The sequence below is a fragment of the Verrucomicrobiota bacterium JB022 genome (assembly GCA_030673845.1).
Classification (GTDB): domain Bacteria; phylum Verrucomicrobiota; class Verrucomicrobiia; order Opitutales; family Oceanipulchritudinaceae; genus WOUP01.
Genome location: JAUTCQ010000013.1, coordinates 324668 through 373597 on the forward strand (window position 1 = coordinate 324668; position 48930 = coordinate 373597).

The following is a 48930-nucleotide window of genomic DNA, read 5'->3' on the forward strand; positions in this document are numbered from 1 at the left end:
GCCGCCCGTGAGGCCTCCAAGGCTCCAGCAGGCCTGGCAAAAGGCGTTGACCGGACGCTGCCGGGCTTGTTCCAGCAACACCGCTTGCGTATTGACGGCCACGTCGAGCAGGCCCTTGCTCGCGCCAAAGCTGAAGGCCGCGAGGGTGAACAGCAGCGATACCTGTGCCCACGACGACCATGTGATCGCGCCCAGCGCCAGCGCAAACAGGACCGAGGCAGGAGCCCCGAGCGTCGCGCTGCCCCGGTGGGCGACATAGCTGCCCGCCAGCGGCATGCTGATGATCGCACCGAGCACCAGGGCGAGCAGTGGCACCCCCAGCTCTGGGTGGCTCAGGCCCAGTTGCTCCTGAAAATGCGGGATGAAGCCCGCCCATACGCCGAAGCCCAAGCCGTTGACGGCGAAGAGCACGGCGACGGGCCAGCGAGGCTGGAGCGCGGCGGTAGAGCGAATGGGCTTGGCGGCTAAGAGCATGGCAGAAACGCGAACAAACAGGCAAAAACGTGCAGGATCAAGCGTGATCGCAGGCAAATTCGCAGTTTCAGGCAGGATTGTGCATTGCCAAGCGCGCCCTTACGCCTCCACTATACCGCCACCTCTCCGCCTTTCGCTATGTTGACCGCTGAACGCAAACGCCTGATCCTGAACCAGCTCAAAGCCGAAGGACAGGTGCGGGCCGATGCCTTGGCCAAGCGCTTCAAGGTCTCCGAAGACACGATCCGCCGCGACCTTCGCCAGCTCGACCAGGATGGCTTGCTGGAGCGCGTGCATGGAGGTGCGCTGCTCCGCCCCGCTGTGTCGGTCCACTATGCCAGCCGGCAACACCAGTCGCCCGACCTGAAACGTGCCATCGGTGCCGCCGCCGTGCAACTGCTGAAGGCAGGGCAGACGGTGTTGATCGATGCCGGGACGACGCCCCTGTGTGTGGCCGAAGCCATCCCGCCCAGCCTGCCGCTCTCGGTGGTCACGCACAGCCTGCCGGTAGGGCTGGCGTTGAGCGAGCATGCGAGCGTCGAGACGCTGATGGTGGGCGGCACGCTCTCCAAGCCCGCCCGCGCCGCCATGGGGGCCCAAGTGGTCGAGGACTACCGCCAAGTGCGGGCCGATATCTGTATCCTTGGGGTGGCGGGCCTACACGTCGAGGCCGGTGCCACCGCCATCGACCCGGAGGAAGCGTTTGTAAAACGCGCGATGATCCAGCACGCGGCGGCGGTGGTGGCCGTCGCCGCCCCGGAAAAGCTCGGCACCATCGCGCCGCACCTGCTGTGTTCCGCCCAGGCGCTGACGCATCTCGTAACGGGTCCGGCCCCCTGCGAACGCCTCCAGCCCTTCCGCGACGTCGGCATCGAGGTGATCGTAGCGGAAGGGTAGGGGAGGGCACTACACGGTCGGGACCGTTCCCCCGTCGACCACGAATTCGCTGCCGGTGACGGCGGAGGCGGCATCGGAGGCGAGGAACGCGACCACGGCTGCGACTTCCTCCGGTTCGGCGGGGCGACCGAGCGGTATGCCGCCGAGCGCGGCCATCAACTGTTGACGCGCGGTATCTTCGTCGACGCTTTCCGCCTGGGCGAGGCGCGTGACCATGTGCTGAGACGCCAGCGTATTGATCCAGCCGGGCGAGACGGTGTTGATGCGGATGCCGTGGGGGCCGAATTCGTTGGCGAGGCCCTTGCTGTAGGTGCTGAGAGCGGCCTTGGCGGCGGCGTAGGCGAGGGTGCTTTCGTAGAGGGGCAGGCGGCGTTGGATCGACGACACGTGCACGATCGACCCCCGACGCCGCTCCTTCATCGCGGGCAGCAAGGCGCGGTCGAGACGTACGACGGGCCAGAAGTTGAGGTCGAAGTCGCGCTGCCACAGTTCGTCCGTCAGGGCCAGCGCACCGCCGCCGGGGGAAGACGAACCGCCGAGGTTGTGCACGATCACGTCCAGCGCGGGCGTTTCGGCAGTGATGGCCTGCACGACCTTTTCCACGCCTTCCGGCTTGGTGAGGTCGCCCGCGATGAAATGTACCCCCGCAGGCAGGGTTTCCGGCTCTTCGCGGGCGGTCGTATAAACGGTCGCACCCGCGGCGGCAAGGTGGGCGACAATCGCGGCGCCGAGGCCCTTGGTGCCGCCGGTCACGAGGGCGTGGCGCCCGGCGAAAGCGTTGCTGTGGGAGAGGTTTTGCAGATGTGTTGTGTTCATGCCGCGCATTCTACCCCAAGCGACTGTCAACCCTATGTCAGGAGCCTGGGGAGGCCGGTGACGAATCGTGATGGGCGACGAGTGCCCGTGCGGTGGCGGCCAGTTGCAGGCGCAGTTCTGCGGGCTCCAAAACCGCAACTGTAGGGCCAAAGGACAGCAGCCAGCCGATCACCCGTTCCCAGTCCACCACGGCCAGCTCCAGAATCGCGCCCTCCGCCGTCTCGGCCTCGCTGCGGATGCCCTGCCACCATTCGCGCCGCGCACGGTCCAGTTGCGTCGCAGGAAAATGGACCCTTGCCGTCAGCTCCGGCTTGGGCATCGAGCGCAGGTAGTCCTCCACCGTGAAACCCTCGCGTCGCCGGAAGGTCTCGGGCAAGGCTTGCACCTCCCGCATCCGATCCGTCCGGAAATCGCGGAACCCCTCCCGTTCGCGACACCACGCGATCAGGTGCCAGCGGTCGAGGTAGTAGATCAGCGCGTGGGGCTCGACATGGCGGACGCTCGGGGCGGCATTCCACCCTTGGTAGGCAAACTTCAGCACCCGCTGCTGGCCCAGCGCCTCCTGCAGCTCGGCGAGTGCGGCTTCCGCGGGGCGTTTTGGTTGGGCGGTGGCAGCCAGCTGGGCTTCCAGCCGGATCAGGCGCTCCCGGTCTGCCATGGGCAGGGCGGCCTTGATTTTGCGCAGGGCCGACGCCATTTCGGCTACCAGCGAGGGGTCGCTGAACTGGTGGACGAGCAGCCCCACCGTTGCGAGCGCATTGGCCTCCTTGGGCGTAAAGTGGATCGGCGGGAGGCTGAACCCCTTGACCAGCGAATATCCCACGCCCGCCTCCGCCACCAGCGGGATCCCTGCTTCGCTCAGCGCGGCGAGGTCGCGGTAGACCGTGCGCACGCTCAACTCGAAGTGGGCGGCCAGCTCTTCCGCCGTCACCACCCGCTTCTGCTGCAGCCACAACACCAGCGCGAAAAGCCGATCCACACGGTTCATCGTTGATATTTAACTGCGGGCGTGTTCGGGCGTCAATTGAACGGGGATCCGATTTGTTCCACGTGGAGCAATTTCGTAACTACCAGCCCCGCAAGGCCTCGAAACGTTTTGCACATGAAGCTGGCTTAAACAGTCAACTGTGGCACCCCTTCAGGGTGCACTCCTACTTCTGAATGAACCCGGGGTGTCGGTCCGCAGTAGCGGACCTCAACTGCAGGCTAAGAGGTGGCAAGCCTTTGGCTTGCTGGATGATCCAGCATCCTGAAGGGATGCCATCACGTAGCCGGTGGTTGAGGACGCAAGGCGTCCGACACCACCGGACAAAACCGGGCCAGTCTGCACCCTGGAGGGGTGCCACTGCAAAGAGGTTCGCTCAATGAGACGCTAAAGCGCCGTGCTTTATCCTCCCCTCTCCCTAATTCCGTTCCCAGCGGGGGCGGGGGGCTTCGGGGGGCGGGACTTTGAGCAGCACGTCGCGTACGGCGGGGTGGCGGCGCAGGCGACCGAATTGCTGCTGATTGAGGTTCCAGCCGAGCGAGCCGGCGATGTCGGCCACGGCCATCTGGTCGGGGCTGAAGAGCACGCCCACCTTCACGCTGGTCTGGCCGCTTTGGGGCTCCAGCTCTTCGCGCAGGTGGCGCAGGAAGTCGACCGCGACGCCGTCGCCCTCGATCACGAAGGTGAGCTCCTTCACCATGTCGCGCACCGATTTATCCAGCGGCTGGAGGCGTTCGGCCAGCAGTTGCACCTCGTCCGGGCGGCGTGCGACCGTGCCTTCGAGCATCACCAGCGCACCATCTTCGATCAGGTCCTTGTTGCGCTCAAACGAGTCGGCGTAGCAGTTGATCGTGTAGGTGCTCTCGCGGGTGGAGAGCGAGATGATGGCCCACGGGCGGTTGTCTTTGCGCGACAGCTTCTTGGCGACGCCGGTGATGACGCCGCAGAGGCGGTACGGCTCCCGGTTTTCCATCTTCTCGAAATCCCGGCCCTGGAAGGTGTCCATGTGCTCGCAGATGCCCTGGAAGTCGTTCAGCGGGTGTCCGCTCACGTAAAAGCCGAGCAGCTCTTTCTCGAACTGCAGCTTCTCCATCATCGGCATGATGGGGCCTTCGGGCTCGGCGTGACCATTGCCGTTGCGGCTGGGCGCGGGCTCCGGCTCATCCATGCCAAACATGTCGAAGAGGTTGGTCTGGCCGCGTTCCTTGTCGCGCTGGAGGTCCTTGATTTCGTTGAGGATACCGTCGAGCAGGTGAAGGATGGTGCCGCGGTCCTGGCCGAGGTTGTCGAAGGCCCCGGCCTTGATCAGCGCTTCCATCACGCGGCGGTTGGCATGGGCGGAGTCGATGCGCTGGGCGAAGTCCTTGAAGCTGGTAAACGGCCCGTTGGCCTCGCGCTCGGAAATGATCGCGTGGGCAGGGGCCTCGCCTACGCCCTTGATCGCGGCCAGCCCGAAGCGGATCGAGCCCGTCTTGCTGTTGTGCGCCGTCATGACGGGTGTAAACGACTCGCGGGACTCGTTGACATCCGGGCCGAGCACAGGGACGTCGATCGCCTGACACTCTTCGAGGAAGCCGGCCAGCTTTTCCGCGTTGCCCATTTCGCAGCCGAGCACCGCCGCCATGAACTGGACGGGGTAGTTGGCTTTGAGGTAGGCCGTGCGGTAGCTGAGCATCGCGTAGGCGGCCGAGTGCGACTTGTTGAAGCCGTACTGTGCGAACTTCTCCAGAATGCCGAAAATTTCCTCCGCCTTGGAGGCGTTGATGTCGTTCGTCTCCTTGGCGCCCTTGACGAAGATGTCCTTCTGCTCGGCCATGACCGACGCGATCTTCTTGCCCATCGCGCGGCGGAGAATGTCCGCATTGCCGAGGGTGTAGCCGGCGACGATCTGCGCCACCTTCATCACCTGCTCCTGATAGACGAGGATGCCGTAGGTCTCCTGCACCAGTTCGTCGAGCAGAGGGTGGGGGCTCTTGATCTTGGAGGCGTCCTTCTTGCCCTCGATGTATTGCGGGATGAACTGCATCGGGCCCGGGCGGTAGAGCGCGATCAAGGCGATGATCTCCTCGAAGGTGCTCAGGCCGAGTTGGCGACACAGCGCCTGCATCCCGCCGGATTCGAGCTGGAACACGCCCTTGGTCTTGCCCTCGTTCAGCAGTTGGTAAGAGGCTTCGTCCTCCAGCGTGACTTTTTCGATGTCGAACTGCTTGAGGTCGGTCGTGCGGCGGATGTGGTCCTGCGCGTCGCTGATCACGGTGAGAGTCTTCAGGCCCAGGAAGTCTGCCTTGAGCATGCCGAGGTCTTCGACCGGGCCCTTGGCATACTGGGTGGTGAGGTCGCCTTCCTGCAAGGTCACGGGCACGAGATTCGTCAGCGGCTGGTCGCCGATGATGATGCCGCAGGCGTGTTTGCCGGTGTTGCGGACCATGCCTTCGATGACCTTCCCCTGGCGGATGATCTCGCGCACCGTCTGGTTGATCCCCATCTCGGCCTGCAGCTCGCCGCTCTTGGCCACGGCGTCGTCGAGGGAGATGTTGAGGTCGTCGGGCACCATCTTGGCGATGCGGTTGGCCTCGGCAAAGGGCAGGTCGAGCACGCGGGCGAGGTCGCGCACCACCATCTTTGCCCCGAAGGTGCCGTAGGTGATGATGTTGGCCACGCGGTCCTTGCCATACTTGTCGCGCACGTAGTTGACCACCTCGTCGCGGCGGCGCATGCAAAAGTCGACGTCGAAGTCGGGCGGGCTCACGCGTTCGAGGGAGAGCATCCGCTCGAAGAGCAGGCCGAAGCGCAGCGGGTCGATGTCGGTAATTTTGATCAGGTAGGCCACCATACAGCCCGCACCCGAACCCCGACCGGGGCCGACGGGGATGCCTTGCTCGCGGGCCCAGTTGATGAAGTCCCACGTGATAAGGAAGTAGTCGACGAAGCCCGCGCCGGTGATGATCGCCAGCTCGTACTCCAGTTGCTTGCACACTTCGCTGGCGCGCTGGAGGTCGTAGCCCTCGGGCAGCTCGCCGGTGGGGTTGTCGCGCCCCAGTTGCTGCCACTGGTCGTAATCCACCCCGTAGCGTTCCTTGAGGCCGCCCTTGCACAGCTCAAGCAGGTAGGTGCCGTTGGTCGAGAGCCGGGTGCGCTCTTCGGGCGTCAGGGAGATCAGCGGCTTGCCGTCGCGCGAGAGCACCTTGTTCTTTTCCTCCACGTAGATGTCGAGGATGCGGGCGAAGGCGGGCCTGTCTTCCGGGAAGGTGACTTCGATCGGGCGCTCGTAGACGGGGTAATGGTCTTCGCCGAACTTGATCTTGAGGTCGACCATCTCGGCCACGCGCAAGGTGTTGTCGAGCGACTCGGGCACCTCGCGGAACACCTGGAGCATCTCGTCGTAGCTCTTCAGGTAAAACTCGCGGCTCGGGTACTTCATCCGCTTCTCGTCCTTCACCAGCTTGCCCGTCTGGATGCAAAGGAGCGCGTCGTGCGGCTCGCTGTCTTCCTTGTAGACGTAGTGCACGTCGTTGGCGGCGATCACGGGCAGGTCGAACTCCTTGGCCAGCTTGAGCAGGCCGGGGATGATGCGGCGCTGCACGGGCATCCCGTGGTCCTGGATCTCGACGAAGTAGTTTTCCTTGCCGAAGATGTCGATAAACTGGCCCATCGCTTCACGGGCGCCGGCGTAATCGTTGTAGATCAGCTTCTGCGAGGCCACGCCGTTCATGCAGCCGCTGAGGCCGATGATGCCCTTGCTGTAGCGCGCGAGCGTCTCCATGTCGCAGCGCGGGCGGTAGTAGACGCCGTTGACGTGGGCGTCGGAGACCAGCTTGACCAGGTTCTGGTAGCCCTCGAAGTTTTGCGCGATGAGCGTCTTGTGGTGGATCTGATGCTTCGGGTAGCTCTCCGGCCCCAGCTCGTCTTCGGGGATGTCGTTGATGTCGTCGCTGCGCTGGCGGTCGCGCTTGGGGCGGTCGACCTGTTTGTGGTCGTAGACAAGGTAGATTTCGCACCCGATGAGCGGCTTGACCCCTGCCTTGGTCGCGGCCTTGTAAAAATTCATCGCGCCAAAGAGGTTGCCGTGGTCGGTCATGGCCAGAGCCGGCATCCCCAGCTCCTTGCAGCGTTGCATGTAGCGGCTGACCTTGGCGCAGCCGTCCAGCAGCGAGTAATCGGTGTGGCAGTGCAGGTGGACGATGTTCTTTGCGTCGCTCATAGGGTGGGGATAGCTCATCGCGAAGCGGGGGTAGAGGCAAGCGCGACTTTGGCCCCGGATGCGTATGCAGCTGGTGTAGCGGTAGATCGCATACTGGTGGGGTTACGGCCGCAAAAAAAGTTTGCGGGCAACTGGGGATTACACCTTACTGCGGGGGCGTGCTGATTCATGAGGATCATTTATCGGCGGGGGATTTGCAGGGGCGCCGCGCGGAGATCTGGGCCTGTTGGGCCGGTGGCGGAGCGCTTTCCCGCCCCTCTTTCACCTTTTTTTCACTTGTCCTGCGGGTCAGTCCGCTGCCATGCTGCTGCCCAACTTCTGCGCTGGGCGACTAACGAACCCCGGTATTCTGTCGCGTGTCTGCCATGAGCCTCAAGGAATATTCACTTTACAAGCTCCTCAGCGAATCCAAGAGCGAGCATCACGCCAACATTCGGGTGATGTGGGCCAACCCCGACAACCACTACCTCGTGCTCTTCGAAGATGCGGGCGGCAGTGAAAAGGCGGTCATGACGGTGGGCCCCACGCTGGATTACACCTCGCTGGAAGAGGTGGACGGGATCGAAGTGGGCTCCCTCAAGCCCAAGGCGTTTGTGCGCTGCCGCCATTGCCCTCGCGCCAGCGAAGGCCCGATCAGCACCGGCTTCACCCGGGTGCCCTTCGGCAACGTCGACGCCACCGCATCCCGCAGCCCGTTTAGCGGCAGCCGTGCCGGTTTTCCCCGCCGCTTCACCAATGCGCCGGTGCCGACGCCGGCCAAGCCCGAGCCTTCTCCGCTCTCCGAAGAGCGGCTGCAGGAGCTGAAGCGACTGGAGAAAAAAGTCCAGGAAGAGCGGGCAGAGCTCGAAAACCTGCGCGAAGAGCTGAAGGCGCGCGAAGCCTATCTCACCAAGTCCGAAAATCGCCTTTCCACCCTGGCCGACCAACTGATCGAGAAGGAAACCGAGCTGGCAGAGTGGGAAGACCGCCTGACCGCGCGCGACAAGCAGAGGCCCAGGCAGATCGAAGAAGAGGTAGAGCCGGAAGAGTCGGCCTCGTAAAACTTTCCCGCAATGGGGCATTAACCTCTGCGGAAGTCACACGATTGTTGCAGAACCGGGCTTGCGCACCGTCAGCCCCGGAACTTACAACCTTGCCTCGATTCAACCCTCGCTCCACCCGGAGCGGCTCCATTAGTGCCATGACTCATAAAACTTTGCTGTCGATGCTTGCCTGCGTGATCGCGCTGCCCCTTTCCTGGGCAGTCGGGCCGGTGCAAGTGGATGAAGACCTCCCCGTGTATGAGAAGGTAACCGGCGTTTCGGGCACGTTGTCGTCCGTGGGCTCCGACACCCTCAACAACATGATGTCGCTTTGGGCCGAGGCCTTTCAGGCCATCTACCCCAACGTGAAGATCCAGGTGGAAGGCAAGGGCTCTTCGACTGCGCCGCCCGCGCTGATCGAAGGCACTTCCCAGCTCGGGCCGATGAGCCGCGAGATGAAGAGCACGGAAATCGACGAATTTCAGAAGCGCTTTGGCTACAAGCCCACGCAAGTCCCTGTTTCGATCGACGCCCTCGCGGTGTTCACCAACAAGGACAACCCGATCAAGGGCATGACGCTGCAGCAGGTCGACAGCGTGTTCTCCAGCACCTACCTGCGCAACGGCTCCCCCGCCCGCACCTGGGGCGATCTGGGCCTCGAAGGCGCCTTCGCCTCCCGCCCGATCAGCCTCTATGGCCGTAATTCGGCCTCCGGCACCTACGGCTTCTTCAAGGAAGTGGGCCTTGAGGGCGGCGACTACAGCCCGCGGGTCAAGGAGCAGCCCGGCTCTTCTGCCGTGGTGCAAGGCGTTGCCAGCGACCTTTACGGCATCGGCTACTCCGGCATCGGTTACAAGACCTCCGGCGTCAATGCGATCTCGATCGAAGGCCCCGACGGTGTGATGTACGAGCCGACGTTCGAAAACTGCGTTACCGGCGATTACCCGCTCTCGCGCTTCCTCTACGTCTACGTCAACAAGTCGCCCCGTCAGGAGCTGGACACCTTGACGAAGGAGTTCCTCAAGTTCGTGCTCTCCAAGCAAGGCCAGGAAGTCGTGGTCCGCGACGGCTACTACCCGCTGCCCGCCTTCGTGGTGGAAGAGATCCGCGCAAACTGGCTCGGCGAGTAGGTTTTTGTCTATCTTTGATCGCCCACCGTTGCGCCTACGCACGGTGGGCGCTTCTATCCGCCCCTTCGTATGGCCGAACCAGATCTTTTTGACAGTCGTTACGCCGTTTCCAAGCGAGTCCTTCGCATGGACGCGTTCATGAACTACTTCATCAGGGCGGGGGGCATCGGCATCATCGTTGCCGTCTTCGGTATCTTCCTCTTTATCCTGTTCGAAGTCATCCCGCTCTTCCAGGGCGCGAAGGTGAAGCTCGAACGCGAAATCGCCACCGGCGTGGTCGACCCCATCGTGTTGGGCGTCGACGGCTGGAGCGAATTGCCCTTCCTGCTCGACCGGGAGGGCACCCTGCACTTTGTCGACCTGGGCTCGGAAACCGAAGCTGCCGACCCGGAAACGCAGCTCGGCCCGCGCGGCCTCTTTACCGAGCAACTGGGCCTGCCCGAGGGCTTTGAAATCTCGGCCTGGCGCTACCGCCAGAACGGCAACCAGATCCTGCTCGGCTCCACCGATGGCCGCCTCGCGCTCGCCACGGTGGAATATACGCCCGATTTCAGCGACCCGGAGCACCGCGTGATCCGCCCCGAGGTGACGCTCGACGTGATCGACCAGCTCGGCCGCCCGGGCAAACCGATCGAAGCGCTCGACTTTTTTGACGGTTCCAGTGGCCGCCTCATTGCGGTCGTCCAGACCGATGGCGACGAGCACCCGCTCAACGTCGTGGCCTTCAACCGCCGCCGCTCGCTCTTTGGCCCGGGCAAGCTGACCCCGGTGGGCGAGTACGACCTCACGAGCGAAGTCTCGGGCGGCGTCGCTCAAGTGCTCGTCGGTGGCTCCGGCGATACGCTGCTGGCGGTCGGCACCACGGGCGAAGTCAGTTACTTCCGCCTGCAAAACCGCGAGCTGCTTCACGAGCAGACTTTTGCGCCCTTTGGCGAGTTGAAGGAGTCGCACGTCAGCACGGCAGACTGGCTGCTCGGCAGCACTTCGGTGGTGTTTACCAGCCCGGCCGGTGCCATGCGCATCTTCTCCGTCGCCCGCGACGAGGAGGCAGGCGTGCTGCGCTACCAGCAGTTCCACGAGTTGAAGGACTTGGAGGGCGCGGCCGACGTCTTTGCCCGCAGCCCGCGCAACCGGGCCTTCCTCGTCACTCACGGCAACGAAGTCTCCCTGCGCTACGCTACCACGGCGACGACCCGGTGGTCCAAGCAACTGGAATTTGCGCCCGAGCGCGGCGTGGTCGGCTCCGGCTACGACAGCTTTTTCGTCAGCGGCCAGGACGGCCGCCTGCTGGTCTTCGACGTGAACGACCCGCACCCCGAGGCCGGTTTCAACGCCTTTTTCGGCAAGATCTGGTACGAGGGCCAGCCGGAGGCGCAATACCGCTGGGAATCGAGCGGCGCGGGCGACGAGTTCGAGCCCAAGCTCTCGATGATGCCGCTGATCTTCGGCTCGCTCAAGGGCACGTTTTACGCGATGCTCTTTGCCGTGCCCATCGCGCTGCTGGCGGCCTTTTACACCAGCCAGTTCCTCAAGCCGCGCTTCCGCCGCGTGGTGAAGCCGATGATGGAGATCATGGCCTCGCTGCCGTCCGTCGTACTCGGCTTCCTCGGCGCGCTGTTCTTCGCCCCGCTGCTGGAATACCGCTTCCCCTCGGTGCTGATGATCCTCGTGCTGCTGCCCACGGTGGCGTTTGCCATCGGCATCCTCTGGGGCTACCTGCCGCTACGCTTCCGCATCCTGATCCCTCAGGGCAGCGAATTCTTTTACTACATCCCCATCCTGCTCGTGGTGGCCGTCGTCGGCTGGTACCTCGGGCCGGTGGTGGAAGACCTGCTTTTTGTGGTCAAAGACCCGCAGACGGGCCAGATGGTGGGCGACTTCACCCGCTGGTGGCCTGCTGTGACCGGGCTCGAATACAACCAGCGCAACAGTCTCATCGTGGGCTTCATGATGGGCTTCGCCGTCATCCCGATCATCTTCACGATTTCGGAAGACGCGATGTCGAGCGTGCCTCCGCTGCTCAAGAGCGCCGCCCTCGCCTTGGGGGCCAGCCGCTGGCAGACAGCCGCGCGCGTCATCCTGCCCGCGGCATCCCCCGCCATCTTCTCCTCGCTCATGATCGGCCTTGGCCGCGCGGTGGGTGAGACGATGATCGTGGTGATGGCGACCGGCAACACGGCGCTGATCGACCCGAATATCTTCAACGGTTTCCGCGCCCTCTCCGCCAACATCGCGGTGGAGCTGCCGGAGGCCCCGCAAGAGAGCACGCTCTACCGCACCCTGTTCCTGGGCGCGATGGTGCTCTTCCTCCTCACCTTTATCATCAACACGGTGGCGGAAATCACGCGGGTGCGCCTGCGTCGCCGCTACAAGAACATCAGCTAGCCGCCATGTCTGCGACGCCTGAAGTTTCCGCCGTCCCGCACCCGCCCTCGCAAGCTACGAACGAGCGGCGCCACGTGAAGCCGCCCGCTGGGGAAGGCTTTGTCTGGCTCACGGCCATGGGCCTGGGGGTGGGCATCATCATGATTCTCGGCCTGCTCGCGCTGATCCTCTTCAAGGGGGTGCAGACGTTCTGGCCGCGCGACATCCACGTCGTGCACGTGGCCGAAGAGTCGCCCTTCACCCTGGGGGGGCGCACGACCTTTGCCGGCTCCATCGCCGACGAGCGTTACAAGCGCCTCGCCTCGCCGGAGGGCGAAGAGCAGGCGCGCGAATACCAGTTTTTCGTGGGCAACCGCGACACCTTCGGCCTCAGCTTCTTTTACGTCGACGAAGACGCGATCGTGAGCTGGGAGCAGCCCCAGGAGCTGATGCAGGCCGAGCGCCTGAGCTGGGGCGACGCGATTTTTTACCCCGTCAGCATCACCAAGGCCGACGGCAGCGTGATCGGGGTCGAGGAAACGGGCTTCCCCACGACGCTGCGTCACATCATGAAGGATGCGCACGAGCGGCGGGAGCAGATCCGCGAGATCAATCGCAACGAGATCGGCCCCATCAGCCACGAGATCGTCGAAACAGAGCGCCGCATCCGCCTGCTCAAGGAAGAGGGCGCCACGGCCGAAGACCCTCGCATCCAGAGCCTCCAGACCGGGATTGCGAAGTTGCAGGCCGAGAGCCGCCACCTGCAGGAAAAGGTGACGCAGCTCCGCGCCCGCAACGAGGTGGAGCAGTTCACTACCCGCCTCGTCAGTGGCGAGGAAAAGACGGAGCCGGTCAGTAACTTTGTCAAGATATGGCAGCCCAACGAGATGGGCTTCTTCGCCAAGCTCGGCTGGTTCTTCGGCGACTTCTGGAGCTTTATCTCCGAAGAGCCCCGCGAGGCCAATACCGAGGGCGGCATCTTCCCCACGATTTTCGGCACCGTGGTGCTCGTCATGATGATGAGTGCCGCCGTGATGCCCTTTGGGGTGATCGCCGCGATCTACCTGCGTGAATACGCCACTCAAGGGCCCTTCGTGCAGATGGTGCGCATCTCGATCAACAACCTGGCGGGCGTGCCCTCCATCGTCTACGGCGTGTTCGGCCTCGGCTTTTTCGTCTACTTCCTCGGTGGCACGATCGACGAGCTGTTCTTCCCCAACCACGAAAGCGCCGTCTTCAAATCCGGCGGGGTGCTCTGGGCGGCCCTCACGCTCGCGCTGATGACTGTGCCCGTGGTGGTCGTCGCGACCGAAGAAGCCTTTGCGGCCGTGCCGGCGGGCCTGCGCGAAGCCTCCCTCGCCTGCGGCGCCTCCAAGTGGCAGACGATCCAGCGCGTGGTGCTGCCTGCCGCCGCCCCCGGAATGCTCACGGGCCTGATCCTCGCCATTGCGCGTGGGGCCGGTGAAGTCGCGCCGCTGATGCTCGTGGGCGTGGTCAAGCTCGCTCCCAGCCTCCCGCTCGACGGTCAGGCGCCGTTTGTACACTTCGAGCGCAAGTTCATGCACCTCGGTTTCCACATTTTCGACCTCGGCTTTCAGTCGCCCGACTCCGAGGCCGCCAAGCCGATGGTATTTGCCACCACGTTCCTGCTCATCATGCTGGTCGTCGTGCTGAACCTCGGTGCGATCCTCATTCGCGAACGCCTCCGCAAAAAGTACGCCTACGGCAGCTTCTAACCCCCTTTCCCGCCCGCGCACATGGCCCAAGTCCCGCACATTCAGATGCCGCACCGCTCCCAGGAGGAAGTGGCGGCCAGCCGCAAGCCCTCGCCGGATGAGAAGTTTATCCAGGTGAAGGACCTCTCTTTCTGGTACGGCGAAAAGCAGGTGCTCTTCGACCTGAACCTCGACATCCCCAAGCACCGCGTCACGGCCTTCATCGGCCCCTCCGGTTGCGGCAAGTCGACCCTGCTGCGCAACTTCAACCGCCTCAATGACCTCGTGGAAGGCGTGCGCCACACGGGCGACATCACCATCGGCGGCAACAGCATTTACGACGAAAAGCTCGACGTCATCACCCTGCGCAAGCGCGTGGGCATGGTCTTCCAGAAGTACAACCCCTTCCCGAAGTCGATCTACGAAAACGTCATTTTCAGCAAGCGCATCGCTGGCGTCACCAAGAAGAGCGAGCTGGACGAAGTCGTCGTGCGCAGCCTGCAAGGCGCCGCCCTCTGGGACGAGGTGAAGGACCGCCTGCACGACAGCGCGCTCGGCCTCTCCGGCGGCCAGATGCAGCGCCTCTGCATCGCCCGCGCCATCGCCAACGACCCGCCCGTGCTGTTGATGGACGAGCCCTGCTCGGCGCTCGACCCCATCGCCTCCAGCAAGATCGAGGAGCTGATCCACCAGCTCAAGGACCGCTACACCATCGTCATCGTGACGCACAACATGCAGCAGGCCGCTCGGGTGAGCGACCGCACGGCCTTCTTCTACCTCGGCAAGCTGATCGAATACGACGAGACCGAGAGCATTTTCCTCCACCCGCAAAACCCGCAGACGGAGGCCTACGTCTCCGGCAGCATCGGTTAAGCGAGGCCGGCCGGCTTCACCTTTCAAGCTGCTCCCATGTGGGCAGCTTTTTTGGTGTGATATAAGTGCTTATTTGTTCACGCCTGTTGTTGACCGACTTGTTCGCAGCTCCTAGCCTGCGTGTAAACATATTCACGCATTGCTCACATGAAGATTCTTGGCACGGACTTTTTCTCCTACGAGGTTTCCGACCTCGCTCGCTCGATTGAATTTTACCGAGACCTCTTGGGCTTGAAGCTGACGGAAGACGGCTCCGAGCATGGCTTCGTCGAATTCGACGTGCCGCCCAGCAGCCTCGCGCTGATCGCGGCTCCCATTATCATGAACCGCCCTCCGCAACCGGGCGGCAGCATGATCTGGCTCGCGGTGCCCGACATGGCGGCAGCCGTCGCCGAGCTGAAGGAGCGCGGGGTGACCGTCGTGATGGAACCGATGGAGACGCCCGTCTGCTTCATGTGCGGCTTCCTCGACCCCGACGGCAACACCATCGGCCTCCACCAACGCAAAGACGGCACCGCGGGGTGAGGCTCATTCAGGTCCCTTTTCGCCTACCGCGCTTTGAAGTGCCGCGCTCTGCGCCGATCTGGATCTTCGTCTTCGATGGGGATGGGAGCTGGTTCAACTATTGGATGCGACTCGAAAAACCAGATCTGGGCGGAGCCCAGCACTCCCAGAGCGCCATAGAATAAGCGATTTCGTATTTTATTTATCGCTACCAAGCAGAAACGCCAGTCCTGGGGAGGACTGGCGTTTGGGGTGGAGTGTGAACGTACAGAGAAGTCTTAGAGGCCGACTTTCTTCAGTTCGGTGGCCTTCATCGTGGCATTGACGGGGTAGTAGCCGTCTTTCATCACGAGGGCCTGGCCTTCGGCGCTGTAAATAAAGCGCAGGAATTCGCGCGTCAGAGGTGAGAGGCCTTCTTGCTGGTTGTAGTTAATAACCAAATACAAGGCGCGGGCGAGGGGATAAGTGCCACTGAAGGCAGTTTCTTCGCTCGGGGCGATGGCTGAGGCTCCGGTGCGACCCGAGACAGGCAGGGCGGCGACATTGGGCGTGCGGTAGCCGATACCGCTGTAGCCGATGGCAAATTTGTCGGCCCCGACGGCTTCGACCACCGCCTCGGAGGAGGCCAGCTCGCTGTTGCTCGGCTTGAAGTCGCCGGCGGCGAGCACCTGATCCTTGAACATGCCGTAAGTGCCGGAGGCGCGGTTGCGGCTGTAGACGCGGATGGGTGCGTTGGCCCACTCGCCGGTCAGGCCCAGCTGGCCCCAGGTGGTGATGTCTTCTTCGCCACCGCGTGCGCGGGTGCTGGAAAAAATGGCGTCGAGCTGTTCAAGCGTGAGGCCGCGCTGCAACAGCGGGTTGCTCGGGTGCACGTAGAGCGCGAGAGCGTCGACGGCCACGCGCAGCTGGGTGGGCTCGTAACCAAAGCGCTGCTTGAAGGCGGCGATCTCGTCGGCCTTGAGCGGGCGCGACATGGGGCCGACCTCGGCGGAGCCTTCCATCAGCGCGGGCACGGCGGTGGACGAGCCGCGGCCTTGGTGCAGTACGCGCAGGCCTTGGTGGTAGCCGCGGAAGGTGGCCTCCCACAGGCCCATCATGTTATCCATCGTGTCTGAGCCGACGGAGCGCAGGCGGCCTTGCAGATCGGCCTCCGGCTCATAGGCGCCGAGAGCGGCAATTGCCGGGGGCAGGGGCTTGGCTTCGGCCACTTGCAGGCCCAGCTTGGCCAGTTGCTCGGCGGCCTGCTTGGGGGTCAGCGGGTAGTAACCGTCTTGCGTGACGAGCTGCTGCCCCTCGCGGCTGAGAATAAAGGTCACGAACTCGCGCTGGAGGTCGCTCGGGGGCGTATTGGGCGCGATGTTGAGCGCAAGGTTGAGGAAGCGGGCCAGCGCGTAGTTGCCGGAGGCGGCATCCTCTTCGGTGGGCTGGTAGGCACGGCTGGCGGCATTGGCCTTCAGCGGTACGGTGGCGACGGCGGGCGTGCGGTAGCCGATGCCGGAGTAACCGATGCCGTAGCGGTCGTTGCCGACGGCATCGACGACTTCGGCCGAGCCGACCTGCTCGCGCACGCCGGGGCGGTATTCCCCGCGTTGCAGGGCCTCGTCGCGGAAAAAGCCGTAGGTGCCGGAAGCGTTATTGCGGCCGTAGGGGTTGATGGGCGCGTTGGCCCACTCGCCGGTCAGCCCCAGCTGGCCCCAGGTGGTGATGGCTTCGCCGTGGCCGCGGGCGCGGGTGCTGGAGAAAATGGCGTCGAGCTCGGCCAAAGTCAGGCCGCGCTGGGCGATGGGGTTGCTGGGGTGCACGTAGATGCCGAGGGCGTCGAGGGCCACGCGGATCTGGGTAGGCGGGTAGCCGTAGCGTTGCTGGAAGGCGGCGATCTCGTCCTGTTTCAGCTCGCGCGACATGGGCCCGACTTCGGCGGAGCCTTCCATCAGTGCGGGGATGGCGGTAGAGGAGCCGCGGCCTTGGTGCAATACGTTGAGCCGGCGGTGGTACTGGCGGAAGAGGCCTTCCCACAGCTCCATCATCTTGTCCATCGTATCGGAGCCGACCGAGCGCAGGCGGCCGCTGACGGCGACTTGCGGCTGGTAGCTGGGCAGCATCGGCTTGGGCGCTTCGGCGGCGGGCGCGGGAGCCGGGGGCGGCGTAACGGGGGCCGGTGCCGGAGTGGGGGCAGGCGCGATCGGGGCCGGGCGTGGTGTGGTTCCCGTTTGGCTGGCGGGAGTCGCACGGGCCGGCGTGGAGGTGGCGGGCCCGTCGGTCTGGCAACCGGAGAAGGCGGCGAGCAGGGCAAAGAGGGAAAGCGCCCGTACGCGCCCGGAGAGAGGCGAGGCAGAGTTCGTCATGGCAGCGGTCGAGATAAGGTGGCGACAGTCGGGAAACGCGGAGGCCTTACGGGGCTTCCGGAGCATAGGGATCAACATCGCGCACCACGCGGAAGCCGATGTAGTTGGCGCCCGCGCTGGGCGAGCTGCCCCAGCGGTTGGCGCTGCGGGCCTTGTCGGCCTCGTCGTACCAGGAGCCGCCGCGCAGCGCTTTCAGCGCGAGGTCGATCCGCGAAAAGCTGTCTTGCGTGGCGCCGGTCGGGTTTTCGACCGCTTCACTCGCGTAGGGGCCAAACCAGTCGGCCGTCCACTCCCACACGTTGCCATGCAGGTCGTAGAGGCCCCAGGCGTTGGGGGTAAAGCTGCCGACCGGGGCGGGCGCGTTGGCCGGGTTACGCTCCTGGTCGTAGACTTGTGCCTGCGTGCCATCGAGAGCGGGGCCAGAGCTGAAGGCGCTCTTCGAGCCTGCGCGGGCGGCGTATTCCCACTCGGCTTCGGTCGGCAGGCGGTAGCGGTGGCCTTCCAGCTCGCTCAGCTTGTCGGCAAAGGCCTTGGCCTGTTCCCAACTAACGGAATGGACCGGCAGGTCGGGCCCGGCGAAACCTTCGTCGTTCACGGCAACGCCTTCGCCCATCACGGCGCGCCATTGGGCCTGCGTCACCTCCGTCGTGCCCATGAAGAAGGGCTCGGTGAGGGTGACTTCGTGCACGATTTCGTCGGCATCGCGGCGGGCTTCGCTGGTCGGCGAGCCCATCGTAAAGGTACCGGCGGGGATGAGCGCGAGCTGCATGCCCACGCTGTTTTCGATCGTGGTGCCCGGCTCGGCGGCAAAGCGATGGAGAAAGGCGGCGGCCTCGGCGTTTTTGGGGTCGAGGCGGAGCAGGTCGCGGTAAAAGATCTCGGCGGTGGCGGTCTCCCGGGTGGTGGCGGCGGTCCGGGCCAGGCCCAGGATTTCGCGCTGCAGGGCGGCGGGCAGGCGTTCCATGCCTTCGGCGGCAGTGCGGGTCAGCCGCACGGCTTCGCGAAAGTCCTGACGATCGCGGGCCTGCAGGGCACCTTCCATGTTTTGCTGGATCTCTCCCCAGGTCTGTTGCGCATAGTTTTCCGGGTTGCGGATGGCGACGGCCTGCTCGGCGTGGTTGAGGCGGGCTTCGGCACTTTGCAGGGCCGCTTGGCCATAGGCGTCGCGCGCTTCCGTCCAGCGGCGGAGGGCTTCCTCGTGCTGGCCGTTGCTGCTGGCGGCCTCGGCGGCGCTGGCGGCGGCAAAGCCTTTCGCGACGAGAGGGGCGGAGTTGACTCCGGACGGGGCGGGCTGGCGGGCGAGCTGGCCCAGCTCGGTGGCCTCGGCGCGCATGCGGGCGGCCTGGGCGGCAAAATCGACGGGTACGGCCGGTTCCGGGGTCGGCTGGACGACCGGAGCGGCGGGCACTGGCTCGGGGGCCGACTTGCTACCCATCGCAAAAAAGATGGCTCCGCCCATCGCGAGCAGGGCTACAACGGCTGCACCGCCGATCAGGATCAGCGGGGTGGAGTTGCTGCGCTTGGCGGCACGGGTCGGGGTGGCGGTTGCCGGTTGCGTGCCGGAGCGGCTGGCGGCGGGCGCCCCGGCGGGGGCGGTGCCCGAGTCGTCGCTGATCTTGAGAAATACGGTTTCCGAGCGCTTGACCGGGGCGGCCCCTCCGGCGGCGGGCGTGGCGGAGCGCAGGCGCGAGGCGAGGCGCTTCAGGCGTTCGCCACTCAGCAGGTCGTTAAACGCCTTCAGCTCGTAGCTCGGGTCGAGCACCGCGATGGCGATCAGCTCGTGCGCACGGCAGAGGATCACGTTGTAGTCCTGAAAGCGCAGAAAGACTTCGCTCGACTCCGGATAATAGGCGTCGATGGCGTGGTAGGCATTCTGGACCCAGGTGGAGGCCGTTTCGAGGTCCACGCCGTCCGGCAGGTCACGCGTCTTTTCGCTCAGGATGCCGCCCTGCGGGTCGAGCACGGCGTAGCCGAGCACGGCAGGCGACTCCGCCAGCGCGGCCTCGTAGTGCTGCAGCCATTCGGCCTGCTCGGGGGTGTTCGGGTCAGTTTTCAAGGTACTCGACTCCGATGTTTTTCTTGTTGCCGGGTACGAAGAGCGCGCGGTGGTCGGGCCCCGCTACCATTACATCCACGAGACCCTTGAGGCCCAGGCTCTGGCCGATCGCTTGCCCGATCTCGATGAAGCTGTTGGTGATCATGGGCAGCTCATCGTTTTCCTGCCCATCGCCAGCGAGGATCTCGCCCTGCGCATCGCACTCCACATAAGAGATCATCCCGGGAGCGTTGCGCCATTCTTCGTTCGAACGGTTGCGGATAAAGGACATGGCTTTCGCAGCTGAATGAAAGCGGCGCGAGGGAAACCCCAGCCAGGAGCCCCTGCCCACCATGCCGCATTAAGCCCCCCGCCTTGGGCATTGTCTACCCTTTTACCCCTAGGGGCGAAGAGTTTACACAACCGTAAATTACCCACCCCAAAACGACACGGGATTTTCACCTTCGGCCCTCGCAGGTTCTTCCTCGGGCCCTTATAAGCGGTACGCGTACGGCTCGACATTTGCGAACGGCTGTGGTTGATTGGGCGTCTGGACTTGATCCTTAACCGACAGGTACCAACCATGAAATACCGGACGATAGACACACGCCGGAGCGAAGGAGGGGCTGCGTGAAGCGCATCACCGATTTTGCCACCTACCGGCGGGAAGGGCGGCGCATTTGCGTGGCCACCTGTTATGATGCAGCCAGCGCCCAACTGGTGCGCGAGACGGCCGTAGACGCCTTGTTGGTCGGCGATTCGCTGGCGATGGTCGTGCACGGCTTTCCCAGTACCGTCCATGCCGACGTGCCGATGATGGCGCTGCATACGGCGGCCGTGGCCCGGGGAGCCCCCAAACAGCCCATCGTGGCCGATTTGCCCTTCCTCAGCTACCGGCAGGGGCTCGCCCCCGCGATGCTGGCCGCAGATGCCCTGATGAAAGCGGGTGCCCATGCGGTGAAGCTCGAAGGCGTGCGCGGCCACGAAGACATCGTGCGCCACCTCGTGGAGAGCGGCGTGCCGGTGATGGGCCACCTCGGCCTCACTCCGCAGCACGTCAACCAGATCGGCGGCTACAAGGTGCAGGGGCGCGAACCCGCCGTGGCCCAGGCCCTGCGCGAAGATGCTCTGCGCCTGCAAGAGCTTGGTTGCTTCTCCGTGGTGCTGGAGCTCGTTCCCGCCGCGCTCGCGGCTGAAGTGACGGCCAGCCTCCAGATCCCGACCATCGGGATCGGCTCCGGCCCCGAGTGCAGCGGTCAAGTGCTGGTTTGGCACGACCTGCTGGGCCTCAACGACGGCTTCAAGCCCCGCTTTCTGCGTCACTTTGCCCATGGGGCGGCGGACACCAAGGCCGCGCTCAACGCCTACGCCGCCGCCGTGCACGAAGGCTCTTACCCCAGCGCCGAGGAGAGCTTTGCCTGATGCGCCAACTCAAGGACCTTTCCGAACTCCAGCAGTGGCGGCAGACTGTGGAGCCGCGCCAGCGCGTCGGCTTTGTGCCCACGATGGGCGCGCTGCACGCCGGGCACCGCGAGCTGATCCGCCGGGCCCGTGAGGCCTGCGACCTCGTCGTGGTGTCGATCTTCGTCAACCCCACCCAGTTCAACGACCCGAAGGACTTCGAGCGCTACCCGCAGCCGCTGGAGAGCGACTTGCAGCAGTGCCACGACGAAGGCGTCGACGCCGTCTTCCTGCCGGTGAAGCCCGACATGTATCCAGACGGGTACCGCTATGTCGTGACCGAGCGCGAAGACTCCGCCGTGCTGGAAGGCGCGCACCGCCCCGGCCACTTCGACGGCGTGTTGACGGTTGTGTTGAAGTTGCTCAACCTCGTGCGCCCGCACCGCGCCTACTTTGGCGAGAAGGACTGGCAGCAGCTTCAACTGGTGCAAGACATGACGCGCGCACTCTTTTTGCCCCTCGAAATCGTGCCGGTGCCCACCGTGCGCGAGCCCGACGGCCTCGCCATGAGCTCCCGCAACGTGCGCCTCTCGCCCGAGGCCCGGGCGCAGGCCCCGCAGTTTGCCGCCGCCATGCGCGAGTGCGCCACGCCGGAGGAGGCCACGGCCCGTCTGGAGCAGGCCGGTTTTACGGTAGAATACGTTGCCGACCGCTGGGGCCGCCGTCTCGGTGCGGTCCAGCTGGGCGGCGTACGCCTGATCGACAACATGCCGCTGCGTGAGACGGCGGCAGGAGGTGAAGCCTGATGCTGTTGTGTTTCGACATCGGTAATACCGACATCTACGGCGGGGTGTTCGAGGGGACTGAGGTCCGCTACGAGTTCCGCAAGAGCAACCAGTCGCGCCCCAGTGCGGACGAGTTTGGGGTGTTCATGCTGCACTGGATGCAGGCGCGCGGGATCGACCCCAAGGCGATCGACGCCGTCGGCATCGCCAGCGTGGTGCCCGACAGCCTTCCGAGCGTCGTCAACGCCTGCCGCACCTATCTGGACCTCGAGCCGCTGGTGCTGGAGGTGGGCGTGAAGACCGGCCTCAAGATCCAGGTGCACGACCCGCGCGAGGTCGGGGCCGACCGCATCGCCAACGCCATTGCCGCCGTGCAGATGTTCCCCGGGCGCGACCTGCTGGTTGTGGACATGGGAACGGCCACCACCGTTTGCGCGATCACCCGCGATAAGGTATACTTGGGTGGTGCGATCATCGCAGGCTTGCGCCTGTGCATGAACGCCCTCGGCAGAGGCACGGCCAAGCTGCCGCTGGTCGACATCATCCGCCCCACGCAAGCCCTCGGCAAGACGACCATCGACAATATCCAGAGCGGCCTTTATTTTGGCCACATTGGGACGTTGAAGGAAATCTTCGCCCGCCTGCGCCAGGAAGCCTTTGCCGGTCGCGAGCCGCTGATCATTGGGACCGGCGGCTTCTCCCGGCTCTTCCGCGAAGAAGGGCTGTTCGACGAGATTATTCCAGGACTGGTCTTGCAGGGGCTGCGTCTGGCTGTAGAGATGAACCCTGCTCCCCTCCGTCAAGCCGACCGATGAAGCGTACACTGCTCAAAAGCAAGATCCACCGGGCCACCGTCACCGGGGCCGACCTCGATTACGAGGGCTCGATCTCCATCGACCCTACCCTCATCGAAGCTGCCGACCTGATGCTCTTCGAGCGGGTGGAGATCTACAACTGCAACAACGGCGAGCGCTTCGCGACCTACGTGATCGAGGGCAAGCCGGGTGAGATCTGCCTCAACGGCGCGGCGGCCCGCAAGGCCCACCGCGGCGACATCGTGATCATCGCCTCCTACGCCGAATACGAAGACGGCCAGGAAGCCAAATCCCACGCGCCCAAGCTCGTCTTCGTCGACGGGCAAAACGCGATGAAGGCGCCCACCAGCAAGTTTTAGCCGACGTTGGGGTGCTTGTTCGCCAAGGATGTGAATAAGATGGTGCCGGGCCGTGCTTTGGCGTTGACGTACCTACACCCGGTTTGCAATGATTGGCCCCTTTCTCTGATTTTAACCGCCCACTGAATTTATGCCCGTAGAAGTCAAGATCCGCAAAGGCGAACCCATGGAGCGTGCTCTCCGCCGCCTGAAGAAGAAGCTGGACCGTGAAGGTGTGATCCGCGATGTGCGCGCCAAGCGCTACTTTGAGAAGCCGAGCGAAGTGAAGCGCCGCAAGAAGAAGGTTGCTGCTTTTTCGGCCATGCTGCGCGCTCGGTACGAGAATCGCTAGCAGTTCTTTCGCAGATGCGCCGGTTGGCGCTTGCCCATCGGCTGCTCCTGGATTAAAACAGGAGCACCAAGTTTCCCGCAGATCGTGCCCTCTGGCACGGTGTGTCCTCTTATGAAGCTCGCTCTCTCAAGTTGCTGGAACTCCGGGCGCCATAGCGAAGGTTATGCTATGGTGCAGGAAGCTGTAAACTTGGGATTCGAGTATATGGAGCTGTCGCACGGCATCCGGCTCTCGCTGGTGCCCGGGATCTTGCAGGCAGTCGACGAAGGACTGATCAAAATCAGCAGCGTGCATAATTTTTGCCCGCTGCCGCCCGGCGTCTTTGGCGCCGCGCCCAACCTTTACCAGCCCACCGCCAACACCCAGGCGGAGCAGGCGCTGTGGTTTCGCCATACCCTGCGCACGATCGACTTTGCCGCCCGCGTCGGTGCCGGCCTCGTCGTCGTCCACTGTGGCAGTATCCGCTATCTCTGGCGCGATGCCGCCAAAGACCTTGAAGAAAAGGCCGACCTGCTGCCGGTGGAAGACCGCCGCACCTCGTCGGACTATCAAGGTCAGCTCTCGCGCTGCCTGCGCCGGATGAAGCGCAAGCAAAAGGGCGCTTACAACCGCCTGGTGGAAAACCTGCAGCGCATCGTGCCCTTTGCCCGGGAGAAGGGCGTGCGCCTCGGCCTCGAAAATCGTGAAGATTTCAACGAGCTGCCGATGGACACCGAAATGCCGCGCCTCTTGGCCGACGTCGGCGACCCCGAAGTGGTCGGCTATTGGCACGACTGCGGGCACGCCCAGATCAAGGAGCAGCTCCAGATCACCACGCAACGCCAGTTGCTGGAGGAGAACCACGCGCGCCAGTTCGGCTTTCACCTGCACGATGTCGATGCCGACGAGCACGACCACCAGCCCATTGGCACGGGGGTAATCGACTGGCAATTTATTCGCAGCTGCATTCGCCCCGAGCACCTCCTCGTGCTGGAGCTGAGCCCCAAGCTGCGTTCCCGTCAGGTATTGGACTCCAAGGAGTTCATGCTCAAGCTCCTCGCCGAAGACGCCCAAGCCCCCGCCGCGGCGGGTAAGTAGCGGATTTTGCAGCATCCGCCCGACGCGCTTTGGGAGTGCGGTGCTCCGCACCGATTTGGTTTCTGAAGTAGCGTGGGAGTTGTTAAGGGGGCGTGATGGCCATATGAGGCCTGGCTTTCCCATCCAGATCTGCGCAGAGCGCAGCACTCCCAAATCGCGTTGGATGGGCCGTTGCTACTTCCCCCAATACTCGCCGATCCAACGGCGATGCGGGCCCGAAAGGGCCAGGCGTTCCAGTTCTTCGGCGGAAACCCACACGAGGTGTCCGTTGAGGGCGGTCTCCACGGGTAGCGTCACACGATACACGCGCTCGGTGATGCGCTGGTTGCTGATACCGCGCTGCTTCTGGAAATGTAGTGCACCCTGTTTCGCCCCTTTGGGCAGATCCGCCAGGCGCGGCAGCTCAAACATGTCGGCCAGACGCACGGAATCGGTCGCCCCGCGCTCCAACAACAGCTTGCCCTCCTGCACCGCCCACGCGCGGTCGATCGTCACCTTTTCCGTCGCCTTGCGCTGCACGCGCGGGTAGGCCTCAGGCGCGCCCTCAGCGTAAGCCGCGCACCAGGTCCGCAGCGGGCAGAGCAGGCAATCCGGTCGCGCCTTGCGGCAACGCGTCGCCCCCAGCTCCATCACCGCCTGATTGTAGTCGCCCGGCCTTTGGGGATCGAGCAACCGCGTGGCCAGCGGCCCCAGCTCCTTTTGCGCCTGCTGGCTCGACTTCCAGAGCGTCGGGTTGGCGGTCAGGCGCGAGAGCACGCGGATGACGTTGCCGTCGATCACCGGGATGGGCTCGGCGAAGTTGATGCTCGCAATCGCCGCCGCCGTGTAGGGTCCGATGCCCGAGAGCGCCTGCCAGTCGGCTGCGGTTGAGGGCAGAGCCGCCTGCGCCGCCACCTCCTTGGCCAGCTTGTGCAGGTTGCGTGCGCGCCGGTAATAGCCGAGGCCCTCCCACTGCTTCACGACCGCCTCTTCGGAGGCCTCCGCCAGCGCCTCAAAGCTCGGGAAGAGCCGCATCCAGCGATCGAAGTAGGGCAGCACGGTGTCGATTTGGGTCTGCTGCGCCATAAATTCCGACACCACGGTACGGTAGACGCTCACCTCCGTGCGCCACGGCAGCGGGCGGTGCTCCGCGTCATACCACGCCAGCAAGGCGGCGCGCAGGGCAGGGAGGGCAGAGTCGGGCAGGGAAGCAGGCAGCGTGTTTTTCAATCGACGATCCGGGTCAGGTTTGGTGAATTCATCATTTGACCATCCCGACCGGCGTCAAACCATGGCTCGCAAACGCGTCACCAACACCGAAGATGAAGGGCCCAAGCCCATCACGTCCTACACCGTAAAGCTCGACGAGGCCCAGATGGAGGCGCTCGAGCAAATCTGCGACGAGCGCGTCTATGGCTTCAAGGACGTGCCGCACTCCCTCTTTGCCTTCGAGGCCCCGCTGGAGTACTTTAACCTCACGGCCTACAAGAGCGGCAAGCTCGTCGTGCAGGGCAAGGGCACGCAGGCCTTTGTGCAAAACATCCTCGAGCCGCGTGTGCTGAAGGAGGCCCGCCTGGGCTACGAAGAGGTGCACCACCCCGAGTGGTACGAGCCGCACGCCGGTCTCGACGAAGCGGGCAAGGGCGACCTCTTTGGTCCGCTCGTGAGCTGCTGCGTGATTGCCGATGGCGACATGGTACGCGAGTGGCGCGAAAAGGGCGTCAAGGACTCCAAGGCGCTGACCGACCGCTCGATCCTCGCGTTGGAGAAGATCATCCTCAAGACCAAGGGCGTGGTGGTGAAGAAGATGTTCGCCGGCATGCCGAAGTACAACGAGATGATGTCGAAGCCCAACGCGAACCTCAACACCCTCCTCGCCTGGTACCACGCCAAGTGCCTGCAGAAGGCCCTCGAAGAGCGCATGGTGCCGTGGGGCCTCGTCGACCAGTTCTCGAAGCAGCCCCTGACGCAGCGCCAGTTGAAGAAAGATGGGGTGGAGTTCGACCTGCAGATGCGCACCAAGGCGGAAGACGACCCGGTGGTCGCGGCGGCCTCGATCTGTGCGCGCGCCGAGTTCGTGCGTCAGCTGGACAAGCTGAGCGTGGAGTTTGGCGAGCCGCTGAAGAAGGGTGCCAGTGCTGGCGTGAAAAAGCAGGCCAAGGAGCTGGTCGAAAAGCTCGGGCCGCACCGCCTGAAAGACTTCGCCAAGGTGCACTTCAAGACCGCTTACGAGGTGCTGGGCCTGCCCGTGCCGGAGAAACCCCGCTTTTACGGCCGCAAATGAGCGTGTTGAAGCGACACGACCGCAGCCGCCTGAAGATCTGCGCCGCCCTGGTGGGCGTCGATGAGGCCGGGCGGGGCGCGCTCGCCGGTCCCGTGGTGGCCGGCGCGGTACTGGTCGATGGTGCCTTCCTTGACGGCCCGTGGTGTCGCCAATATGGCAAGCACATCAACGACAGCAAGCAGCTGACCCCGGCCTTGCGCGACGAGCTGTTCGACGCGATGGAGGCGGAGCGCCTGGCAGGGCGGATCGTCTACGCTCCCGGCATTGCCTCAGTGGCCGAAATCGCCGCGCTCAACATCCTCGGGGCCACCCGCCTGGCCATGCAGCGCGCGCTGGAGGCTGTGTTGCCCCGCGCGCCCGTCGGCCACGTCATCCTGCTCGACGGCAAGCCGATGCGCCCCTTCCCCTATGCTCACGAGGCACTGGTCAAGGGTGACGGGCGCTGCCTCGCCATCGCGCTCGGCTCCATCGTGGCCAAGGTCACACGAGACCGCGAGATGATCGCCCTGCACGCCGACTTCCCGCACTACGGCTGGAACGTGCACAAAGGCTATGCCGTCCCCGCTCATCGCGAAGCCATCCGCGCCCACGGCCCCTGCGCGCACCACCGCGAGCTCTTCCTCCGCAAACTCCTCGCCGAGCCCGAACAGGTGGAGTTTGACTTGGCAGGGTAAGGGAGGGGCTTGATTCTCGGCGAGGTCACTTGATTTTTGCCTACGTTTTCGAGTATATGTCTCTTTACTCAGTGGTGCTGATGGACGTTTTACTCAGGAACGGTCGCTATGGAAAAAATCCCAACAAAAGCAGACAAGATCGCCGACTTCTTTCTCACTTACGCACGTGAGCATGGAGATTACCTGACGAATCTTAAGCTGCAGAAATTACTTTACTACGCTCAGGCATGGCATTTGGCGCTTTTTGATAAAGAGCTTTTTGCAGATGATCTTCAAGCTTGGGTTCATGGCCCGGTGGTTTCTCGCGTGTATGGACGGTTCAAGAGTTACAGCTGGAATCCGATTCTAGCAGAAGTTGAGAAGCCAAAACTTGATGCGGAAACACGTGGGTTTCTTGAGCAGGTATTTGATCGATATGGCTCTTTTTCGGCAGTCGATTTAGAGCGGATGACTCACGAGGAGGCTCCGTGGCAGACGGCCCGAGGAAGTCTTCCGCTCCACCAAAACTCCAGCGCTGTAATGGATCGGAAGGAAATAAAGGCGTTTTTTAAGCGCAAGTTGGCAAATGGCTAAAGGTAAGAGGAGCAAGTCCAACCCGATTCCTGCGCCTGCTAAGCCCTTCTTTGGAACGAGCATCCCTGAGGTCGGGGGGCCGTCTGCTCCTCTATCGTTTTCATTTCAGTACGCGATATTGAACTGTGATAAGTTTAGTATTAATAACCGTGAGCCCCAATACTTTCTGAAGCTTTTGGAGCGGTTAAAAGCGCTGTGTAGCCAAACTGCTATGGACCTTCAGAAGAATAGGAGCAGTTCTCTACGGTGTCATCCTATTGATTGGAGAAATACCTCTGAGTCGGACGGGTTTGCTGACCACCTTCCTAAAGACCTAAGGGATAGTGCCCCGTATCAATTTAATATTTCTTCCAATAAGTGGGGGCGGGTGCATGGATTCTTTGTTGGTTCGCGATTTCACATAGTATGGTTTGATGTCGACCACAGGTTGTATCCGTAGATTGCAGGTTGAAATAGCCTCCATCCGCGGCTAAGAATCCTCCACCACGCGCTGCACCTGTCTAAACCTGCCCAAGATGGCGCCCGGCCGCATTCTCTTTTCGACAAAGCGCGCTCGATCCGTGTAATGGCCGCATGCATTCCGGGGTTGGCATGATTCTCTTGGGGGTAAACATCGACCATTGCGCCACGGTGCGCGAGGCGCGTTACCGCGAGTATGGTCGCACACACGGCGAGATCGTGGAGCCGGATCCGCTCGCGTTTGCCTTTTTGGCGGAGCGGGCCGGGGCCGATGGCATCACGGTACACCCGCGCGAAGACCAGCGCCACGTGAAGCGCAGCGACGTGCTCCGCCTGAAGGAGCATATCCAGGTGCCGCTGAACATGGAGATGGCCGCGACCGACGAGATGGTGAAATTTGCCCTGCAGGTGAAGCCCACCTACGCCTGCGTCGTGCCCGAGAGCCGCGAAGAGGTGACGACCGAGGGCGGGCTCGACGTGGCCGGCCAGCCGGAGCGCATCAAGCGCGTGACCCAGGCCCTGCAGGAGGCGGGCATCAAGGTGAGCCTCTTTATCGATCCCGATCCGGCGCAGATCATGGCCTCTGCCCAGGCGGGCGCGACTTTTGTCGAGCTGCACACGGGTGCCTACGCCAATGCCTATTACGACGAGGCCAAGCGCGCCGAGGAGTGCAACCGCCTGAAAAAGGGTGCGGTGCAGGCTCATGAGCTGGGGCTGACGGTCAATCTCGGGCACGGCATCAATTACGTCAACGTGGCGGAAATGCGCCTGGTGCCCCACGTGCACGAGATGAACATCGGCCACAGCATCATCAGCCGCGCGCTCATGACGGGCTGCGAAGAAGCGGTGCGCGAGATGAAGCGCCGCATGAACCCGGGCCTGTTCTAGCGCCCGTCTTACCCCGAATGGACATCCAGTTACCCCCCGCCGGTCGAGTCCTCAGCATGGGCGTCGACTTGATCGAGTGCGACCGAGTGCGCCGCGTCTACGACCGGCACCCGGAGCGTTTTCTTGAGCGGGTGTTTACGCCCCAGGAGCGCGCCTATTGCCTGCAGATGAAGAACCCGATCCCGCATCTCGCGGCCCGTTTTGCGGCCAAGGAGGCGGTGTCGAAGTGCTTTACTACCGGCATCGGGGCCGAGCTGGGCTGGCAGTCGATCGAAGTCGTCAAGGGTGAGCGCGGGGAGCCGCAGATCCGTCTGGATGCGGGCGGCGAGCGCCTGTTGCGCGATTTGGGCGGCTCCCGGGTCATCATTTCGCTTGCTCATACCCGCGTCTATGGCCATGCCGTAGCATTGCTTTTGCAGTAATTCCGTTTTCGTTATGCTTCCTCTCCCCCGTATCTTTCCTCTGCTGACCTGTGAACAAGCCCGCGCATTTGAACAAGCTTTGTTCAAAGGGGATGCTCAACGGGAGTGGAAAGCGATGCAACTGGCGGGCAAGGCGATTGCCGATGCGGTGGAGCGCGATTTCCTGGAGCTGGCCGATTGGCCGAGCGATCCGCGCTTCCTTGTGTTGGCAGGCAAGGGCCATAACGCCGGGGATGCCCTGATCGCAGTGCGCCACCTCTGCGCCAACCGTCCGGATGCGCAGGTGATGATCGTCTGGGCCGAAGCGAAGGAAAATGCAAAGCCGCACGTGCAGCAGGCCTTGAGCGAGCTGGAGCAGGTCTCCATCGCCCGCTTCGACCAGCAGGTGTGGAGCAAGGACTTGGCGGAGTGCCTGCGCGAGATCGAATACGATGTGGTGTTCGACGGCTTGCTCGGCCTCAGTTTTTCCCAGCCGCTGCGCACGCCCTACGATCAGGTGATCGAGTGGGCCAATCAGCGCGAGCGCCGCTTTGGTATGCGCATCGCCGTCGATTTGCCCAGCGGGATTGGCGATCAGGCCCCGCGCACCGCCTTCCGGGCCGACTTTACCTACGCCACCGGCCTGCCCAAGACGCCGATGGAAGACGAGCGCAATGCCGAATGGGTGGGGCGCCCCAAGCTGCTCGATCTGGGCTTCTTCAAGCATGGCGTCGAGATCCCCGAGGTGCGCGGCTACTGGCTCGACCAGGACGACGCGCTGCGCCAACTGCAGCACCTGCGCCCGGCGGACGGGCATAAATACACTTACGGTCAGGTGGCCGTCATCGCGGGCTCGCCGCAATACCCTGGCGCAGCCCTGATGTGCATGGGCGGCGCGCTGCGCTCGGGCTCCGGTCTGGTGACGGGTATCGTGCCGAACGTTCTTTCCAGTCGGCTTGCCCTCGCGCTGCCGGAGGCGACCTGGTTGCCGGTGGCTTCGCGGCCCGACGGCAGTCTTGAGGCCGAAGTCGTGCGCGCGGTGCATATGATGGCCTCCCACCGCACCCGGTGTGTGGTGATGGGCCCGGGCTTGATCGCCGACCGCAACTCGCTGTTCAACATCACCCGTATCGTGCGCGAGGTGAACCTGCCGCAGGTGCTCGACGCGAGTGCGTTGACGCCGGAGGTGATCCCGGCGGTGCTCGGTCGCCAGCCGGGCAGCGGCCCCGTGATCCTGACCCCGCACCCGGGTGAGCTGAACCGTATTTTCGACCGCCGCGAAGGTGGCGTGGAGTTGGGGCAGATTTTGGAGTTTTGCCAGCGCTACCGCCTGATGATGGCCGTCAAGGGCCGTATTACCCGCGTGTGCGACGGCCAGCGCGTGATCTCGATTGCAGCGGGTGGCCCCGTCCTCTCGCGCGGCGGCACGGGCGACATCCTTGCGGGTATGATCGGCGGCCTGGTGGCGCAAGACCCGGAGAATTGCCTCGGGGCCGTCTTGCGGGCCATCGCCTGGCACGGTGCGGCGGGCGATGCGCTGGCCCACTGCAAGGGCCAAACGGCTTCGCGAACGACGGAGCTACTGGATTACCTGCCCGTGGTGCTGCGCCAGCGCACGCGACGCGCCTAAAGAAGCTGCGCCATGGAGCCGCAGGACGAAGCGCAGGCCGTGATGGTCCTGAATGCCTTGCCGGACTTCGGGCCGGTGGGGATCCGCAAGCTGGTGCAACGCTTTGGCTCGGCCCGCGCCGTGTTGGCGGCCTCCGCTGAGGCATTGGAGCCGGTCTTGAGCGCGCCCAAGCGGCAATGCCTGCTCAACTGGCGCGAACGCTTCGACCTGGGGCGCGAGCTGGAGCGGCTCAAGACCTTGCAGGCACGCTTCATCCCGGCGGGCGATGCCGCTTACCCCTCTCGGCTGCAAGGGCAGCGCGATGCGCCGGTGGGGCTCTACCAGCGGGGCGAAGTCGACTGGCGCTTGCCGGCGGTGGCGATCGTCGGCACCCGGGGTTGCAGCCAATACGGGCGCAAAGTGGCTTACGAGTGGGCCAAAACGCTCGCGGCCAACGGCGTGATCGTGGTCAGCGGGCTGGCGCTCGGCGTCGATGCCTACGCCCACCAGGGCGCGCTCGATGGCGGGGGCAAGACGGTGGGGGTGCTCGGCAACGGCCTCGACGTCGTTTACCCGCGCGAAAATCGTGAGCTTTACGCCCGCATGGCGGAAGAGGGAGCGCTGTTGACGGAGTTTTACCTCGGGCGCAAGGCCGACCGCCAGACCTTCCCCCAGCGCAACCGCATCGTGGCGGGTATCAGCCAGGCTACGCTGGTCATCGAAACCGATGAGCGGGGCGGCAGCCTGATCACGGCGCGCTTTGCGCTGGAGCAGGGGCGTACGGTGCTGGCGTTGCCAGGCCGGATCGACCAGCCGACTTCCAAAGGCTGCCACATGTTGATCCGCGAAGGTGCCATCCTGGTGACTTCGCCCGAAGAGGTGTTGGAAGAACTATCGTGGCGCCCGGAGCCGCTGGAGCTGGATTTCGGGGCGCCGGAGGAAGACGGTCATGCCGCCAACATGGCGACGCCGCCCGCCGCGCTGGAGCAGCTCGACCCGGCTTCGCGCCAGATCCTCGAACTGCTGGCCGAGGGCGAAGTGCTGCATGTCGACCAGTTGAGCGAGCGGCTCGACCGCGCGCCGGCCGAGGTGGGCGCCCAGTTGATGCTGCTCGAGATCGAGGGCTGGGTGAGCAAGCGCTTCGACGGCACCTACGAAAAAGCCTACTGAGCAGGCTCAGCAGGCTTGGGAAAGGGGCTAGTGGCGCATTGCGCGGACCTTCGCAGTGGCACTCCCTTCGGGGTGCAGACTCTGGTTCGGTACTATCCGGTGGTGTCGGACGCAAAGCGTCCTCAACCACCGGCTACGTGATGGCATCCCTTCAGGATGCTGGATCATCCTGCAAGCTGGAGGCTTGCCAGATCTTACCCCGGGTTTTCTGCCTTCGCCGAATCAACCGGGGGGCCATTCGAGCGGGCGACCGCCGAGCAGGTGCACGTGGAGGTGCGGCACGGTTTCGCCGCCATCGGGTCCGTTGTTGATCACGATACGGAAACCCGTTTCGAGCTCCAGCGATTTGGCCAGATTGCGCGCGACAAGCAGCAGGTGGCCGAGGATCAGTTGATCTTCGTTCAGTGCTTCGCCCACCCGAGGGATCGGCTTGCGGGGGATGATTAAAAGGTGGATGGGCGCCTGCGGGTTGATGTCGTGAATCGCGATGCAGACGTCGTCCTCGTATTCCTTTTGCGCCGGGATGTCGCCGGCAATGATCTTCTCAAATAACGTGGGACCAGACATGAGCGATGTAGTAGGTAGGGTGGGAGACTGCCACCGGCCGTCCTCTAGACGTAGAGGATGGTGAGTTCGGTATTGGCGGTGGTGAATTGGGCCGCCAGGGCGTCGATGTAGGCACGCGCCTGCCGGTGGTCTTCCTGATAGCGGCGCGTAAAGGGCTTGCCGCCGGTTACCGCTTCGCGCAGCCCGGTGATGAGCAGGAGGGTGCTGTCGTAACCGGCGACGGACTTGAGGCCGCGCACGAGCTCTTGCCGCACGAAGAGCGGATCGAAGGTCGTTTTTTCCAGCTTTAGGTGGTAGAGGCCGTAGGAAGACTCGGCAAAGGGCTGGTCGGCGCTGAGGCGCATGGCCGTCTGCGCAAAGTTTTCGACCGTGTCGTCGATCTCCGGCTCTTCCGCGATGGACTGGTCGATCGCGTCCTTGAGGTGCTTGAGCAGGTAGGGGTCTCCGCCCGCTGCGTCGGCGAACAAATAGTGGAGACAGTGATACTTAGCCCAGTCTTGCTTCGCTTGAAGCGGGGCGGGCTTCGCGACGGAGGGCCGATATTTCCTGCGCGAGTTCATCAATGTCCCTAAACTCCTTGTACACACTAGCAAAGCGCACATAGGCGATTTGATCAATAGTTTTCAGTCTTTTCATGATCGCCTCCCCGATGTCGCGTGCGGGGATTTCGCTGTCGTAACTCGCTTCCATTTCAGCGGTTACATCGCCTACGATCATGCGGAGCTGCTCAGGGTCGATCGGTCTTTTTTCGCAGGCGCGGCGCAGGCCGTTGAGGATCTTGCCCGACTCGAAGGGCTCGCGGCGCCCATCGTTCTTCTTCACCCACAGCTCGTCGCGCACGTGCTCTTCGGCCGTGGTAAAGCGGTAGCCGCAGGCATTGCACTGGCGGCGGCGGCGGATGGCCTGGCCGTTGCGGGCGAGGCGGGAGTCGATCACCCGGGTGTCCCCGGCCTGGCAACGCGGGCAGATCATGAATGGGAGGCGGCAGGGGTCTTGTTCGGGGAGAACTTTTCGGCCAGGTGGAGGAAGTTTTGCAGCATCTTGTGCCCATGCTCCGTCGCCATCGACTCGGGGTGGAACTGCACGCCCCAGATCGGTAACTCGCGGTGGCGCAGGCCCATGATCTCGCCGATCTCCGTCTCGGCGGTGATCTCGAGCTCGCTGGGGAAGGTGTCGCGCTTGACTAGGAGGGAGTGGTAGCGCGTGGCGGGGAAGGGCGTCGGCACGTCGGCAAAGATATCCGTGCCCTGGTGGTAGATGGGCGAGGTCTTGCCGTGCATCAGGCGTTCGGCCCGCACGACATCGCCGCCAAAGAAGTCGCCAATGCACTGGTGGCCGAGGCAGACGCCAAAGAGGGGGATGCGGGCCTTGCTGACGGCACCGATGATGTCGAGGCTGTTACCGGCCTCCTTGGGGCTGCAGGGCCCGGGGGAGATGACGACCATGCGGGGTTGCATCGCCACGACTTCCTCGCCCGTCAACTCGTGATTGCGGAACACTTCGGGCTTCCAGCCGAGCTGGCCGAAGTACTGCACGATGTTGAAGGTAAAGGAGTCGAAATTGTCGATAACTAGCAGCATGTTTCCCCTTATCCTCTCGATTCGGGGCGCAAGGGTCAAGCCAGACGCGCGGAATCCGGCTTTGTGCTAACGGAAGAGGTTGTATTTCACGATCGCGTAGATCGCGCGGAAGCCGTCCTTCCAGCCAATCTTCTTCCCTTCGTCATACGTGCGCCCGTAGTAAGAGATGCCGACTTCGAAGATGCGGCAGTTCATGCGCGCGACCTTGGCGGTGATCTCGGGCTCGAAGCCGAAGCGCGGCTCCTCGATCTCGATCTGCTGGATAATCTCACGGCGGAACAGCTTGTAGCAGGTTTCCATGTCCGTAAGGTTGATGTTGGTAAACATGTTGGAGCAGAGCGTAAGCATCTTGTTGCCCACCATGTGCCAGAAAAATACCACCCGATGCGGGTCGCCCCCCTGGAAGCGGGAGCCGAAGACGACATCGGCCTTGCCTTCGACCACCGGCTTGATCAGGCGCGGATATTCTGCCGGGTCGTATTCGAGGTCTGCATCCTGGACGACGACAAGGTCGCCTACCGCGTGCTTGAAGCCGGTTCGCAGCGCAGCACCCTTGCCCTGGTTCACCTCGTGATAGAGCACGCGGCAAAGCGGGTCTTGCTCCACTTGTGCGCGCAGGATTTCGCGGGTGTTGTCGCGCGAGCAGTCGTCGACGATGATGATTTCCTGCAGGCGGACGGGTGCTTCTTTTACCCGCTCGATGATGGAGAGGATCGTCTCTTGTTCGTTGTAGCAGGGGATGACAACGGAGAGGCTGAGGGAATGGAGGTCGGCGGGCATGACAGCGGGGAAAATGTCTGCAGGTACGCTTCGCATCAAGAACCCGGCCCTAAGGGGTTGCCAAGCTTAAAGTCTTTCGGCAAGGGTGGGCGGCTTCGCTACAAGGCCCGCCATCGGCGGCTAAGGCGTCCGTTTTGCCACCCACTCCCATCCCTTCTTCATGAGTGCATTCGAGTTGTTAAAGGAAGACCCGCACACGCGGGCGCGTCGGGGCCGCCTGCAGTGCCTGCATGGCACGATCGAGACCCCCATCTTCATGCCGGTGGGCACGCAAGGCACCGTCAAGGCGCTCACGCCTGCCCAACTGGAAGAGGTGGGCGCGCAGATCATCCTCGGCAATACCTATCACTTGAACCTGCGCCCCGGTTCGGAATTGGTGCAGGAGATGGGCGGCCTGCATCGCTTCATGGGCTGGAACCGCCCCATCCTGACCGACAGCGGCGGCTTCCAGGTCTTCAGCCTCGCCTCGCTGCGCCAGATCAGCGAACGCGGCATCGCCTTCAAGAGCCACCTCGACGGCAGCAATGTTTTTTTGGGGCCGCAGGAGGTTGTTACGATTCAGGACCAGCTTGGGTCGGATATTGCGATGGTGCTCGATGAATGTGCACCCGCCGGTTGTAGCGAAGCCGAAGCGCAAACTGCCGTCGACCGCAGCCTGCGTTGGGCGGAGGACTGTGTGAAGGTGGCCGCTACACGTGGTTTTTTGGAGCGCGGGCACTATTTGTTCCCCATTGTGCAGGGCAATCGCTTCCCGGCCATGCGGCGCCAGTGCGCAGAGGCGCTGGTGCAACTCGACATGGCAGGTTATGCGATCGGCGGGGTGAGCGTGGGCGAGGCGGAGGCCGATATGATGATCGCAGTGGAAGCCTCAACGGAGGTATTGCCTAAGCATAAGCCGCGCTACGTGATGGGCGTAGGGACTCCGCCTCAGCTGTTGCGCTTCATTGCCTTGGGCGCGGATATGTTTGATTGCGTGATGCCTACACGGGAGGCCCGCCACGGCATCGCCTTTACCAGTCGTGGCAAGATCAACCTCAAGAACAACCGCTTCCGCACCGATTCTGCTCCATTGGAAGAGGGTATGGATAATTATACCTGCCGCCATTTCAGCCGTGCTTACCTGCGCCACCTGCTGGTTTCGGGCGAGATGTTGGCGGCCACGCTGCTGTCGTTGCACAACGTCCATTTCTTCCTCGATCTGATGCGGCAGGCGCGCGCGCACCTGGAGGCGGGAGACTTTCATGCGTGGTCACAAGCATGGATCGAACGTTACGAGCGAGGGCAGGAAGGGTAATTCAGGTCCTCCTTCCTCGTAGATTCGAGGTCCTGGCGAGGCTCTTCCTAAGTAATCGCGATTCGGAATATCTGCCCATATGTCTCGTATCTACTTGCCAATAACGAAAAGATGCGTTCTATAGCCTCTAAATTAACAAAAAGATCCATGTCTACTATCGTTGAATTGAAGGAAGAGCTGAAGAACCTGGAGAAGGAAGAGCAGAAGATTGCCCGCATGAAGGAACAAATCGCGGCCAAGATTCAGGAAGAAAAGCAGGAGGATCAGCGCCTCGACGAAATCTTTAATAACAGCGGTTATGCCACCCCGCGTGCGCTGGTGAAGGCGCTCATGGTGAAGTATGGCATTAAGGTCAGCGGCAGCGCTGCCAATGGTAAGCCCCGCAAGCGTACCCGTATCACCTCCGAGCTTCGCGACAGCGTGAAGGCCGAGGTCAATGCCGGCGGTTCCAAGAACTCGATCAGCAAAAAGTACGAGATCAGCTACGCCGTCGTTTCCAAGATCATGAAGGGCGACTACGACCACCTCTAGGTCGAACCCCACGCAGGTTTTTCGTGACCGCCGTGACCGGATTGTAACCGGCACGGCTTTTTTGTGGTCGGGAAAAGCGCTTGCGGCCAAGGAAGACCTGCTACATAGGTTATCATTTTCCCTACCCCGTGATGGGGCCGATGACCGGCCAAGACCGGAGCAACGTGTGAGATGCCATGATCTTTTCCCTCTTCAAAAGCCTTAGCGGGAGTCACTACCGCAAGTTTTACCGCAAGTGCCAGCCCCTCATTAAGCGCATCAACGAGCTGGAAGCAGCGTACCAGAAGGAAAGCGATACGTGGCTCCAGGCCAAGACCGATGAGTTTCGCCAACGCTTGAAGGCGGGTGAAACGCTCGACGACATCCTGCCCGAAGCCTTCGCCGTGGTGAAAAACGGTGCCCGCCGCCTCTGTGGCCGCGAGATCGAGTATGTCGGCACCAAAGGCGTGTGGAACATGGTGCACTACGATGTGCAGCTGCTCGGCGGCATGGCCCTGCACCAGCACCACATCGCCGAAATGCAGACCGGTGAGGGCAAGACGCTCGTCGCCACCCTGCCGCTATATCTCAACGCGCTCGCGGGCCGTGGCGCCCAGCTGGTAACGGTCAACGAATACCTGGCCCAGCGCGACGCGGAGTGGATGGGGCACCTCTACAATTTCCTCGGCCTCTCCGTAGGCGTGATCCGCAACCAGCAGCCGCCGGAAGAAAAGCGGGCCGCCTACAACTGCGACATCACCTACGGCACCGCCAGCGAGTTCGGTTTCGATTACCTGCGCGACAACGGGATGGCGATGACGCCCCAGCAGCAGGTCCAGCGCGACCACTTCTTCGTCATTGTTGACGAAGTGGACTCCGTGCTCGTAGACGAGGCTCGTACGCCGCTGATCATCACCGGCCCCATGGCCAACGACAACAGCGCGCCGTTCATCAACCTCAAGCCGCGGATCGAGCGCGTGGTGCGTGAGCAGACCCGCCTTTGCAATCAGCTGATCAATGAGGCCAAGGCCGAGCTGGAGCAGCTTGCGTCCAGCGACGACAAGAAGGGCCTCACGCAAGACCGGGCTCAGGGCGCGCTGGAGAAGATGTATCAGGTCAAGCACGGCATGCCCAAGAACAAGGTACTGCTGCGCCTGCTCGAAGACGGCCGCTTCCGCAAGCTCTTCGAAGCCTTCGACCTCGAGATGCACGGCGATCACATGAAGCAGCAGCGCCACGCCTTGCGCGAGAGCCTCTTCTTCACGATCGACGAAAAGCAGCGTTCGAGCGATTTGACGGAAAACGGGCGCAATCTCGTGAATCCGGACGATCCCGACGCCTTTATCTTGCCCGACTTGCCGAGCCGCTACGTCGACATCGACAGCGATTCCAGCCTCAACCCCGACGAAAAGGCCCAGCGCAAGGCCGACGAGCAGTCCCGCTTCGAGCAAAAGTCCGACGAACTGCATGTGACGAGCCAGCTGCTGCGTGCCTACAGCCTCTACGATCGCGACGTCGAGTATGTCGTGCAGCAGGGCAAGGTGCACATCGTGGACGAAAACACGGGGCGCGTGATGGTTGGCCGCCGCTGGTCCGAAGGCCTGCACCAGGCGATCGAAGCCAAGGAAGGCGTGCAGATCGAGCGCGAGACCAAGACCTTCGCCACGATTACGCTGCAAAACTACTTCCGCCTCTACGAAAAGCTGGCGGGTATGACGGGCACGGCCGAGACCGAGGCCAACGAATTCAGCGACATCTACAAGCTGAAGGTCATGGTCATCCCAACCAACCGGCCCAACATCCGTGTCGACGAGCCCGACATCATTTACAAGACGCGCCGCGAGAAATACCAGGCGGTGATCGAAGAGATCAAGAAGGTGAACGAGCACGGCCAGCCCTGCCTCGTCGGCACCGTCTCGGTCGACGCCTCGGAGCTGCTCAGCCGTATGCTCCGCCGCGAGCGCATCCCGCACGAAGTCCTCAACGCCAAGAACCACGCCCGCGAAGCCGAAATCGTCGCGCTGGCGGGCCAGAAGGGCGCCGTCACCATCGCGACCAATATGGCCGGTCGCGGTACCGACATCAAGCTGGGTGAAGGCGTGCCCGAAGCGGGCGGCCTCTACGTGATCGGCACCGAGCGCCACACCTCGCGCCGGATCGACCGCCAGTTACGTGGCCGTTGCTCGCGTCAGGGCGACCCGGGCCGCACCAAGTTTTTCCTCTCGCTGGAAGACGACCTCATGCGGCTCTACAGCCACGGCACCGCCGGCAAGCTGTTGGAGAGCTCGTTCGTCGAAGGCGAGCCGCTGGAGCACAAGTGGCTCAGCTCCATGATCGAGCGTGCGCAGAAGACCGTCGAGCAGCAGCACTACTCGATGCGCAAGCGCCTCCTGCAGTACGACGACGTGGGCTCGCGCCAGCGCGAAGTCGTGTATGGCCTGCGTTCGGAAGCGATGCATACCGACCAGCCGCGCGAAATCGTGTTTGAGCTGATCCAGGAAGAGATCACGCACCGGGCCGAGCAGTTTGGCCTCGATGCCAAGGGCGCGAGCGAGCAGGCCTACGAGCGCTTTGTCAACTGGGCCACGCAGACCTTCCCGATCCGTCTGGAGCTGGAAGAGATCCGCAATCAGGACGTGGAAGCGGTCGAAAAGCTGGCGTTGGAGCGCGTGCAGGAAGCCTACGCGATCAAGGAAGCGGCGGAAGACTCCGAAGCCCTCGTGCGCCTCGAGCGTTACGTGATCATCGGCACGATCGACCGCGCTTATCAGGATCACCTCACCTCGCTCGACCAGCTCCGCCAGGAAGTGGGCTTGCGCGGCTACGGCCAGAAGGACCCGCTCGTCGAGTTCAAGAACGAAGCTTTCAAGGCCTTCGAGGAGATGATGGGGCAGGTGCGCGCCAACATCTGCACGGGCATCTTCCGCAACTTTACCAGTGCCGAGGCCGTCCAGCAGATCATGCAGCGCCTGGGCCGCACCCTGCGCACCTCCGGCCCGGCCGATCCCGATGGCGATCAGCGCGAGCCGCAGGAAAAGAAGGGCGTCTCGGTGGCCGAAGCCGCCCGTGCGCGCCAACTGGCCCGCGCCAAGCAGCTGATGGCCCGCCGCGCCGAACCGGTGGCGACACCGCGCGAAGGCGCGCAGACGCAGACGATGAATACGCCGAACGCCCCGGCCCCCGCCGAGTTCGACCGCAACGAGGTCGTCGTCATCGCCAAGGGTGAGGAACAGCGTGAGCTGAAGTGGAAGCAGGCCGAGCAACTGGTGAAGGAAGAAGGCTGGCAAGTCGTCGGCCGCGCCTAAAGCCCTTTGCTTACCGCCACACTATGGCTCCCTCGCGTGCATTCTGGCAGGCTGTCGCGCCCTGGCTCGTCGGCCTGCTGACGCCTCTGCTGTGGGTGCTGGCGTTCCCACCCGTAGGGCTGGAGGCGCTGGCCTACGTCTTTCTGGTGCCGCTGGCGCTCTGGGCCTACACGGCTCCCAGCTGGCGGCGCTTTGGGCTGGTCAGCTTTGCCGCTGGTTTTATCGCGTGGGTGGTACTGCTCTCGTGGCTGCGGCACTTCACGAGCCATCTGGACATCCCGGCGTGGCAGCGGATCGGCGGCGCGTGGCTGGCCCTGCTCTCGCTCTCGGCTGCGATGGCGGCCTACTTTACGCTCTGGGCACTCTCGCTGCGCTGGCTCGCGCCGTGGTGCCTGGGCAAGGCCTGGTGGCTGCGGCTCTTCGGCCTGCTCGGCGTCGCCGCCTCGTGGGTGGTGATCGAGTGGGTGCGCGGCTGGTTCCTCTCCGGGTTTCCCTGGCTGCCGCTGGCCGCCAGCCAATGGCGTACGCCTCTGGTGCTGCAGATCCTGCCCGTCACGGGGTATTACGGGCTTAGTTTCCTGCTGCTGTTTTTCAACCTCGCAGTGGCGGCCTATCTGCGGCAGATGGTGCGTCAGCTCCGGGCCAAGCTGCCCTGGCAACAGCGCATCTCGATCGAATTTTACACCGCGCTCGGGTTGCTGGCGCTGAGCATCGTGCAGGGCTTCGGCCAGCGTAACAGTGCGCGCCAGACGGAGCGGCTGGGGGAGGTGGCCTTTGTGCAGCCCTACATCCGCCCGCAGCAGCGCTGGGATGCGGAGCAGGACGGGCAGACGATTCAGACTCTGGGTCGCCTGACCGAGCTGGCCGGTCTGGTCGAGCCCGACCTGATCCTCTGGCCCGAAGCGCCGACCCCTCTTTTCTTCAAGGCGCAACCGGCGGCCGACCGCTGGATCAGCGACCTGAGCGCCGAGGTCAAAGCCCCGATCCTCGTCGGCGGCATGGTGGCCGAGCTGGAGAACCCCGCCGACACCCACGGCCACGGCTCCTACGAGTCGTTCAACGCCGTGCTGCTGGCCACGCCGCAAAACGGGATTGCTACCGACCATTATTACGCCAAGCGCCACCTCGTGCCCTTCGGCGAATACACACCCTTTGCCGACATCCTGCCCGCTGCGGTGCCCGCCGGGTTCAGCGCGGGGCAGAAGCCGGGGCTCTTGCGTGTGCCGCTGAAGCACCGAAGCCTGTCGGTGGGGCCGCTCGTATGCTACGAAGACATTTTCCCCGACCTCGCCCGTGAGCAGGTCCAGGAGGGGGCCGAGGTGCTCTTCGTGGCCAACAACAACTCGTGGTACGGCCAGGAAGGTAGTGGCGAGCAACACGCTTCCCACGCGGTCTTGCGGGCGGTGGAGACCCGCCGGCCTGTCCTGCGCTCCGGCAACGGCGGCTGGAGCGGCTGGATCGACGAGCACGGCCAGATCCGCCATGAGCTGCGCGACGCGCAGACGGGCAGCATCTACTTTCAAGGCGTGCAGCACGCCCAGCTGACCCGCGACCCGCGCTTCCAGGGCTACCAGACACCCTTCGTGCGCTTCGGCCCGTGGTTCGTGTATCTGTGCCTGTTTTGGGTGGGTGCGGCGGCCTTGCTGCGTTGGCGTAGTAGGCAAACGGCGGTAGGGCATTAGAAAATGTTACAGGGGCGTTAAGAAATAGCCCTGATGGTGAAAGTGAGGTCAAGTACCTTGCTTTATGCTCGTACTCCTGCTCTTGTTGCGACCGAGGCTCATTGAGGGCCTTGATCGTTCGCGCTCGCAATGGGTCTCAACACTCCAATATCGCGAGACATGAAAGTTAAGTTCTACACCCTCATCCTCGGGTTCATCTTGTCCCTGTTCGCCGTTTCGGCGGTCTCGGCTCAGTCTTCCACTTCGGAAGAACCTAAGGCCCTCAAGGTGATTGAGCCGTCCCTGCCGTACGAAGTCGCCCGCTACAAGATCAGCAGCGAAGCGATGGTGCGCTTCAAGCTCGATTCCAACGGTCGTCCCGTTGGCATCCGCGTGGAGTCGTCCTCGGACCGGGACTTTGCCGAATCCGTGGTGCGTGCCGTTCGCCAATGGCGCTATGAAGTGCCGGAAGGCTACAATGGCCAGGAATTCCGCCTGCCCGTCGTCGTCAACTTCGACGCGTAAGGCTGTTTACAGTTAGCTAGTTCCTTATCTTACCTACTTAGAAAATAAACGGGGCACCTTCTCCCCTGAGAAGGTGCCCTTTGCATGTACGGCCATGAGAGGTCGCTTGCCATCTCGGCCCGAGTCTCCATAGGACTTGCTGCATGCGTAGACTTTTTTGCTGGTGGGCCTGCCTGGCGGCCGTCGTGCTGCAGGGCCAGCCCGCTCCCCAGCCGGTGGAGGAGGCAACCATCCCGATGGCTTCGGAAGCGCCTCTGGCCGTGCCGGGGCAGGTATGGCAGCGCCAGGCCGCCGACAGTGCCTTGCGCGATGGCTACCCGCAGATCGCCGCCACCCAATACCAGGAGTTGGCCGCGCAGGCGGAAGAGGTCGACCCGGGCCTGCTGCTCAACTGGTCGACCGCCCTGCTCGCGATGGGCCGATTGGAGCAGGCTCGCGAAAAGCTGGCGCAGCTTCCCGACCCGGCGCTACCTCCCGCGCGCCTGCGTCGCGCCCTGCTCGCCGTGCTGGATGGTAACTGGACTCAGGCCAGCAGTGAGCTGGAAGGCTTGGGCGTTTCGACCCTCCCTGTGGCCGACCGCAGCTGGTATTACCTGGCCCGCGCCTGGCTGGCCGACCATGAGGACGAGGATGACGACGCGCGCGAGGCCTTTCAGGCGGCACAGGAAGCGGCTCGCAGTCCCGGGCTTGTCGCCCAGTTCGAGTTGATGCAGCGCACCTTCGAGCTGCGCCACGGCACGGCCAATGAGGGCGAGCTGGAGCAACTCCGCCGCACCCAGCGCGAGCTGGCCGGCGCGCGCGCCGCCTTTGAGGCCGGTCGACTGCGCGCAATCACCCTTGCCCGCCTCGAGCGGCGCGATGAGGCGGTGGCGGTGGTCGAAGAACTCCTGCGCACGCCGGGGGTAGACGATTTTCAACTGCGCCCCCAGTTCCTGCTCTTGCTCGGGCTGGTGGCAGGGGAGGAGAGCGGTCGCAGCCGGGTGGCCCTGCGCGAGCTGGTGTCGCTGACGCAGGCCCCGCGCGAGCTCCAGCAGGTGGCCTTGCAGATCCTTGCCGCCAACGCCTTCCAGTCGAGTGATGCCGCCGAATTTCGCGAGTCGCTCAACCGCTGGATCGAGCAGGCGCCGCCGCACCCGTTGACGGATCGCCTGCTGTTGTTGCGTGCCCAACTCGGCGCCCGGCGAGGCGATCTCGATGTGGCCGAGCGCGACGCCAAGGCCGTGGTCGAGCGCTTCCCGGGCTCACGCCTCGTCGACCCCGCCTACGAGCTGCTGGCGCAAGTCAACTGGCGCCGCGACCCGCCCCGCTACCGGACGGCGGCCGATTTCCTTCAACGCCTGCGTCAACGCCTGCAGGCCGGGCCCGAGCGCGCGCGCCTCAGCGTGTTGATCGGCGACAGCTACTTCCTCAACGAAGACTACGCCAGTGCCGCCGAGGCCTATGGCAATGCCCTGCGCGAGACGGGCCTCGCCGACGCCGGTCAGGTGCTCTACCAGCAGGTGCTCTCCGAGATCCGCGGAGGCCGTCTCGACGCTGCCACAGAGCACTTGAACACGCAAGGCATCGTGCCGCTGGCCAACGAAGCCCGTTGGCGCGCCGAGTGGAACCTGATCGACGCCCGCCGCCGCGCCGGCCAGAGCGAGGCCGCCCGGGAGCGCATTACCCGCCTCTTGAGCCCGGAGCTGATCGAAGGCTTTTCGCTGCCCCTGCGCCTCCGCCTGCGCTGGCTCCAGCTGCGCCTCGCCCTGGATGCGGGAGACGCGGCGGAAGTCCCCGCCCGCGTCGACGCCGTGCTGCAGCGCGTGGCCAGTGCCGACAACGCCACGCTGGCCGCAGCAGAGCGCGAGCGCCTCACCAGCTACTTCCGCCTGATCCAGGGGGAGGCATACTTCCAGCTCGGCCAGAGCGAGCAGGGCAGCGCGGTGTTTGAAGAGCTGCGGCGCACGGCCCCCGGCTCCGGCCCCGCCATCCTCTCCTATCTCGTCGCGGCGCGCGAGGGTGCGGTGCAGAACCGCCTCGTGCAGGCCCAGCAAAACCTGATCGAGCTGGCCGACCTCTACCCCAACAGCGAATACGCCCCCCTCGCCCTCTGGGAGGCTGCCCTCTATGCCGAGCGGCGCGGGCTCGACAGCACTTACCAGGAGGCGATCAACATCCTGGAGCGGCTGGCCAAGGCCTACCCGGAGCACCCGCTGCTCTTTTACGTGCGCCTCAAGCAGGCCGACATTTCGCGCAAGCTCAACGACTTCGGGACCGCGCTGCTGCTTTACGAGCGCGTGCGCAACCAGTTCCCGCAGCATCCGGAGCGCTTCCGGGCCGAGATGTCGCGCGCCGACGTGCTGATGGCGGCCGGCAGTGCGCAACAGCCCGAGCGCCTCGCCTCCGCCGTCCTCGAATACGAGCGCCTCGCCGATCTGCCCTCCGCCCCGCTCGACCTGCGGATCGAGGCCAGCTACAAGTGGGGCAAGGCGCTGACTCTCAGCAACGACCGCGACCGGGCGCAAGGCGTCTACTGGGGCACGCTCGAACGCTTCTGGCCCGAAGCCGAGGCCGGCAAGTTGGGCACGCAAGGCCGTTACTGGCTCAGCCGCACGATTCTGGAGCTGGCGGGCTACCTGGAGCAGGGCTCGCGCTCGCAGCAGGCGCTCGACCTCTACCGCCGCCTGGAAGCCAGCGGCCTGCCCGGGGCTTCGCTCGCCCGTCAACGCATCAGCCGCCTCGTCCCGGCGGCGGAATAGGCGCAACGTTTGCCTCGTCGAAGGGAGGAGGCTAAAGGTACGAGCGCCATGCGTATGTACCCCATCTTCTTCCTCTTCCTCGCCGCCGCGCTGGGGGCCGAAACCTTGCGTCTGCCCTTTGAAGGCCGGTGGTTTGTCTACCAGGGCGGGGACACCCCCAACGTCAACCACCATATGGCCGTGCGCGCGCAGTGGTATGGCATCGACTTCGTCAAAACGGGCGGGCAGGGCGGGCGCGCGCTCACGCAAGGGGAGGGGAGGCGCCTCGAAGACTTCTACTCCTGGGGCGAGCCGGTGCTGGCCCCGCTGGCGGGCGAAGTGGTGGCCGTCGTCAACGACCTTCCCGACCACCCGCTCGGCGAAAAGGACGCGGCTCAACCCGCCGGCAACCATGTCGTGATCCGGACGGCGGCGGGCCACTACCTCTTCCTTGGCCACCTGCAGGAAGGCTCGGTGGCGGTGGAGCCGGGGGCGCAAGTCGAGGTGGGGGACATGTTGGGCAAGGTCGGCAACTCCGGCCACAGCGATTTCCCGCACCTGCACCTCCATCTGCAGACGGAGCCCGCGCTGAATCAGGGCCTCGGGCTCAACCTCACCTTCGCCGGCATCGACGTGGAGCTGACGGGCAAGCGCTTTACCAACGTCGAATGGCCCCTCATTCGCGGCCTCTTCGTTTCGCCCACGGGTGCGGAATAGGTCGCCAAGTTGGGGGGCGATCCACCTGCAAGGTTGCATTCCCGCCCGGCTCGCGCTTGTATTACGCGGATGGATTCGGTGCTCGATGCTTCCCTGCTGGCCCAAGGCGGCCCGATCATGTGGCTGTTGCTGCTGGTCAGCCTCATTGGATTTTCCATGTTTGTGGAGCGTCTGCTGTACCTGCACCGGGGCCAGATCCGCACCAACGACTTCCTCGCCGGGCTCAAGAACCTGCTGCACAAGCGCCGCCTCGTTGAGGCCGTGACGGTGTGCGAAGAGACGCCCGGCCCGGTGGCCAGCGTCGTCAAGGCCGCCCTCCTGCATTTCCACGAAGGCGAAGAGCGTTGCCGCCTCGCGATCCAGGGCGCCGCGATGGTCGAGATCCCCATGCTCGAGCGCCGGCTCGGGACGATCGGGGCGCTTGGCCGCCTGGCCCCGCTGCTCGGCCTGCTCGGTACGCTCATCGGGCTGATGGAAGGCCTCGACGCGGCAGGGCAGGGAGCCACCGCCGGTTACCCGACCTATGGGCAACTGCTGGCCGGTATCGGCGAAGCACTCTATACCTCTGCCGCCGGCCTCGCCGTGATGATGATGGCCATGCTCGCCCACTACTTCCTTTACGGGCGCATCCGCGCGCTCGTCTACGACATGGAGTATGCGGGGCATGACTTGCTCCAATTCCTCCTGCACGACTACGGGGAGGAAGCAGACGTCGACAACCCGCCCGTGGCCGACGGCAAGCTCCGCACCGCATCGTCTTCCTCTTGAGCGCGACCATGGCGACGCCCCCCACCTACACGCGCTCGTTCGACTTTCGCGCCTACCTCAGCTCGGCCCCCCGCAGCGGCTTCGAGTGGATGCCGCTGCTCGACGTCGCCCTGATCGTCGGCTTTCTCCTGCTGCAAGGCTTCCCCTTTTTCCGCGCCCCCGGGGCCATGGTCGACCTCCCGCTCTCCTCCAGCGCCGGCCCCAGCGACGTGCGCCCCACCGCCGTGCTCTCCGCCGGGCGCAACGGCCTGTTGTTCTTCGACGGCCGCAAGCTCGCGCAATCGCAGCTGGCCACAACTCTGGAAGGCTACCTCGCGCGGCGCGGGACCGATGGCGGTACGCTCCTGATCAAGGCCGATGAAAGCCTCGACCTGCGCGAGATCATGATCCTGATGGACGCTGCCCGCGAAGCCGGCTTTGACCACGTGCACCTCGCTGCCGACTGGAACGCCACCCCCGGCGAATCGCTGCCCCTGCCGCCTCTGCGCCCATGAGACTGATCAAGCGCCGCACCTGGCTGGTCATCCTCGCCCTGGCCGCCGCTCTCCACTTCGTCTGGTTCGGGCTCGTCGACCTCAAGCAGACCACCCGCCCGCCTGCGGCGCGCCCCGATACCCGCTTCACCTATGGCGCCACCGGGGGCGAGGCCGACGAAGCGGTCCAGCGCGAAGAAGCCGAGCTGCTCGACAGCGCCCCCCTCTTCATGCCCACCGGCTGGAACTACGCCAGCAGCGTCGACGACGTGGCCAACCTCCAGCGTGCGGCCGAGCCCTACCGCACCCTGCCGCCTCAACTCGCCCTGCGCGAGCCGGAGGCAACCCGCCCACGCCCACCGATCGCCCCCGAACGCGACGCCCTTTGGGCGCAGACGGCGCCCAGCGCACGCGAACGGCTGCGCAGCATGGGGCAAGACCCGCGCCCCGTGCCCCGCCTCGCCTCCCGCCTCCCGCAAGTGGAGGTGACCGACCTGGAGACGGGGCAAATCGTCTATCAAGGCGAGCTCCCTGCTGCCTACAGCCAGTTGGCCAAAGGCGACTGGTGGAACCCCTTCTCCGCACTGCTGCTCGTCGCGCCCAGTGGCCGCTGGGGCCGCCCCTTCCGCACCGGGCCCACCGGCGAAAACGACTTCGACGAAGCCCTGCACCGCTACCTGCAGAGCGAAGAGCTGTTGAGAAATTTGCCCGCCGGCTATTTTCGCGTTGCCATCGCTCCCTGACGTAGCTTTCGTCGCGGCTTCATTCGTATCGGTAATCTTTCGGCCCGAGATTTCCCATCGGAATCTCTATCCGGGAGTGAAAAAGGCTTGACGCGGCTGCGAGGCTCGTAGAAATTCTGCGGCTTTGCTTCTTCGGAGGCTATTACAGATACCTCATTGCCCCTGTAGCTCAGTCGGTAGAGCACTTCCTTGGTAAGGAAGAGGTCGGCGGTTCGAATCCGCTCGGGGGCTCCATCTTTCCTTTCGATAAGACCAGTCCAAATCGCGTCTTACGCACTAATTCGCAAACCTCAACAGCACCCATGTCTAAGGCAACATTCGAACGCACCAAGCCGCACGTCAACGTCGGCACCATCGGTCACATTGACCACGGTAAGACGACGACGACCACCGCGATCCTGAAAGTCCAAGCCGATAAGGGCCTGGCTCAGTTCAAGTCGTATGCGGATATCGCCAAGGGCGGCACGGTCCGGGACGAAACCAAGACCGTTACCATCGCCGTCGCTCACGTGGAATACGAAAGTGACAACCGTCACTACGCCCACGTTGACTGCCCGGGCCATGCTGACTACGTTAAAAACATGATCACCGGTGCTGCCCAGATGGACGGCGCGATTCTGGTGGTTGAAGCTCCGTCCGGCCCGATGCCGCAGACCCGTGAGCACATCCTCCTGGCCCGCCAGGTTGGTGTTCCGAAAATCGTTGTTTTCCTCAACAAATGTGACCTGGTTGATGACGAAGAGCTGATTGAGCTGGTTGAAATGGAAATTCAGGAACTCCTCGCCAAGTATGAGTTCGAAGAAGATTCTCCGATCATCCGCGGTTCTGCTCTGGGTGCTATCAACAACCCGGAAGGTCCGGAAGCTGCCTGCATCCAGGAGCTCATGGATGCTCTGGACGCATGGATTCCGGAACCGGAACGTCTGACGGAACAGGACTTCCTGATGCCGATCGAAGACGTATTCTCCATCTCCGGTCGCGGTACCGTAGTCACCGGCCGTGTCGAGCGCGGTATCCTGAAAACCGGCGACGAAATCGAAATCGTCGGCATCAAGGAAACCACCAAGACCACCTGTACCGGTGTTGAAATGTTCCGCAAACTGCTGGACGAAGGCCGTGCCGGC

At 63.8% G+C, this 48930-nt stretch carries 44 protein-coding genes and 1 tRNA gene (1 of these 45 running past the window's edge); 32 read left to right on the plus strand and 13 right to left on the minus strand.

Annotated elements, in window-relative coordinates:
* Positions 1-474 carry the beginning of an MFS transporter gene (locus tag Q7P63_10270; protein ID MDP0500473.1) on the minus strand. The gene continues 732 nt to the left of window position 1, outside the view, so 474 of the gene's 1206 nt are visible here — the first part of the coding sequence; the start codon lies at positions 472-474; its stop codon lies off the left edge, out of view.
* Between the two features lie 138 nt (positions 475-612).
* Here Q7P63_10270 and Q7P63_10275 point away from each other — a divergent pair, with 138 nt between their 5' ends.
* Positions 613-1371 (plus strand): DeoR/GlpR family DNA-binding transcription regulator, encoded by a 759-nt coding sequence (locus tag Q7P63_10275; GenBank protein ID MDP0500474.1) that lies wholly within the window; start codon positions 613-615, stop codon positions 1369-1371.
* A gap of 9 nt (positions 1372-1380) precedes the next feature.
* Here the strand turns inward: Q7P63_10275 and Q7P63_10280 are convergent, their stop codons facing one another.
* The 3 genes from Q7P63_10280 to dnaE form a co-directional block, all read right to left on the minus strand.
* Positions 1381-2187 (minus strand): SDR family oxidoreductase, encoded by an 807-nt coding sequence (locus tag Q7P63_10280; GenBank protein ID MDP0500475.1) that lies wholly within the window; start codon positions 2185-2187, stop codon positions 1381-1383.
* Between the two features lie 37 nt (positions 2188-2224).
* Positions 2225-3175, minus strand: coding sequence for a YafY family protein (locus Q7P63_10285; protein ID MDP0500476.1), 951 nt, complete (start codon positions 3173-3175; stop codon positions 2225-2227).
* Positions 3176-3590: 415 nt separating this feature from the next.
* Positions 3591-7373, minus strand: a complete 3783-nt coding sequence (gene dnaE / locus Q7P63_10290) for a DNA polymerase III subunit alpha (protein ID MDP0500477.1) — start codon at positions 7371-7373, stop codon at positions 3591-3593.
* A gap of 365 nt (positions 7374-7738) precedes the next feature.
* Here dnaE and Q7P63_10295 point away from each other — a divergent pair, with 365 nt between their 5' ends.
* From Q7P63_10295 to Q7P63_10320, 6 genes are all read left to right on the plus strand, one after another.
* Positions 7739-8413: a hypothetical protein gene (locus Q7P63_10295; GenBank protein MDP0500478.1), complete on the plus strand. Its 675-nt coding sequence runs from the start codon at positions 7739-7741 to the stop codon at positions 8411-8413.
* A gap of 164 nt (positions 8414-8577) precedes the next feature.
* A complete protein-coding gene (locus Q7P63_10300; GenBank protein ID MDP0500479.1) occupies positions 8578-9525 on the plus strand; it encodes a phosphate ABC transporter substrate-binding protein in 948 nt (315 codons plus the stop codon).
* A gap of 69 nt (positions 9526-9594) precedes the next feature.
* The gene (locus tag Q7P63_10305; protein ID MDP0500480.1) at positions 9595-11910 is read left to right on the plus strand and encodes an ABC transporter permease subunit; all 2316 of its coding nucleotides are present in this window, start codon (positions 9595-9597) and stop codon (positions 11908-11910) included.
* Positions 11911-11915: 5 nt separating this feature from the next.
* Positions 11916-13625, plus strand: a complete 1710-nt coding sequence (pstA, locus tag Q7P63_10310; protein MDP0500481.1) for a phosphate ABC transporter permease PstA — start codon at positions 11916-11918, stop codon at positions 13623-13625.
* Positions 13626-13670: 45 nt separating this feature from the next.
* Positions 13671-14477, plus strand: coding sequence for a phosphate ABC transporter ATP-binding protein PstB (gene pstB, locus Q7P63_10315; GenBank protein MDP0500482.1), 807 nt, complete (start codon positions 13671-13673; stop codon positions 14475-14477).
* Positions 14478-14624: 147 nt separating this feature from the next.
* Positions 14625-15002, plus strand: coding sequence for a VOC family protein (locus Q7P63_10320; GenBank protein MDP0500483.1), 378 nt, complete (start codon positions 14625-14627; stop codon positions 15000-15002).
* Between the two features lie 257 nt (positions 15003-15259).
* Here the strand turns inward: Q7P63_10320 and Q7P63_10325 are convergent, their stop codons facing one another.
* Genes Q7P63_10325 through Q7P63_10335 form a run of 3 tightly spaced genes read right to left on the minus strand, consistent with a single transcriptional unit; the run spans position 15260 to position 19653 of the window.
* Positions 15260-17326 carry a phosphate ABC transporter substrate-binding protein gene (locus Q7P63_10325; GenBank protein ID MDP0500484.1) on the minus strand — a complete coding sequence of 689 codons (2067 nt, stop codon included), beginning with the start codon at positions 17324-17326 and terminating at the stop codon, positions 15260-15262.
* Positions 17327-17372: 46 nt separating this feature from the next.
* Entirely contained in the window at positions 17373-19382 is a 2010-nt protein-coding gene (locus Q7P63_10330; protein MDP0500485.1) for an SUMF1/EgtB/PvdO family nonheme iron enzyme, read from the minus strand.
* On the minus strand, positions 19372-19653 hold the full coding sequence (locus Q7P63_10335) for a hypothetical protein (GenBank protein MDP0500486.1): 282 nt from the start codon (positions 19651-19653) through the stop codon (positions 19372-19374). Before Q7P63_10335 ends, Q7P63_10330 begins: the two co-directional genes overlap by 11 nt.
* 338 nt (positions 19654-19991) lie before the next feature.
* Between Q7P63_10335 and panB the strand changes: the two genes are divergently transcribed.
* The 6 genes from panB (at position 19992) to Q7P63_10365 (ending at position 24129) form a co-directional block, all read left to right on the plus strand.
* A complete protein-coding gene (panB, locus tag Q7P63_10340; GenBank protein MDP0500487.1) occupies positions 19992-20783 on the plus strand; it encodes a 3-methyl-2-oxobutanoate hydroxymethyltransferase in 792 nt (263 codons plus the stop codon).
* Positions 20780-21568: a pantoate--beta-alanine ligase gene (panC, locus tag Q7P63_10345; GenBank protein MDP0500488.1), complete on the plus strand. Its 789-nt coding sequence runs from the start codon at positions 20780-20782 to the stop codon at positions 21566-21568. The genes panB and panC overlap by 4 nt, the downstream gene beginning before the upstream one ends.
* A complete protein-coding gene (locus Q7P63_10350) occupies positions 21568-22362 on the plus strand; it encodes a type III pantothenate kinase (protein ID MDP0500489.1) in 795 nt (264 codons plus the stop codon). The genes panC and Q7P63_10350 overlap by 1 nt, the downstream gene beginning before the upstream one ends.
* Positions 22359-22721 (plus strand): aspartate 1-decarboxylase, encoded by a 363-nt coding sequence (locus Q7P63_10355; GenBank protein ID MDP0500490.1) that lies wholly within the window; start codon positions 22359-22361, stop codon positions 22719-22721. Before Q7P63_10350 ends, Q7P63_10355 begins: the two co-directional genes overlap by 4 nt.
* 130 nt (positions 22722-22851) lie before the next feature.
* A complete protein-coding gene (gene rpsU / locus Q7P63_10360; protein ID MDP0500491.1) occupies positions 22852-23052 on the plus strand; it encodes a 30S ribosomal protein S21 in 201 nt (66 codons plus the stop codon).
* A 168-nt stretch (positions 23053-23220) separates the two neighbouring features.
* Positions 23221-24129, plus strand: a complete 909-nt coding sequence (locus Q7P63_10365) for a sugar phosphate isomerase/epimerase (GenBank protein MDP0500492.1) — start codon at positions 23221-23223, stop codon at positions 24127-24129.
* Between the two features lie 174 nt (positions 24130-24303).
* On the opposite strand, the gene Q7P63_10370 is transcribed toward Q7P63_10365, so the two are convergent.
* Complete coding sequence (locus Q7P63_10370; protein ID MDP0500493.1) at positions 24304-25338, minus strand: A/G-specific adenine glycosylase; 1035 nt, start codon at positions 25336-25338, stop codon at positions 24304-24306.
* A 61-nt stretch (positions 25339-25399) separates the two neighbouring features.
* Here Q7P63_10370 and rnhC point away from each other — a divergent pair, with 61 nt between their 5' ends.
* From rnhC to dprA, 7 genes are all read left to right on the plus strand, one after another.
* Complete coding sequence (gene rnhC / locus Q7P63_10375) at positions 25400-26392, plus strand: ribonuclease HIII (GenBank protein ID MDP0500494.1); 993 nt, start codon at positions 25400-25402, stop codon at positions 26390-26392.
* Positions 26389-27066 carry a ribonuclease HII gene (locus Q7P63_10380; protein MDP0500495.1) on the plus strand — a complete coding sequence of 226 codons (678 nt, stop codon included), beginning with the start codon at positions 26389-26391 and terminating at the stop codon, positions 27064-27066. Before rnhC ends, Q7P63_10380 begins: the two co-directional genes overlap by 4 nt.
* Before the next feature lie 108 nt (positions 27067-27174).
* A complete protein-coding gene (locus tag Q7P63_10385; protein MDP0500496.1) occupies positions 27175-27639 on the plus strand; it encodes a DUF4065 domain-containing protein in 465 nt (154 codons plus the stop codon).
* Positions 27640-28230: 591 nt separating this feature from the next.
* Positions 28231-28986: a pyridoxine 5'-phosphate synthase gene (locus Q7P63_10390; GenBank protein MDP0500497.1), complete on the plus strand. Its 756-nt coding sequence runs from the start codon at positions 28231-28233 to the stop codon at positions 28984-28986.
* 17 nt (positions 28987-29003) lie between these two features.
* Positions 29004-29408 (plus strand): holo-ACP synthase, encoded by a 405-nt coding sequence (gene acpS, locus Q7P63_10395; protein MDP0500498.1) that lies wholly within the window; start codon positions 29004-29006, stop codon positions 29406-29408.
* A gap of 13 nt (positions 29409-29421) precedes the next feature.
* Positions 29422-31017, plus strand: a complete 1596-nt coding sequence (locus tag Q7P63_10400; protein MDP0500499.1) for an NAD(P)H-hydrate dehydratase — start codon at positions 29422-29424, stop codon at positions 31015-31017.
* 12 nt (positions 31018-31029) lie between these two features.
* The gene (gene dprA / locus Q7P63_10405) at positions 31030-32166 is read left to right on the plus strand and encodes a DNA-processing protein DprA (GenBank protein ID MDP0500500.1); all 1137 of its coding nucleotides are present in this window, start codon (positions 31030-31032) and stop codon (positions 32164-32166) included.
* 222 nt (positions 32167-32388) lie between these two features.
* Here the strand turns inward: dprA and Q7P63_10410 are convergent, their stop codons facing one another.
* The 5 genes from Q7P63_10410 to Q7P63_10430 form a co-directional block, all read right to left on the minus strand.
* The gene (locus tag Q7P63_10410) at positions 32389-32733 is read right to left on the minus strand and encodes a histidine triad nucleotide-binding protein (protein MDP0500501.1); all 345 of its coding nucleotides are present in this window, start codon (positions 32731-32733) and stop codon (positions 32389-32391) included.
* Positions 32734-32777: 44 nt separating this feature from the next.
* Entirely contained in the window at positions 32778-33200 is a 423-nt protein-coding gene (locus tag Q7P63_10415; GenBank protein ID MDP0500502.1) for a hypothetical protein, read from the minus strand.
* A gap of 19 nt (positions 33201-33219) precedes the next feature.
* Positions 33220-33705, minus strand: coding sequence for a transcriptional regulator NrdR (gene nrdR, locus Q7P63_10420; GenBank protein ID MDP0500503.1), 486 nt, complete (start codon positions 33703-33705; stop codon positions 33220-33222).
* The gene (locus Q7P63_10425; GenBank protein MDP0500504.1) at positions 33702-34313 is read right to left on the minus strand and encodes an aminodeoxychorismate/anthranilate synthase component II; all 612 of its coding nucleotides are present in this window, start codon (positions 34311-34313) and stop codon (positions 33702-33704) included. The genes nrdR and Q7P63_10425 overlap by 4 nt, the downstream gene beginning before the upstream one ends.
* A gap of 66 nt (positions 34314-34379) precedes the next feature.
* A complete protein-coding gene (locus Q7P63_10430) occupies positions 34380-35093 on the minus strand; it encodes a glycosyltransferase family 2 protein (GenBank protein ID MDP0500505.1) in 714 nt (237 codons plus the stop codon).
* Positions 35094-35253: 160 nt separating this feature from the next.
* On the opposite strand from Q7P63_10430, the gene tgt reads away from it, so the two are divergent.
* The 12 genes from tgt to Q7P63_10490 form a co-directional block, all read left to right on the plus strand.
* Positions 35254-36387 (plus strand): tRNA guanosine(34) transglycosylase Tgt, encoded by a 1134-nt coding sequence (gene tgt, locus Q7P63_10435; protein MDP0500506.1) that lies wholly within the window; start codon positions 35254-35256, stop codon positions 36385-36387.
* A 147-nt stretch (positions 36388-36534) separates the two neighbouring features.
* Positions 36535-36918 carry a hypothetical protein gene (locus tag Q7P63_10440; GenBank protein ID MDP0500507.1) on the plus strand — a complete coding sequence of 128 codons (384 nt, stop codon included), beginning with the start codon at positions 36535-36537 and terminating at the stop codon, positions 36916-36918.
* A 176-nt stretch (positions 36919-37094) separates the two neighbouring features.
* A complete protein-coding gene (secA, locus tag Q7P63_10445; protein MDP0500508.1) occupies positions 37095-40202 on the plus strand; it encodes a preprotein translocase subunit SecA in 3108 nt (1035 codons plus the stop codon).
* 23 nt (positions 40203-40225) lie between these two features.
* Complete coding sequence (gene lnt, locus Q7P63_10450) at positions 40226-41884, plus strand: apolipoprotein N-acyltransferase (GenBank protein MDP0500509.1); 1659 nt, start codon at positions 40226-40228, stop codon at positions 41882-41884.
* Between the two features lie 159 nt (positions 41885-42043).
* Complete coding sequence (locus Q7P63_10455; protein MDP0500510.1) at positions 42044-42388, plus strand: energy transducer TonB; 345 nt, start codon at positions 42044-42046, stop codon at positions 42386-42388.
* 143 nt (positions 42389-42531) lie between these two features.
* Positions 42532-45126, plus strand: a complete 2595-nt coding sequence (locus Q7P63_10460; GenBank protein ID MDP0500511.1) for a tetratricopeptide repeat protein — start codon at positions 42532-42534, stop codon at positions 45124-45126.
* Positions 45127-45174: 48 nt separating this feature from the next.
* Positions 45175-45822, plus strand: a complete 648-nt coding sequence (locus tag Q7P63_10465; GenBank protein MDP0500512.1) for a M23 family metallopeptidase — start codon at positions 45175-45177, stop codon at positions 45820-45822.
* A 69-nt stretch (positions 45823-45891) separates the two neighbouring features.
* Positions 45892-46590 carry a MotA/TolQ/ExbB proton channel family protein gene (locus Q7P63_10470; protein MDP0500513.1) on the plus strand — a complete coding sequence of 233 codons (699 nt, stop codon included), beginning with the start codon at positions 45892-45894 and terminating at the stop codon, positions 46588-46590.
* Positions 46591-46598: 8 nt separating this feature from the next.
* Positions 46599-47084, plus strand: coding sequence for a biopolymer transporter ExbD (locus Q7P63_10475; protein ID MDP0500514.1), 486 nt, complete (start codon positions 46599-46601; stop codon positions 47082-47084).
* Entirely contained in the window at positions 47081-47806 is a 726-nt protein-coding gene (locus tag Q7P63_10480) for a hypothetical protein (protein ID MDP0500515.1), read from the plus strand. The genes Q7P63_10475 and Q7P63_10480 overlap by 4 nt, the downstream gene beginning before the upstream one ends.
* A 158-nt stretch (positions 47807-47964) precedes the next feature.
* A tRNA-Thr gene (locus Q7P63_10485) sits at positions 47965-48040 on the plus strand.
* A 68-nt stretch (positions 48041-48108) separates the two neighbouring features.
* Positions 48109-48930 (plus strand): elongation factor Tu (locus Q7P63_10490; GenBank protein ID MDP0500516.1); only part of this gene is annotated, 822 nt, incomplete at its 3' end.

Excerpts from the sequence above, each read along its gene's own strand:
- Q7P63_10275 (MDP0500474.1), top strand. The coding sequence starts at position 613 with ATGTTGACCGCTGAACGCAAACGCCTGATCCTGAACCAGCTCAAAGCC.
- Q7P63_10280 (MDP0500475.1), bottom strand. The coding sequence starts at position 2,187 with ATGAACACAACACATCTGCAAAACCTCTCCCACAGCAACGCTTTCGCC.
- Q7P63_10285 (MDP0500476.1), bottom strand. The coding sequence starts at position 3,175 with ATGAACCGTGTGGATCGGCTTTTCGCGCTGGTGTTGTGGCTGCAGCAG.
- dnaE (MDP0500477.1), bottom strand. The coding sequence starts at position 7,373 with ATGAGCGACGCAAAGAACATCGTCCACCTGCACTGCCACACCGATTAC.
- Q7P63_10295 (MDP0500478.1), top strand. The coding sequence starts at position 7,739 with ATGAGCCTCAAGGAATATTCACTTTACAAGCTCCTCAGCGAATCCAAG.
- Q7P63_10300 (MDP0500479.1), top strand. The coding sequence starts at position 8,578 with ATGCTTGCCTGCGTGATCGCGCTGCCCCTTTCCTGGGCAGTCGGGCCG.
- Q7P63_10305 (MDP0500480.1), top strand. The coding sequence starts at position 9,595 with ATGGCCGAACCAGATCTTTTTGACAGTCGTTACGCCGTTTCCAAGCGA.
- pstA (MDP0500481.1), top strand. The coding sequence starts at position 11,916 with ATGTCTGCGACGCCTGAAGTTTCCGCCGTCCCGCACCCGCCCTCGCAA.
- pstB (MDP0500482.1), top strand. The coding sequence starts at position 13,671 with ATGCCGCACCGCTCCCAGGAGGAAGTGGCGGCCAGCCGCAAGCCCTCG.
- Q7P63_10320 (MDP0500483.1), top strand. The coding sequence starts at position 14,625 with ATGAAGATTCTTGGCACGGACTTTTTCTCCTACGAGGTTTCCGACCTC.
- Q7P63_10325 (MDP0500484.1), bottom strand. The coding sequence starts at position 17,326 with ATGACGAACTCTGCCTCGCCTCTCTCCGGGCGCGTACGGGCGCTTTCC.
- Q7P63_10335 (MDP0500486.1), bottom strand. The coding sequence starts at position 19,653 with ATGTCCTTTATCCGCAACCGTTCGAACGAAGAATGGCGCAACGCTCCC.
- Q7P63_10350 (MDP0500489.1), top strand. The coding sequence starts at position 21,568 with ATGCTGTTGTGTTTCGACATCGGTAATACCGACATCTACGGCGGGGTG.
- Q7P63_10355 (MDP0500490.1), top strand. The coding sequence starts at position 22,359 with ATGAAGCGTACACTGCTCAAAAGCAAGATCCACCGGGCCACCGTCACC.
- rpsU (MDP0500491.1), top strand. The coding sequence starts at position 22,852 with ATGCCCGTAGAAGTCAAGATCCGCAAAGGCGAACCCATGGAGCGTGCT.
- Q7P63_10365 (MDP0500492.1), top strand. The coding sequence starts at position 23,221 with ATGGTGCAGGAAGCTGTAAACTTGGGATTCGAGTATATGGAGCTGTCG.
- rnhC (MDP0500494.1), top strand. The coding sequence starts at position 25,400 with ATGGCTCGCAAACGCGTCACCAACACCGAAGATGAAGGGCCCAAGCCC.
- Q7P63_10380 (MDP0500495.1), top strand. The coding sequence starts at position 26,389 with ATGAGCGTGTTGAAGCGACACGACCGCAGCCGCCTGAAGATCTGCGCC.
- Q7P63_10385 (MDP0500496.1), top strand. The coding sequence starts at position 27,175 with ATGGAAAAAATCCCAACAAAAGCAGACAAGATCGCCGACTTCTTTCTC.
- Q7P63_10390 (MDP0500497.1), top strand. The coding sequence starts at position 28,231 with ATGATTCTCTTGGGGGTAAACATCGACCATTGCGCCACGGTGCGCGAG.
- acpS (MDP0500498.1), top strand. The coding sequence starts at position 29,004 with ATGGACATCCAGTTACCCCCCGCCGGTCGAGTCCTCAGCATGGGCGTC.
- Q7P63_10400 (MDP0500499.1), top strand. The coding sequence starts at position 29,422 with ATGCTTCCTCTCCCCCGTATCTTTCCTCTGCTGACCTGTGAACAAGCC.
- dprA (MDP0500500.1), top strand. The coding sequence starts at position 31,030 with ATGGAGCCGCAGGACGAAGCGCAGGCCGTGATGGTCCTGAATGCCTTG.
- Q7P63_10410 (MDP0500501.1), bottom strand. The coding sequence starts at position 32,733 with ATGTCTGGTCCCACGTTATTTGAGAAGATCATTGCCGGCGACATCCCG.
- nrdR (MDP0500503.1), bottom strand. The coding sequence starts at position 33,705 with ATGATCTGCCCGCGTTGCCAGGCCGGGGACACCCGGGTGATCGACTCC.
- Q7P63_10425 (MDP0500504.1), bottom strand. The coding sequence starts at position 34,313 with ATGCTGCTAGTTATCGACAATTTCGACTCCTTTACCTTCAACATCGTG.
- Q7P63_10430 (MDP0500505.1), bottom strand. The coding sequence starts at position 35,093 with ATGCCCGCCGACCTCCATTCCCTCAGCCTCTCCGTTGTCATCCCCTGC.
- tgt (MDP0500506.1), top strand. The coding sequence starts at position 35,254 with ATGAGTGCATTCGAGTTGTTAAAGGAAGACCCGCACACGCGGGCGCGT.
- Q7P63_10440 (MDP0500507.1), top strand. The coding sequence starts at position 36,535 with ATGTCTACTATCGTTGAATTGAAGGAAGAGCTGAAGAACCTGGAGAAG.
- secA (MDP0500508.1), top strand. The coding sequence starts at position 37,095 with ATGATCTTTTCCCTCTTCAAAAGCCTTAGCGGGAGTCACTACCGCAAG.
- lnt (MDP0500509.1), top strand. The coding sequence starts at position 40,226 with ATGGCTCCCTCGCGTGCATTCTGGCAGGCTGTCGCGCCCTGGCTCGTC.
- Q7P63_10455 (MDP0500510.1), top strand. The coding sequence starts at position 42,044 with ATGAAAGTTAAGTTCTACACCCTCATCCTCGGGTTCATCTTGTCCCTG.
- Q7P63_10460 (MDP0500511.1), top strand. The coding sequence starts at position 42,532 with ATGCGTAGACTTTTTTGCTGGTGGGCCTGCCTGGCGGCCGTCGTGCTG.
- Q7P63_10465 (MDP0500512.1), top strand. The coding sequence starts at position 45,175 with ATGCGTATGTACCCCATCTTCTTCCTCTTCCTCGCCGCCGCGCTGGGG.
- Q7P63_10470 (MDP0500513.1), top strand. The coding sequence starts at position 45,892 with ATGGATTCGGTGCTCGATGCTTCCCTGCTGGCCCAAGGCGGCCCGATC.
- Q7P63_10475 (MDP0500514.1), top strand. The coding sequence starts at position 46,599 with ATGGCGACGCCCCCCACCTACACGCGCTCGTTCGACTTTCGCGCCTAC.
- Q7P63_10480 (MDP0500515.1), top strand. The coding sequence starts at position 47,081 with ATGAGACTGATCAAGCGCCGCACCTGGCTGGTCATCCTCGCCCTGGCC.